Genomic DNA, 57,671 nt, shown 5'->3' with positions numbered 1-57,671 from the left:
ATTCCGGCATTAACTCTATAAACATGTTCAGACTGTCGCGCAGTCCTTTTATACCTAACATATCCGTGTATTGTTCTAATAAATTGGTATCGAGTGCGCTCATATATGCCCTTTTGGTTTGGTTGCTTTTTGTTCGCCCCCACGACTACTCGTTAAGGGGTAAATTATGATAACCTGTTCAATATAGAATAACAGCGGTTGCAGGATGCGGCGAGCCCATCTGCTCTCAATCCACGTAAGGAATAAAGTCTATTTATGTATAAAGTCCCTACCCCATCCGATGGAGTTATAAATACCATGTCAACCACTATGCCCGATATAGCCGCCGAGCTTAGTACCCAACACTTAGGTACGCTTGATTGGGTTGGAATGAGTGAAATTGACATGCCCTTGATGCTCCTTGACGAGCAAAATAACGAACATCGCATTAGCGCTCGCATTGACGCCTATGTCAGCTTAGATGTAGCAGACGCAAAAGGCATTCATATGTCGCGTTTGTATTTAGCGCTCGAGCAATTGTCTGCAGAAGGTCATGTCAGCATATCCAGCTTACGTTCCTTATTAGAAAGCTTCCTGGCAACCCACCAAGGTTTAAGCCAGTCCGCCCGTGTTGTGTTGCGCTTCGACTACCACTTACGCCGGCCGTCCTTATTAAGCGGCAATGTGGGATGGAAAGCGTATCCTGTCGAGCTGAATGCTGAAATGATCGAAGGCCAATTTCATTGTGACCTGTCCTTAGATGTTACTTACTCGTCGACCTGCCCTTGCTCTGCAGCTTTAGCTCGGCAACTTATTCAAGACGCTTTTCAGCAAAAGTTTGCCGACACAGCTCAGCTCAGCAAAGAAGATGTGACCGAGTGGCTAGGCACCACCGAAGGGATAGTCGCCACCCCTCACAGTCAGCGCTCTGTGGCTGAAATGAAGGTTCGGTTAACAGAAGACGCTCAGCAGTTGCCTCTGGTTACCTTAATTGACAGTGCAGAGGAAGCCTTAAAAACACCGGTACAGGCGGCTGTAAAACGCGAGGACGAACAAGAGTTTGCTCGTTTAAACGGCCAAAACAATATGTTCTGCGAAGACGCAGCACGCATATTGAAGCACCGTTTAAATAATACGGACTTCGTTGCTGACTTCCGCGTACGGGTCAACCATTATGAGTCGTTACACGCTCATGACGCTGTTAGCATTGTCACCAAAGGCCTTACAAACGGTTTTAAACCCTAAGTAGTCATTTTGGCACGTTAGCTGCATACCTCATGGTAAAGGGCGCATTCCTTTTGAATGCGCCAGATTTCCGACACTGAGGTAATTGCTATGGAATACGTGCTGATTCTTTTCATTGTTGCTTTAATTGCCGTTGCGCTTTTGGCCGCACGGGTTTCTGAAAGCTTCGCTCCTTACCCCTATCAAAAGCGTACCGATAGTTTTTACAGTGCAACAGAAGAGTCCTTTCTCTCGCTACTAGAACAAGCTTGCGGTGACCGCTACCGAGTATTTACGAAAGTTCGACTTGGCGATGTGGTTGCTGTTCGCACACAAGGTTTGTCTGCTGCTGCAAAGCGTGACGCCCAGCAAAAGGTGAATAACCGCATACTCGACTATGTGCTGTGCGACAAAACCAATATGCGTGTGGTGGGTGTTATTGAGCTAGAGCCCGTAGATCCTTCAAGCCATCAGCTAAAACGAAACTGGTTTTTGAAAAATACACTCGCCGCAGCCGGCTTGCCTTTCTTGCGTTTTAAAGCTCGCCCTGGCTACCGCCCCGACGAGCTTGGCGAATTTATTCAAGCGAAATTACGCCAGTCCGACTATGTAAGGGCAGCAGGCCCAGGCCGCAGCAAGAACAACCAAGGTGACGCAGCGCTTGCTAGCTGATAACCTATTCCTTATTCACTGACAAGTAAGTTGGGCCTTTCTTGGAAAGCCTTTGGCAAACTCTTATAGACCATGAACCTTTGGTTCTTTTTCTCAGTGCGCTCATACTTGAGCGCACCCTCCCGATTCCTGCTCACCTCCACCCCTTTGTTGCCTTACGCCATATGGCTTTATTGCTAGCCAAACGGGTACACCCATCGCTGCAAAGAGCGCGTTCCCAGCAGCGTATTTCGGGCTTACTTGCTTTACTTTTAATGCTGTTACTTTGGTTTTGTGTGCCGGCTTTATTGTATGCACTGGCAGAATTGAAGCGCTGGTTTGGCGCTATTATTTTATGGCTCTGCTTGTTTAGCCAGCCCTGGTTAACCACAGCAACACATATTCAGCAGGCCGTTCTGCGTAAGCAAAAGCAACTGGCTCGATCGCGCGTGCAGTTTTGGTTAAACCGAGAGTGTATGCAGCTTTCTTCTCTTGGCATCGAAAAAGCAGCCAGCGAGCACACGGCCCTGCGCCTTACGCAAGCTTGGTGGGGTGTATTGTTTTGGTTTGTGGTGGCAGGGCCTTTAGCGGCCCTGGCGTACCGCTTAGTGTACGAGCTACGCTATGCCTGGCCCGCTGAATACACCCACTGGCGTGACTTTGGTGCCGCGGGCTTTGGTCTTTTTACCCTAGTTAATGGACTTCCTCACGCCCTCTTGCGCATGATATTGCAGCTTATTGCTAAACCGCTAAGAACACGTTCTACCCACACAGCTGTGCCCATTTGGAGTAACCCTTTTTCCCCACATCAAAACATGCAGCTATTTGCCTTACTAACACAGGTGTTCCCCCTTGCCTTGGGCAGCCCAGTTAAATACCAGGGGAAGCGTTACCCGCGAACCCGTTTCAGCCACCCCAATGCTCCTGTACAAGGACTTATTCAACAGAGCATTCGGCACCTCGCTTACTTACAGTGCTTACTTTTCTGTGTGGTATTACCCGCCTTTGTTTTACTTAGGTACTGAAATAGCTAAAGCATCGATCCTCAGCCTAACTTGCGCTATAATGCGCGGCCCCGTATTGACGCAATGACCTATTTAAATGAAAAAATATCACGTTATAGGGCTCGGAAACGCCCTAGTCGACCGCGAGTTTAAGGTCACAGACTCCTTTTTAGGTAAGCACAAGGTTGAAAAGAGCATTATGACCTTGCTCGACGAAGCCCAACAACAGCTACTGCTTGACGAGCTTGGCAAAGAGTTCGAGCTGGAAGCGAAAGTAGGTGGCGGCTCCGCAGCCAACAGCTTAGTTGCCTTGAGTAAGTTCGGCGGCAAGGCTTTTTACTGCTGCAAAATAGCAAACGACGACGACGGCAAGTTTTACCAAAAAGACTTACAGCATGCTGGGGTTGAAAGCCGTTTACATGTACAAAATAACGACGGGCATACGGGGAAATGCGTCGTTATGGTGACACCAGACGCTGAGCGCACCATGTGCACTTTCCTTGGTATCACCATTGACTTCTCGCTCGATGAGCTGGAGCAAGATGTTATTGCTGAAAGTGAATTCCTGTATATTGAAGGCTACCTCGCGACATCGGAGATAGCTCGCAATGCTGTCGCCCACGCACGCAAGAAAGCAGAAAAAGCAGGCACCAAAATTGCGCTTACCTTTTCTGACTCCTCCCTGGTAAAGTATTACCGCGAAGGCCTCGACGAGTTTTTAACTCCTGGCGTTGATATTTTATTCTGCAACAGCGAAGAAGCGGAGTTGTATACGGGCAGCACAAGCTTAGAGGCCGCTGTAAATAAGCTTCTTACTTACGCTAAGGAAGTTGTCGTAACATTAGGGAAAGAAGGCGCTCTTATAGCAACCCGCGAAAAACGGGTTTTGGTACCGGGTGTTAAAGTGAAAGCCATTGACACCAATGGTGCTGGCGACATGTTTGCAGGTGCTTACTTATACGCTATTACCCAGGGTTGGAGCGTGGCCCAAGCAGGAGCCTTAGCCAGCCGCTCAGCTGCAGAACTTGTAACACAGTACGGCCCCCGCTTAAGCCAAGAAGACCACCAGCGTATACTAAAAGAAATTCGCGGTTAGTTATTAGCCCATGAGCAAAACAAAAAAGGCAGCATCCCAAGGGGAGCTGCCTTTTTTCTTGCTCAAACATATTACAAGCCGAACACAGCCTTTTCACTACGTAGCCGCAATTGCACAGCAATCAGAAGCAACCAGGCCAATACCAGGGTGCTTAAGGCGCCAACCACGATAGGAAATAAGCCAACGGGCTCTCCATTAATGGAACCAAGCAATACTTGGTGCTGCGATGTCACCGGCAGATAGTCTAATACCCAATGGGTAAAACGGCTAAACTCTAAAACAAAAACAATGGTCATAGGCGCAAACATCACAAAGCTAATGTACGTTTGGGCTTCCTTAAAGCTTTTCGCCATAAACGACACAAACAGCTGCAGGCCACTGGCCAACAAGGCAAGGGGTACTAACACGAGTACCAACACAAGCTGCTGACCCAGGCTAAAGGTAATATCGATACCCAGCTTTTCCAGCGGCACAAATAAAAACACCATAGGAATCATAGCCAGGGTGAGTAGGCTACCCAATACGGCGAAGGTACTCGCTGCCAGTGCTTTACCGGCAACCAGATCAAACACACGCACGGGCTGGGCCAATAAAAACTCCAAAGAGTTTCGTTCCCGCTCACCAGCACTGGTGTCAATGGCCACGTTCATACCCGAGAAAAACACTGCCATAAGCACAAACACCATCACAGTGCCCATAATAACCGCTGCTCGCGACTCTTTTGTTGCTGTGTCTTGCTTCTCGGTAACCACCGCGTACATCACTTCGGGACTAATACCCCGTAAGGTTAAGCGTGCACTGGCGATGGTTTGGTTGTATTCCCGTAGTGCACTGGAAACTCGCTGGCGGCTGCTACTGTTTTTGCGTTCTGAGTAGTCAGCGCGCAACACAATCGAGACCATTTTGCCGCTGGCCAGTAAGCTTTGGTAGTCCCGCGGAATGGTTAGCTCGATACCTGAGTCTGCCTCCTCTTTGGCAGTAGCAACAATGCCTTTTTGTTGAAGGAAGGACACGAGTTCCGGAGCATACTCTTGCCCTTGAATATGAACCTTTACGTCGCTTTCGGACGTGGCTTCTTTCACCACAGCAAAAAAGGCCACAGCCATCAGCATTGGCCCAAAAAATGCGTATGACATGGCGGCCATGAGTGAACGTTTGTCGCGCAGGGCGTCTTTTAATTCCTTTAGCCACACGGTAAATAGTGCTGCGCTCATGCCATTATTCCTTCATCTGTCCCAATTAACTGTACAAAGGCGTCTTCAAAGCTAGCTTCGCCTGTTTGCTCGCACAATGCCGCAGGTGTGTCGTTTGCCACCACCTGTCCTTTTACCATAATCACCACGCGGTCACACAAAGCTGCAACCTCTTGCATGACATGGCTGGAAAATAAAATGCAGCGCCCTTGCTCACGCAGCCCGAACATGAGTTCACGGAGTATACGCGTACTCATCACATCTAAGCCTCGGCTTGGCTCGTCGAGAATCAAGTTTTTCGGCTGATGTACAATGGCCTGTGCTAAGGCAACTTTCATGCGCTGCCCTTGAGAAAAGCCTTGCGTACGACGGTCCACAATGTCCGCCATATTCAGTTCGGCGATGACCCGCTCTACTTGGGTGTCTAGGACTTCCCCTTTTAAACCATGGAGCTGCGCTATATAACGAATATGCTCACGCGGCGTTAAGCGTTCATGTAAACCAAATTTATCTGGGAAAATGCCTATCCGTCGGCGCACGTCCAAGGCCTGTGTTTTAGGCGTTAAGCCATCTACTTCCACGCTTCCAGAGTCGGGTTGTATTAAGCCGTATAAACTACGTAAGCAGGTGGTTTTCCCTGCCCCATTCGGGCCCAGCAAGCCCGTTATTTCACCGTCATGCGCTTGAAAGCTTAAGCCATTCAGGGCTTTCACGTCATTGTAGGTTTTCATTAAATCCTGAACGTTTATCATAAGTTGCTCCTACATGCCCTGGCCATTAACGTTTAACAAATAAGGGAGTACTTGGGTTTCAGCAAGGCACGACGTGTCCAGCTCAGCGCTTGGGTCGGCAATAAAAGCGGCCACCAGCTCATTTGCGCAGGTGTGGGTGGCAATGGTGTGTCCGCCAGCTGCTGCTACCACATGCGTGGACTGCGTGAGTGTTTCCGCTGCCAACTCTGCCCATGCGGGCGGTGTGACGGGGTCTTGCTCACCGGACAAAAGTAAACTGGGCACATCGCTCTGCACTGGTTGCCAAGCGTCTGCTTCTGTTACCTGCACTGGCCACACTTCACACATGGCAATATAGTTTTCCATCATAGCGCTCCCTAAATAGCCTGACTGCGCTTCCCGTTCAAAGTCTGTGGCCACTATGCGTGGAATATCCTCTTGGCAAACCACAGACAAATGCAGCCCTAAATAAATAGGGGACTCCGCGTCTAAGGGGCCAGACACGCCTAGTAATGGGCTGTAATTGCCTTGTGCCGCTTGGTCTATTGCAAAAGGTAGTAACTGGCGGCTACGCGGACTATATAAGGCAGGGAAAATCATTTGATTCACTCGGTTTGGGGTAAAGCGGATGTCCGTCGGCCTGTGGCTACGAGGATCCGGCAAGGTTTTTACCTCCGAGTCAGTTGCTAAGCGCTCAACCAGCGCTTGGTAGTCTTGTGCTAAATTTGGAAACGCCTGCTGACAGGCTTCCTGTTCGGCACAGTCCCTGAGCATCCGCTGGAATGCCGCCGAGGCAGATGCGCCAAACAATCCTATTTTCACTTGTGGCGGCGCTACACCGTCAAGCACTGCGGTGCGCACGCGGTCAGGAAATTCGCGCATATAGGCTAGCCCAGAACGGGTTCCATAGGATCCGCCATATAAGTTAACCTGCTCATAGCCTAAAGCGGCACGCACTGCGTCGAAGTCACGCACCGCGTTTAAGGTGTTGTAGTGCTGAAGGTCCGCGTCGAGGGCGTCTGCGCAGGCCGTTATCTCTTTGCGTATATCAACTTCGTCGTCTTCTAGCAGAAGTGTGTCCCAAACGGTTTCCATGTCACCCATTTCACAACTGAGTGGGTTCGACTTACCAGTACCTCGCTGGTCAATCAGTAAAATATCCCGGGTTTGCCGCACATCTCGAAATACTGTATTTAAAAGCCCTGTCAACTCTGTGGCTGCTTGCCCAGGCCCACCCGCTAAGAACAACAGCGGGTCTTTTTCGGCTGCCGCAGCAACCGCGGGTAACAGCACCACATGAATGTTTATTGTTTTCCCTTCAGGCTCTGCATAATTCTCTGGCACAGGCAGGTAGCCGCACTGCACTTGTTCAGAATGGCCTTTCACATGACATGGCGTTAACGACAAAGCAGACGCTTCAATTGCAGGTGCAAAAGCGGAAAGTGCAATAAAAGCACTACCTAAACAGAGACTTAACAATCGCATATACACAACCCCAATAGTAAGTAATGTATTTTTGTACACAAGTACAGTAGCAAACACAAGGCAAGCTTTGTTTCAAGATGTGTCTTCTAAGCAAAAAAAAACCGCTGTAGCCTTGGAGGGTTACAGCGGTTTTCACGATTTTCTTGTGTTGTGACTACTTAGCCACCAATGCGCGCGCGAATCGCATCTGCAATGGCACTGCTGCCATAGCCGTTGCTTTCAGCCCACTCGAGGTCACCCGACTCTTCTAATACGGAGCCAGGCAATTGCGAGCTAATAAACTCGCCAATGTCACTTGAGCCGTTTTCCATGGCAAACTGAAGGAGTGTTTTTCCATTACACACTATCCCCGTGTAGACGCGGCGCAGTTGCACACGGTCTTCACGCAGCCGCTGACGCATACGTAAACGGTCATCACCTTCAACATAAGTACATAAGTTTTGTGCGAGGGCGGTAGACGCCTGTGCCGTGCTCATGAAGCTTACGTTAGTTACTGTTGCGCCAACAAAAATGGTTGCTGCAGTTACAGCGAAAACGAACAACTTTTTCATACAAGCCCCCCAAGGCTTTATTACTTAAAAAGAACCCGCCTATCATACTCAATTAAGACCTCATTCACAAATGAGGCCCTATGAGTATGCCTTATTTTTAGGGCTGTTCAACTGCTTTTTCATACAAGCATGCTTGATAGGCCGGCTGCTGTGCTGCCGCAGGAATATCTCGCAGCACCTGCTTGTTCCAGCAAGCTTTTGACCAGTCAGGAAAAAACGTGTCACCTTGCACGTCTACGTCAATGTGCGTTAGGTACAAACGAGTGGCCTTCGGCATAAAGTAGTTATAAATTTGCCCACCACCAATTATCATGACTTCCGGACTGTCTTCTACTAAAGCAAGGGCTGCTTCCGGCGAATCCACCGCCTCGACCGTGTCCGGCAGTAATGCAGGGTTGCGGGTAATAACAATATTGCGCCGGCCGGGCAATGGCCGCCCTATCGACTCAAAGGTAGTACGCCCCATAATCATGGGTTTACCCATAGTGGCTTCTTTAAAGTACTGCAGTTCACTTGGAAGGTGCCAGGGCATGTCACCGTTCTTTCCTATGACACGGTTATGGGCCATAGCTGCAATTAAAGATATATGCTGAGCCATTCGTTTACTTCTCTTTATTAACGCTCGTAAATAACATGGCCGTCGTCTGGCTCGTCATCGTCGAAGTCATCATCGTCGTCGTCAAGCTCATCGCCTGCTTCAAACGAAGCCAACTGCTGTTCATGGTGGGTCACCCACTTAAACTCAACAGGCTCTTCTTCGTTTGCCGTCTCTTCCGGCTGTTGCGCCCACAGCTCTTCTAAGTACTGCATGATGTCATGCACGAGCGTTTTACAGTCTTTACCTGTTAACGCAGAAAGCTCAAATACAGGGCCTTCCCATTCTAAGGCTGCAACCACTTTTTCGCGCTGCTCGGCCAAGGCGTCTGCGTCGAGTAAATCGGTTTTATTCAGAACAAGCCAACGCGGTTTAGCTGCAAGTGTTGGGCTATATTTTTCTAATTCTTGAATAATAATTTGTGCGTTTTCTGCCGGATCCGTTCCGTCAAATGGTGCTACGTCCACTAAGTGCAGCAGTAAGCCACAGCGCTCAAGGTGCTTTAAGAACTGAATACCTAAGCCCGTACCTTCGGCGGCGCCTTCAATAAGACCGGGTATGTCTGCCACCACAAAACTTTGATGGGGCGACACACGAACTACACCTAAGTTTGGTGTTAGCGTGGTAAACGGATAGTCTGCAACCTTCGGACGTGCTGCAGAAATAGAACGAATTAAGGTGGACTTCCCTGCGTTTGGCATACCTAATAAGCCAACGTCAGCTAACAACATAAGTTCAAGCAGTAAAATACGGTGCTCGCCCGGTGTACCATCGGTTTTTTGTCGCGGAGCACGGTTAGTGCTGCTTTTAAAGCGCGTGTTGCCCAAGCCATGGAAGCCGCCTTTCGCCACCATCACTTTCTCGCCGTGTTTGGTGAGGTCACCAATCACTTCATTGGTATGCTGATCACGAATACGGGTTCCCACAGGAACGCTTAGGGTAATGTCTTCCCCCCGCTTACCCGTACAGTTACGGCTTTTACCATTTTCGCCTCGGCCTGCACGGTGGGTACGTTCGAAGCGGTAGTCAATGAGGGTGTTTAGGTTTTCATCTGCAATCAGATAGACGTCACCCCCGTCGCCACCATCACCACCGTCGGGGCCACCTTTTGGGATATACTTTTCACGTCGAAAACTAACGCAACCATTACCACCGTCGCCTGCTTCAACGCGAATATCAATTTCATCTACAAATTTCATGCTATTTTGCTACCTGCTGCGAAAACTCATTCATACACAATTTACTGCACCCGCCCGCAGGATACAAATCCAAGGGCTTGGAACAAAAAAACCCCGCATAGAGGCGGGGTTTTTTAAAATCGTGTTCTGTCTTATTCAGCTTCGATGCTGATGTACTTACGATTTTTTGCGCCGCGTTGTGAAAAGCTAACCTTTCCATCAACTTTTGCGAACAAGGTGTGGTCACGACCAACACCCACGTTTTCCCCTGCGTGGAACTTAGTACCACGCTGACGAACTAAGATGTTACCTGCAAGTACTGACTCACCGCCATAGCGCTTAACACCTAGGCGTTTAGCTTCTGAGTCGCGACCGTTACGGGTAGAACCACCAGCCTTTTTTGTTGCCATTTGTCGTTACTCCTCTATTTACGCGCCAACACTTGTGATTTTCACTTCAGTGTACCACTGACGGTGACCCATTTGCGTACGTGAATGCTTCCGACGACGGAACTTCACAATTTTAACCTTATCACCACGACCGTGAGCAACAACTTCAGCTGTTACTTTACCGCCAGCAATAAAAGGTGCACCAATAGTTACTTTATCACCATCAGAGAGCATGAGAACATTCTCAAACTCAACGGTATCACCGGTAGCTGCTTCCAGCTTTTCCAGGCGAACGGTCTGGCCCTCGGTGACACGGTGTTGCTTACCGCCACTTTGAAATACCGCGTACATAGTTATTCTCCAAAATGCCCTTCAGGGCGCTTTAATCTAAATTAGGTCGCGAATTTTACGTAATCCACCCCGCAAAAGCAAGACGAATGCCTATAAAAAATACGTTTTATTTGTTCGTAGCGCATCTATGCCCTACTTCTAAGCTTTAGTATACACGATAGAGACGACAAGGGCTGGCAGAATTTACTAATTTCGGTAAAATACCTGCTCAACTTAAATGATCCGAAAAGGGTTATTCTCTATCATGAATCTTTCCGCCATCCAATCTCTCAGCAAACACGACATGGATGCTGTTAATAAGCTTATTAACACGCAGCTTAGCTCGGACGTTGTGCTTATTAATCAGCTTGGCTTTTACATTATCAATAGTGGTGGCAAACGCTTGCGCCCGTTGTTGGCCGTGCTTGCTGCGCGTGCTTTTGGTTACAAAGGCCAGCTACACCATGTTATAGCAACCATTATTGAGTTTATTCATACCTCCACTTTGCTGCACGACGACGTTGTGGACGACTCCCATGTACGTCGTGGCAAAGAAACTGCCAATGCGCGTTTTGGTAATGAAGCCAGTGTTTTAGTAGGTGACTTCCTGTATAGCCGCTCGTTCCAATTAATGGTGACCACTGGCTCCATGCGCGTGATGGAAATTTTAGCGGACTCCACCAACGTGATTGCGGAAGGGGAAGTGATGCAGCTTATGAACTGCAACGACCCTGATACCACAGAAGAAAGCTATTTCGAGGTTATTTATAGTAAAACAGCGCGTTTATTTGAAGCGGCCGTACAACTTGCAGCGGTTATAAGCGAACAACCGGACGAGCTCGAACAGGCTGCAGCTCGCTATGGTCGCTTTGTGGGGACTGCTTTCCAATTAGTAGACGACCTGCTTGATTACACTGCCGACGTAGAGACCATGGGCAAAGACCCAGGTGACGACTTGTCGGAAGGCAAGCCCACCCTGCCTTTGCTGTACGCCATGTGGCATGGTACGCCTGAGGAAGCCAAACTGATTCGCCACGCCATAGAGCATGGGGGTGAGCGTGACAAATTACCCCAAGTCCTCGCCATTATGGAACGTACCGGGGCGCTTGAGTACACCAAGCAAAAGGCTCTTGAGCAATGCGAACGTGCCATTGCAGAGCTAGCACCCTTACCAGACTCCGACTACAAAAAAGCCCTTATAGCCCTTGCGCGCATATCTGTCGAACGCGTCGCTTAAGTTTTTCGAAGTCACAAAAAAGGGTTGGCTAAGGCCAACCCTTTTTATTGTCTGGTGTTCTTCTTGGCTTATTCGCCGTGTACGAAGTCTACACCCATTTTAATGTCTTTCTTTAAGCCTTCAAGCATGTCGTTTTTCGACTGGGTTTCAAAGGCGCTCAACGCGCCGTATGGCAGTATTTCTACCACGCCCTCAGTACCTAAACGGACGGCTTGAGCAAAGTAGTCTGCTTCGCCACCTGTGCTTTCTACATAGGCGTAATCAACCACTTCTTCGCCCTGCTTGGCTTTTACCAGCGACATACAGAAACGCGCGGCTGCATAGCCCATAGACAAGGTAGCTGAACCACCGCCGGCTTTCGCTTCAACCACTTCGGTTCCAGCGTTTTGAATGCGGTGTGTCAATGACTCCACTTCATCTTGACTAAAGCTTACACCTTCCACTTGTGACAACAGAGGTAAAATAGTGGTTCCGCTGTGACCGCCAATAACAGGCACTTTTACGTCAGCAACGTTTAAGCCTTTCAGTTCAGCAATAAAGGTTTCCGCACGTATCACGTCCAGCGTGGTCACACCGAACAAACGGTTTTTGTCGTACACGCCTTTTTGCTTTAACACTTCAGCAGCAATGGCCACCGTAGTGTTCACAGGGTTGGTGATAATACCAACAAAGGCTTTCGGGCACGTGTCCGCAATATGCTCCACTAGGTTACGAATAATGCCGGCGTTCATATTGAACAAGTCCGAACGATCCATACCTGGCTTACGTGGTACGCCCGCTGGAATAAGTACAATATCGGCACCTTGTAATGCGTCGGTTAAGCCGTCTTGACCATAACCTTTGACAGTTACAGCCGTTGGAATGTGGCTTAAGTCAACAGCAACACCTGGAGTAACCGGCGCAATGTCAAATAGGGCCAGATCCGATCCTGCTGGTAATTGGGTTTTAAGAAGAAGAGATAACGCTTGGCCAATACCGCCGGCTGCGCCTAATACTGCTACTTTCATGTCGTACTCCGTTAGTCTGTTGCAGGGCTCAAACACTATATTATGTTGCCCTAAAATACAACTTTCAGCGTATTCGTCTACTAGGGTTTAGCAACATAATACGGTACAATTAGTTTACATATACAGTTTAACCTTTGAGCTTATGAGTATTTCACATCAAGATCCGCTAACAGAAGCGTTTCATATTTTACTAAAAGAAGAGCGTTACTCTTCCCAAGCTGAAATTGTTGAAGCCTTGCAAAAGCAAGGCTTCGCTTCAATGAATCAGTCGAAGGTGTCGCGCATGTTAAGCCGCTTAGGTGCAGTGCGCGCACGTAATGGTAAAGAGGAAATGGTGTACTGCTTGCCACCCGAGCTTTCCATGCCCACCGCCCGCAGCTCACTCAAGCAGTTGGTACTCGATGTAGAGCATAATCATGTCATGATTATTATCCGCACAACCCCTGGAGCTGCCCAGCTTATTGCGCGCTTACTCGACTCGGTAGGGAAAAAAGAAGGGGTATTAGGCACCATTGCAGGCGATGACACGATATTTATTGCCCCTGTCAATGTGGAGCACATTGAGCAGACCATAGAAAACGTGCGCTGTCTTTTTGAAAACAACTAGTGCTATAAGTCCGCTAGCCAGGTTCTCGAAGGGGCAAACATAATGTCATTGCGCTCTGCGGTTTGGTAGTCCAATAATGGGTCTGCCTCACCGCAGTATCGCTGAGCCATAAAGGCTTCAATGTCCTTTTGCGAACGACTCCAATGCATGACCATTTCGCCTGAGGTCTGCATACTAGCCACTGGCATTTGCAAGCGCCACAAGGCTAATTCTTTCCCGTCGGCCAACACCCTGCTGGTTTTATCTCGGTGACTAGGCTGCGCGCTTGGCCATGGCTCGCCACTTACTTTTTCTCGCCCCATCAGCTCGCGCTGCTGTTCTACATCCAGTGCATGCCAACGGTTTACATCCAGAAAGTTACGCTGAAACCACAGATAACTACCCCCCGCAAACTCACGGCTCACCGACTCAGGTATATAGGCAAAGTCACGTCGCTGTTGCCCGTGAGGCATATTGGGCTCTATTTTAAAACCAAATAAGTCACGGCCGTCTAAGTAACGAAACCCGTCAATTTCTTCGTTGAGCACCACAAACTCTTGCAGCCATTCCAACATGACCCGCCCAGCAAAGTAGGTTGCATCCATACGGTCTGCACGGAAAATAAGGGCCAGGTCCGCATGGCTCGAAGGCAAGGGGTACTCTGAGGTCATAAACACAGGTTGCGGGGCTAGTTCACGGGGACGTGTTGAAGAAAGAATATCCCAATAGCCTTCTCCAATGGCCAACACACAACTTAATTGAGCTTCCGAAAAGCGTGCCGCGAGTTCATCAGCAAACTTCGGAAAACGCTTCAGTTGTTGGCGTACACCGTCCACATCGTCAGAGGTTACATCTAACAGCAGAACCCAGCTATGAATGCTGGGCTCTGCGCAAATGCCTTCTTGTGGTTTGTGCATGTACGCTCCTTTCTTAGCTTCTATTGTTCCCGTGCTGCGTCTTGCACTTTACGAATGGTTTGACGCATTTTGGCATTGGCCTTACTACCGTGGTAGCGGCCTTTTTCAATGTGACGAATACGATATACAGAGTCTACTTGCACCGGCACACCATGGGTTCCCAATAACCAGCGAAAGGCTCTGTCTTCAAAGGTTTTCTTCCAGCGGTCTGTTGGTCTTTGGTAGGCCCCTATATCGTCACAGTACCCCATAGCCCGGCATACATCACCATGCACTATCTGGTATGCCCCCACCGCCCGTTCGAGCGTACGGAAGGTAAAGTCAGACGCGTTCACACTCACCAGTTTGGGCTCTTTGGCCGCCTTTAACATGGGGCTGTCGTCGGTTAATAACGGGGTAATACGCTCTTGCGCCGGGAACACCAACATATCCGTACGTCCCTGCAAGGACTCGGCCAAGCTATCTAAGCAACCTTCACCAAAGACTAAGTCGCAGTCTGCAAACCAGACCCAGTCGGCTTTCGTGTTTTTAGCCACACGGTTGCGACCAATGGCCCGGCGAAACAATTCTGGCGCGGGTATTTTTTGCCAGTTCCAGGTGACATTCTGTACTTGCTGCTCGGCAAAAAAAGCTAACAACTGGCATGTGGCCTGGTCTTCTTCCGCATGAAATACCGTCATAATAACGTCCACATGCTGAGGCGCATGCTGCACCAAAGAGCTTAATTGATAGGCATGTAAATGCGAATAGCGCCAGCAGTGGCTAACAATTTCAAGGGTTAAACGCCCTGTTTTCGCGCTCCGTTTCGCAGGAGGTTTGCCGTACAAAAAGCGCATAGGCAATAGTTTGCTAACAGCAAGGCGAATGGCCGTTTCTTGAGTCTTCTGGTACCAGGGCTCATGCACATCGTAAATTAGCTTTTCGCTCATGTTCGGTTCCTTTTATTTCCGCAACGTTGCCGCTATAAACGCCAGCTTGGCTTGGGCACAATACCCTTCACATCAACCAGAATAGGCGTACCGTCACACAGACTTTCAAAGTCTGCTTGGCTATAACTGCGGTATTCTTTATGCGCCACAGCAACGACCACAGCGTCGTATTGCTTTTTGTCTGTTAATGGGTTCTTGGCAACTTCAAAGCCTCCTATAGCGGCCAGGGTCTCTTCACCGACGCCACTGTCGTGCACCGTCACTTCCACACCATAGTCTTGCAGTTCGGTCACAATGTCCGCAACTTTAGTATTGCGAATATCGGGGCAGTCTTCTTTAAAGCTAAATCCAAGCACCAGCACCTTGGCCCCTTTTATCACTAAGCCGTCGTCTATCATCAGCTTAATCACTCGCTCTGCCACGTACTTGGACATACCGTTGTTAATATGGCGCGAAGACAAAATTAAGTTCGGACTGTACCCTAATTCTTCAGCTTTAAAGGTCAGATAATAGGGGTCCACGCCAATGCAGTGTCCACCGACCAAGCCTGGGAAGAGTTTAATAAAATTCCATTTAGTGGCTGCCGCTTCAATCACTTCTCGCGTGTCTATTCCCATTTGGTTAAAAATAAGCGCCAGCTCATTCATTAAGGCAATATTGACGTCGCGCTGGGTATTTTCAATCACCTTGGCTGCTTCGGCCACACGAATACTTGAGGTTAAATAAGTGCCTGCTGTCACCACCTGCTGGTACAGTTTGTCGACGCGCTGGGCTATTTCCGGAGTCGAGCCCGAGGTGATTTTCAAGATGTTTTTAAAGGTTCTTTCCTTATCCCCTGGGTTAATACGCTCTGGTGAATACCCACAGTAAAAGTCTTGGTTAAACACCAACCCAGAGGCTTCTTCTAACTCGGTCACACACACTTCTTCGGTAACGCCCGGGTAAACCGTTGACTCGTAAATAACCAAGTCGTCCTTATTCAGAACCGAGCCAATGGCACGTGAGGCAGAAATAAGCGGACTTAAGTCTGGGCGGTTGGCACTATCAATAGGCGTGGGCACGGTAATAATATAAATCGTGCAGTCTTTACTGTCCGCCACATTGGCACTAAAGCGCAAGCCTGTGTCTGTGCCGTTTAATGCGGCTTTTAATTCTTCTGGGTTTACTTCTTGTGTGCTGTCAATGCCTTGGTTGAGCTCAGCTACACGCTGTTGGCTTACGTCAAAGCCGAGTACTTGGTAGTGCTCGGCAAAAGCAACGGCAAGGGGCAAGCCCACATAACCTAACCCTACGACACAAATTTTATCGCTCATTCTGTCCCCAGTTTACCTGTTCAAAAATACGGCTGAATTCGGGCGCCAAAAAGTCAGCCCCGTATTCACTTAAATGATCATCGTCATAATAAATTGGCCGCCCCTGTTTATCACCCCAACACGTTTCTTCATCGCAGAAGGTGTTGGTTACCTCAAGCAACTTCACACCACATTGGGCTGCTGCTTGGTCTTGCGCAGCTCGCACCTGTGCTTGACGTTCATTGTACACAGATAAGGGTATGCCAACACGTGCTAAGCTGCCACCAAACAATAAACTGCGTGACATGTGTTGCGGCACATTCACCGGCATTTCGGGAATAGGCCGCAACATAAATACCGGGCGCTGCTGGGCAAAGGCACAAGCTGTCGCCACAATGCCTTGGCTCATTTCTTCATAAAAAGCCTTGGTTCGCTCCGCATAAGGCTTTTGGATATAGTATTCAGGCGCAGTGGCAGCGTCAGTTTCGCCTCGAACATATTGAGCATAGCGACTGACTATCAGCAGCGGCACATCAGAAGGTAAGTCTGCACTCCGTGCTAAAGTGTTTTCAATAAAATCGGCGCAGGCATAATCCCAATCACTTTTTGCTTGGATGCCACGGATCATGCCACAGCCGCTCATAGTCCAGTCAAGCACATACAAATGGTCTTGCGGCAAGGCCCGCTCCACGGCTCGCACTACCGACGCAGCATGACTATCCCCGAGAACGATGGCCCCTAAATGGCTGTTTTCACCCGGTGTTGCCCCATAGGTACAACCGACCGGCTCCCCTCTCGACTTATGAGCTAAGCAGCGGTCCCGCAGCGGGTTTGAATTTGTAACCTCCGCAGCTATCACGTCAATATCAGGTGCTAAGCGCCCGGTAAAATGAGACTCTTTAATGATAGCTGCTACCGCGTATGTGCCAAGCAAACTGAGCACGACTGCAAACGAAGCTTTGGGCACGCTGACTTTATTTAGGCCAGTACGTGTCGGATTTTCAATATACTGAAAAGACAAGTGCCCTAGCAGCAAGCTTAGGGCCATCATACATAAGACCCAGCCCACATGGTGCTGTTGCTGTATAAAGAAGAGGAATACCGCAAGGGGCCAGTGCCACAAATATATACTATAAGACCGTAAGCCTATCCATTGGGCAAAAGGGTGACGAACAAGTGGGTTTTCTTGCCGCTCCGCAACAAAATCAGCATAGTTCCTAGCACAGCAAACACTGCCCAAGGTCCGGGCCACTGAGTTTCGCTGTTGACCAACGCAAAAGTACCCAACATAAAAAGCCATCCCAGCCCGTACAACCAGTGCGGTACTTTGGGCTTTTTTTGCATTTTGCTGAGCATAAACACCACACCGCCAGCGGCCATTTCCCATGCTCTTGTTGGCAATAAGTAAAAGGCGTCCGTCGGCGCACGAGCACTTAACCACACGCTATACAAGAACGAGCTAACCACAAGCCCTACAAGCGCCGCAAATATCCAGGGTAGCCGCCCGCCAGTGAGCTTAGCCACTAACATTAAAAACAGTGGGAACGCCATATAAAACTGCCACTCGGCCCCGAGCGACCAAGTATGCAATAACCATTTCTCGTGGGCGTTGCTATCGAAGTAGCTGTCTGCCCGCGCAAAATCGATGTTGGAAATAAAGCTTAGGGCATAACCCGATTGGGACCCCAATTCTTGGTAGTCGGGCGTAGGCAGCACAAACCAACCGGCGCCTAGCAGGACCAGTACTAACACAATGAGGGCTGGGAATATGCGCTTTGCCCGGGAAAGGTAAAAAGTCCCAAGCCGAAAGCGTTGTTGATGCAGGCCACTGACAATAATATCTGTCATTAACCAACCGGAAATGACAAAAAAAACATCCACCCCAGCAAAGCCACCTGAGAAGCCAGGGACAAGGAAATGAAAAAGCACCACAGACAGCACAGCCCACGCTCGTAAGCCGTTAATATCGTATCGAAATCCTGATTTTTGTAAGGTGAACAAAGCGTCTTTCCAAGCTAATTTATAGTCTAAAATAATGATACCCAAAGCAGCGCTGAGTGTATATGCAAAATCCCGCTTGCTGTTACTGTACCAGTTGTGTAAGATTGCCCCCGAAAATAAACGGACTGACCAGTCCGTCCTTTATGTAATAAAGGTACAGTTTCCTGTTGTGCGAGGCAAAACATCACGATGACACAAGCAGATAAAAAGAAACGCGTACATAAAACACCTGAGCTGCGGCAAGCAGAAATTTTAGCCGCAGCCACCAAGGTGTTTGCCGCGCGTGGTTATCAAGTGGCTGACACACAGGCCATTGCAGATCTGGCCGAGGTGGGTAAAGGAACCCTATATCGCTACTTCCCTACCAAAGAAGCCCTGTTTAAAGAAGCTTTGAAACGCCAGCTCGATATTTTAAAAGAGCGACTAGAAGCCGCTTTTCATTTGCCAGGCAGCCCTTTTGCTAAAATCAAAGCTGTCATGGGGGCCTATTTTCTATTTTTCGACGAGCACCCAGAAACCATTGAATTGTTCGCGCAAGAGCGTGCTGAATTTGGGCGCGACAATACCCCACTTTATTTTGAACGCATTTATACCTGTAATCCTGGGTGGGCCGCCCTTTTTGAAGAGATAAAAGCTCAGCATCCGGCACGCAACCTGAGTATCGACGCCATGATGGCACGCTGTAGCGAAATAATGCATGGCGCCGTTTATATCAGTTTGCGCAACGCCACAGGCTTAAGCGCCTACCAGCAGCTCGACGATATTTTTGAGTTTTACTTGTTTGGCATTTTAGACACACAAAATCCCACACAGTATGTGCAGGACCACACATAATATTTTTTACTATTTGAGTATCTCACGGAGAACCCTTTGTATGGCAGTATCAATTATGTCTCGAATAAAATATGGCAGTTTAGTCACTGGCTTGGCTGTTTTTTTAAGTGCCTGTGGCGGCGAGACACCGCAACAAACAGGCGGCGGCATGCCACCTCCTTTAGTCACTGTGGAAGCCGTGAAATTACAGCCTACCCAGTACACCATTGAGTTACCCGGGCGCTTAGAAGGCTCTCGCGAAGTGCAAGTCAGTGCGCAGGTCTCCGGTATTTTACTTGAGCGCCGTTACCATGAAGGCGACTACATTAAGCAAGGTGAAACCCTGTTCTTAATAGACCCTGAGCCCTATGAGCTAGCCCTTGAAAACGCGAAGGCTGAGTTAGCAAGCGCGCAAACCTTGTACGCTCAAGCAGAGCGTGACTGGTTGCGTATCAAGGATCTATACCAAACCGACACGGTCAGCGAACGGGAATACGAGCAAGCGCGGGCCACCTTTGAAAACTCTGAAGCGCGTTTAGCGCAAGCTGAAGCTGGGAAGCGAAATGCTGAGCGAAACTTGCGCTTTACCCGCGTAGAAGCCCCTATCAGTGGCTATACCGGCAGTGAACAAGCGTCGGAAGGTAACCTAATTCAAGCAGGCCAGTCGTTAACCTACCTGGTGCAAACCGACCCTATGTACGTGCAGTTTTCTATGGGCGAAAAAGACCTGTCCATTTATCGCACGTCCCTACGCAATGGCGATGACATTGAAGACATTGCTTTAGTGACCGCCGGGGGCGAGCGCTATGAGCACACCGGCAGCATTAACTTTATCGACAACCGCATTAATGCCAGCACCAGCCGCATTGGTATGCGCGGTGTGTTTAAAAACCCAAACCAAGTTCTAAGCTCGGGTGAATTTGTCCGGGTTGTTGTCACCCTTCGCACTTACGACGACACCATAGTGGTTCCTCAAAGCGTTATTAGCCAAGGGCCTAATGGACCACAGGTGTTTGTGGTGAACGAGCAAAACCTTGCCCAGGCACGTCCCGTTCAGCTTGGTCCCATCGTGAATGGTGGACAAGTTATTCTTGAAGGGCTATCGCAAGGCGAGCAACTTATAGTGAATGGCCATGTGGCCGTTCGTCACGGTGCTCCTGTTCAAGTAACCAACCCATAAGAGGCGACCATGCTACGATTTTTTATTGATCGACCCCTATTTGCGTCGGTTATTTCCATTATTATTATGCTCTCTGGCCTGGCGGCTTTACGCTCCCTGCCTGTCGAGCAATATCCAGATGTTGTTCCCCCGCAAGTGGTGGTATCTGCTATGTACCCGGGCGCTTCTTCAGAAGTACTCGCGAACGCTGTAGCTGCCCCCCTCGAGCAGGAAATTAACGGCGTGCAAGACATGCTGTACATGGAGTCCACCAGTACCGACTCAGGCATGCTGCAAATCTCCATTTCTTTTGCCATGGGAACAGACCCAGACCAAGCCACTATTAACGTGAACAACCGTGTGCAAGCAGCTACCGCTCGCTTACCGCAAATAGTCCGCGACCTTGGTGTTCGGGTTGAGTCTCGTTCCACCAATATCTTAATGGTCCCCGTACTGTTTTCGAGTACGGGTGCCTTAGAAACCTTGGAAATTAGTAACTACGCCTTAATGAACGTACTCGACGAGCTCGTACGTGTGGAAGGTGTGGGTGACGCTTCCTTGTTTGGTGCGCAAGACTACTCCATGCGTATTTGGACCGACCCTGCAAAACTCGCCGAGTTCAACTTGAACCCGTCTGATGTAGCCAATGCGATTCGTGAACAAAACGCACAGTATGCCGCAGGGCGCTTTGGTGCGCAGCCTGCCCCAACAGGCCAGCCATTTACCTTTAGCGCCACTACGCGGACCCAGCTAACCACGCCAGAAGAGTTTGAGAATGTCATTATTCGCTCGGACGGTACCGGAAATGCCTTACGCGTAGGGGATGTGGCTCGAGTTGAGCTTGGCGCTCAAAACTCCGACTTCTCAGCTATTTATAATAGCCAGTCGGCCGTACCTATGGGTATTTTCTTGCAACCCGGTGCCAACGCCCTAGAAACCGCAGAAAACGTAAAACAAGCCCTAGCAGATATGTCTCAGTACTTCCCTGCTGGCTTGGAATACTATATTCCATACGACACCACCAAGTTTATTGAGATTTCCATTAAAGAAGTGGTGGTCACTTTATTTATTGCAGTGCTATTGGTTGTGCTGGTGACCTTCTTGTTCTTACAGAGCATGCGCGCCACTTTAATACCTATCGCGGCTATCCCTGTGTCGTTGATTGGTACCTTTACCGGTATGCAGTTACTGGGCTTCTCCATTAATATGCTCACCCTATTTGGGCTTGTACTTGCCATTGGTGTGGTGGTGGACAACGCCATTATTATTATGGAAAACGTGGAGCGCTTAATTGAAGAGCGTAGAATGAAGGCGAAAGAAGCCTCCATTTTAACCATGCAGCAAGTTACAGGTGCGGTGATTTCATCGACCCTAGTGCTTGTGGCAGTGTTTGCGCCCGTCGCGTTCCTCTCTGGCCTAAGTGGTGAGCTCTACCGCCAGTTCGCCGTCACCATTGCCGTGTCTGTGGTGGTGTCAGGCATTGTAGCTCTGACTTTAACCCCTGCCATGTGTGCTTTATTGCTAGGTAATAAACGCCAGAAAGTTGCCAAGCCCTTCCAGTTGTTCAACCGTGGTTTCGACAAGCTAACCGACTGGTTTACCGCCGCCGTTAGCTTTCTTATTCACCGTTGGATACTGGGTATGGTGCTGTTTGTTGGCTGTACTGTTGCAGCGGGTGTACTCATGACACGTATGCCGACCAGCTTGGTGCCAGGTGAAGACCAAGGGGTCGCTCTTGCCGTAGCCCAACTGCCTGCTTTGTCTTCCCTCGAGCGCAGTGAAGAAGTACGAAACCAACTGGCAGATAAAGTTTTAGCACTACCGGAAGTAGCCGACTTTACGGCTTTCGCTGGCTTCGACATTATTGCCAGCTCGCTTCGCAGTAATGCTCTGGCCGGCTTTATTAGCTTTGAAGACTGGAGTAAGCGCACAGGTGCCGACCAAACCGCACAAGCCATGGCCCGTAAAATCATGGGCATTGGCTTTGGCATGCAAGAAGCGAACGTGTTCGTGTTTGTACCACCACCCATTCAAGGGTTGTCACTAACAGGTGGTGTTGAAGGCTACATGCAGTCACGCGGTACCTCCGACCCTGTGGAAATTGAAGCCATTGCCCAGCGTATTGTGGCTGCAGCTAATGCTCGGCCGGAACTTGTCGGTACCCGCACCACCCTGGACACCAGCGTACCACGTTATCTGGTCGAGGTAGATCGGGAGAAGGCCAAGGCCATGAATGTGGGTCTCGACCAACTGTTTAGTACCTTAGGTGCCACCATAGGCGCGCAGTACGTTAACGACTTCACCTACCAAGGGCGTTTATGGCAAGTAAACTTGCAAGCGGAAGCTAAGTACCGTGCCACACCTGAAGACTTACGCCACGTATTTGTTCGCTCGAATACAGGCGACATGGTGCCGGTCAGTTCTCTGGTAACCCTAGAGCGTATTCCGGGTGCGGATATTTTAAACCGCTTTAACCTATATAACTCGGCTAAGATCATGGCCGATCCAGCACCTGGCTACACTTCTGGACAAGCCAAGCAAGCCTTGGACGAAGTGATTCTAGCAGAGCAAGGCAATACCAATATCCAAATGGGCTGGATTGGTGAAGCCTATCAGTTAGACGCTGCCCAAGGAGCTGCTAGCTCAGCCTTTGCTATGGGTCTACTCATGGTTGTACTTATACTTATCGCCCAGTACGAACGTGTCACCTTGCCATTTGCTGTGGCGACAGCGGTTCCATTTGGTGTGCTAGGTGGTGCAGTAGCTTCGTTGTTTAAAGGCTTCCCCAACGACGTGTATTTCCAAGTTGGTTTACTTGTGTTGATAGGGCTTGCGGCTAAGAACGCCATCTTAATTGTGGAATTCGCAGCACAAAACCGTAAAGAAGGCATGAGCTCAACCGACGCCGCTGTTACAGCTGCACGTCAGCGTTTCCGGGCCATTATTATGACAGCTGCCACCTTTGTGATTGGTACTTTACCTCTGGTTTTTGCCACAGGTGCAGGCGCCATTAGCCGCCAGGAAATTGGTACTGTGGTCGTTGGTGGTATGCTCGCGGCCAGCTCCCTCGCACTCCTGTTTGTGCCGCTCGCTTATAAGTTGCTGGAAGATGTCAGCACCTGGTTTAGCCAGCGCAAAGAGAAGAAAGCCGCAGCTTAACTTTCTTGCTAAAAACAAAACCCAGCTTCGGCTGGGTTTTTTATTGCTTGCTTCATTACGGGCTTTCCCCATAAAAAAACCCGCTCATGTGAGCGGGTTTTTATGCATTAAGCAACGAGCGCCGTATTAGCCAACGTTTAGTGTTGGAATAATAGACTCTTTTGCTTTCTTCTCGGCTGCCTGGAAGTCTGGCATTTCGTCGAAGTTTAAGTACTTGTACACTTCACCGGACATAGCGTCGAGGCTTTGTGCATACTGCATGTACTCTTCACGCGTTGGAATCTTACCTAAAATAGCACCAACTGCAGAAAGCTCTGCCGATGCTAGGTAAACGTTCGCGCCGTCACCTAAACGGTTCGGGAAGTTACGTGTCGAAGTGGAAAGAACCGTAGCGCCTGCTTTCACACGTGCCTGGTTACCCATACACAGTGAACAGCCTGGCATTTCTGTACGCACACCATTTCGACCAAAGATGTTGTAATACCCTTCTTCCATCAGCTGGGCTTCATCCATCTTCGTGGGTGGGGCAATCCACAGGCGGGTTTCTAGCTCTGCCGTGTTTTGCTCTAGCAATTTACCAGCTGCACGGAAATGACCAATGTTAGTCATGCATGAACCAATAAATACTTCGTCTACTTTGTCACCAGCAACATCAGACAAGGTTTTCGCGTCGTCTGGGTCGTTCGGGCAACATACAATCGGCTCAACAATTTCGTTCAGGTCAATTTCAATCACTTCTGCATACTCTGCGTCTGCATCCGCTTCCATTAACTCTGGGTTGGCAAGCCATTCTTCCATCTTCTTCGCACGGCGCTCAAGAGTGCGTGCGTCGCCGTAACCTTCTGCAATCATCCAGCGCAGCATGGTTATGTTCGACTGCAAGTATTCCGCAATAGACTCTTCTGAAAGCTTGATCGTACAACCTGCAGCTGAACGCTCGGCTGACGCGTCAGACAGTTCAAACGCCTGCTCTACGGTTAAGTTCTCTAGGCCTTCAATTTCAAGAATACGACCTGAGAAAACGTTTTTCTTACCGCGTTTCTCTACCGTAAGTAGACCTTCTTTAATGGCATATAAAGGAATCGCATGAACCAGGTCACGTAAGGTAACGCCTGGTTGCATTTCACCTTTAAAGCGCACTAATACCGACTCTGGCATATCCAGCGGCATCACCCCTGTTGCGGCCGCAAATGCAACCAAGCCTGAACCCGCTGGGAAAGAAATACCTAATGGGAAACGCGTATGCGAGTCACCACCTGTACCAACCGTGTCAGGTAGCAACATACGGTTTAACCAGCTGTGGATAATACCGTCACCTGGACGTAGAGAAACACCACCACGGTTCATAATAAAGTCAGGCAGCGTATGCTGGGTGTCAATATCAACCGGCTTCGGGTACGCCGCTGTGTGACAGAACGACTGCATCACTAAGTCGGCGTTAAAGCCCAAGCACGCGAGGTCTTTTAGCTCGTCACGGGTCATTGGCCCTGTAGTGTCTTGCGAGCCTACCGTGGTCATGCGTGGCTCACAGTAAGTACCGGCACGGACACCTTCCATACCACAGGCCTTACCTACCATTTTCTGTGCTAGCGTGTAACCTTTGTTGCTATCGCCTGGCTGCTCTGGTGTGCGGAATAAGTCGGAATGGCCTAAGCCTAGTGACTCACGCGCCTTGGTTGTTAAGCCACGACCAATAATCAGGTTGATACGGCCGCCAGCGCGCACTTCGTCAATAATAACGTCCGAAGCATATTTGTACTCAGCAATCACTTCGCCTGCTTCGTTTTCAATTTTGCCCGCGTATGGGTAAATATGAATCACATCACCCATGTTCATTTTTTCAACGTCCGCTTCAAACACAAGGGTTCCTGTGTCTTTCATGGTGTTGAAGAAAATAGGGGCTACTTTACCACCAATACAAATACCGCCTGAACGTTTGTTCGGCGTACCTGGCATGTCTTCACCAATGTACCAAAGCACTGAGTTGGTGGCCGACTTACGAGAAGAGCCTGTACCTACCACGTCACCAACAAAGGCAACTGGGTGGCCTTTTTCTTTCAGCTCTGCAATTTGTTCTGCCGCATTGGTAATGCCTTCACGTGGCATTTTGTACATGGCTTTCGCATGCAATGGAATGTCCGGACGTGACCAAGCGTCTGGCGCAGGAGACAAGTCGTCCGTGTTGGTTTCGCCTGTGACCTTGAATACAGTTGCGGTAATTTTTTCAGGCATTTCTTTGCGGCTGGTGAACCATTCCGCATTGGCCCATGACTCAACCACTTCCTTGGCAACAGCGTTGCCTGCTTTCATGCGCTCTTCCACGTCGTGGAAAGCGTCGAACATTAAAATGGTGTGCTTTAATTCTTCACCTGCTGCTTGCGCTAGTTCAGCGTCGTCAAGCAATTCAACCAAGGTGACAATGTTGTAACCACCGTGCATGTTACCTAGCAGTTTAACCGCTGCTAGCTTGTCAATAATTGGGCAGTCAATTTCGCCTTTTGCTACAGCGGCAAGAAAACCCGCTTTCACATAAGCCGCTTCGTCTACACCTGGTGGTACTCGCTCGCTAATAAGCTCGAGCAAAAAGTCTTCTTCGCCGGCTGGCGGGTTTTTTAGCAGCTCAACTAACGCAGACACTTGTTCTGGGTTTAGTGGCTTAGCTGGGATTCCTTCTGCGGCTCGCTCGGCCACATGTGCGCGATATTCTTCTAACACTAATTATTCCCCTTTAGTAAGACGCCCCCGAACTCTGCTTTAACAGAATAGGTCGTGAGCTATTAGAAACGGCTGAATTATACGCTATTTAGCCTTTAAATTGAATGCTTAGCCATGACACTTCCCCTATATGCGCCATTCACGCTATCTATGGCTCGAATAGCCCAGCTAAATACATGGCTTTTAACTTTCGCCTGAAAATAGGCTAAGGTGCTTAGCTCTCGCCGCCCAGATAGCAGCTACCCTTTTATCTATTTTATAGCAAGAAAACCCAGTGATCTTCAGTCGCTGGGTAGTTCACTTATAAGCACCACAACTTTGCCGCAACGGAAGAGCACTTTGGTGAAAGGTTAGTTCGTAATGTGTATTTCTCTGAGCAAGCGAATAATAGCCTGCTGAGAACTGTCGCTACTGAGCCGGTGACCGTCTTGCACGCCTGTTAATGGCAGCGCAAAGCGCTGGCAAAAAGCCGCAACTTTGTCGTAGGGCACCACATCGTCGTCGTAGCCTTGTAAAACGCGCACCTGACCTGCAGCGGGCATGCGTGTCACCTTGTCGCCTTCCTCCGTATGCACCGCTGGCGCAAGCAGCAGTAGGTTGTCTATACGCTCTGGGTACAAGGCATACAACCGAGCGGCTAATAACCCACCAAAAGAAGAGCCCACCAAGGTGAGTTGACTTTGCCCGGCGGTGATTGCAGCTGCTGCATCCAAGCGTTGCTGTAGGTTCATCCCTTGAAAGTCGGGCGACTTTAACTCTGGGTAATGCTCTCGTATCAAATGGTACTTTGCACCATGGGGCCCACTTTCAAGCCCATGAAAAAAATACAACATGCCCCAACTCCTTACACCGTTTTTTGTTCCAGTCGCTGTTTCACGTGCTCTGCCAAACCTACACCCGCTTCAACCATGGTCAGGTACGCATGATCAGCACCTGCGGCAATAATCCGTTCGGCTTCATCTTCGTGCATACTATGGGCAATCACAACACCTTCAAAGCCACGTTTGCGTAGTTTTTGGCACGCGGTAATGTTGGCTTCTACTTCGCTCAAACACAAAATAACGGCCTTCACACTGCCAAAATTCAAGCTATCCCAAAACACTCTGTCTTCCGCATCTGCATAAAGTGCATGAAAACCTGCGGCCCTACGCTGCTCTACCTTGAAGGGGTCGGCGTCCATTGAAATAACTTGGTTGTTTTCTTTTAAGTATTCATAAGCAGACGTACCCGTTCGGCCCATTCCCATAATCAAAATATCCGCCTGTCCTAGGTGCACTGGCTGCTGGTCTGGGTGGCGCGTATTGCGTTCAAACTTAATTAAAAAGTCACTTAACTTGTCATAAATTGGGTGCGCTAACGCATTCAAAGGTGCCGACACCACAAAAGACAAAGACACCAAGAGCGCCAATGGAATAAGGTATTCGGGCATAATAACGCTGGCTACAATAAGCCCAAACTCTGAGTAGTTCCCTAAACTTAAGCCCGACAAAAACGCGCTGCGGGCCCGCAGTTTGAAGGCCAGCAACAAAAAGAAAAACAAGACAATTTTGAAGGGGACAAAGAGCAGCATAACACCGGCAAAAACCCAGTCGGAGGCTTCGGGCAAGCCGCCCATACCTATGCTTAAAAAGAACCCCACTAAAAAGAACTCTTTAATGCCCCACAAGGCTTTTGAAAGCTCGCCAGCTTGCGGGTGCTTCGACAGCAAGGCACCAAAAGCCAATGCGCCCAGTTCCGAACTGAGCCCCACCATTTCAAAACCGTGCCCACCGATGACCAGCGCCAGCAATAAGCCAAACAAAATAAACAAGTCGTCGTGACCTATTGAGTCGAGAAGCTTGTATAGCAGGGGTCGCAATAAAGGCAGGAGTAACACCAGCAAGGCGTATGGTGAAGGACTTACCCCTTGAGCCAAGGTCATGACCACCAACGCAATTAAGTCTTGGACAATAAGAATACCTATGGCCACACGACCATGAAATGCCCCCAGCTCACGCTTACTTTCTAATACTTTAGCGGCTAATACAGTACTCGAAAAACCAAGGGCCACGGCCACTATCAGTGCTTGGTAGTGGGCGAAGTCAAACACCCAGATGCCAATGCCATAAAATACACCGACCGTCACCACAAAGTGTGCCACACCAGCACCTAGCACTTCCGGTTTAATCAAGCTGCGTACGTTGAGCTTTAAGCCAACACTAAATAACAGCAGTAAAACACCAAGATGCGCAACATGCTGAATAATGCCTTGACCATTTGCGGGAAGCGACAAGAAGGGACTTATAGCCGCTATGGCAAAGCCGGCGGCTAGGTAGCCAACCAGTGTCGGTAAGCCAATGGAACGAGCAAACAGCCCGACCACGAAAGCAAAGCCTATCCAAACAGCTTCTAACATAGGGCAACTCTGTAGGTGATGAATAGGCCTATCATACCTGACAGCTTTCCTGAAGGTGAAATATTGACGGCTTTTTTATGCCAATTTATTAATGTGTTGGTACAAGTTCATGGCACGTTGCACGTGGGTGTAGCCATTCACATGGGCACTGAGCTGCGACCAGTTTGGCGCGCGCCCTGCTCGGCCCGGTTCTTTGTTGTTTGTTTCTCCAGTCGCACTTACCGCAGCCGTTTGCTTCACGCTTGCAGGCGCAGTCGTCGGCGCAGCTGTCGCCTCGTTCCCACGCGCCTGATATTGGGCCACTTGATTGATCATGCCCTGCTCTTTTAGCATTTCCTGCTGTTCAGCTTCAGCTCCGGTTTGCCGTTCCCCTTGCTGGCTAAGCCCGCCAGAGGATGTATTGATTGGTGTCTGTGGTCGCGCCACATGATTTGTTATTCCGTCCATACTCACTACCCTTTATACACTACAATGCGTTCAGGTTTAGAGTAGAGGATGCAACCTTTATGCCACGGCTTAAGTCAATCTTTTGGCGTCGGCTTTTTAAACACATTAAATATAACTTTCAGCAGGAACTGCGTATAATACAAACATTCAAATAAATCAGCTTTCTTCGAAAGAATTGAGGACTCCACCATGTCGCGTTCGGTGAAACACGCACTACTTATCGGTTTGTTTAGCATCTTTCTTATGACCGCTTGCAGTGAACAAGCAACGCCTGATCAGACTGCAACTGACGACATTCGCCCGGTGATGCTCGCCCAGGTAGCGTCTGGAGCGCCCCTGCAAACACGTCGCTTCCCCGGGACGGTTGCCGCTACCCAAACTGCGAACCTCACCTTCCGAGTGGGTGGCGAACTTGTCATGTTGGCTGCACGCCCTGGTCAAGCGGTTACCCAACAACAAGTAATTGCCAAGCTAGACCCAAAAGACTATGCCCTTGCAGTGGAGCAGGCAGAGGCTCGAGCCGAACTCGCCAAAGCACAGTTTACCCGCACCCAACAACTACTACGCGACGGCATTGTTTCTCAAGCAGAATTTGACCAAGCCAAAGCGGAACAACAAATGGCCCTAGCCGCCTTAAACTCTGCACGCACCAACCTAAGTTATACGGAGTTACGGGCCCCCTTTACCGGTGTTGTGGCCGCCTTACATGTGGAGCCCTACGAAAACATTGCTCCGCAGCAACCTGTGCTGACCCTACAAACAGACACGCTCATTGATGTATCCATTCAAGTGCCCGAACGCCTATTTGCCCGTGTTCATCGTGACGAAAGTTACCAACCAGAAATACGCTTCGACAGTATTCCCGATAAGGTTTTTCATGGCCGGGTGAAAGAGTGGAACCGCATTGCCGACGCAGCAACCAATACTTACCAGGTGGTGTTTACCTTAGCCAAGCCTGAGCATGTCAATATATTACCCGGCATGACCGCCCAAGTCTTTGTCGACAGCGACCGCTTACTCACGGGTTCAAAGCAGGTCGTGCGTGTGCCTATTGGCGCTGTCTACTCTCCCCCGGAGCTCGCTAACACGCCAAGCCAACGGTATGTTTGGGTGTATCAGGCCACAGGAGACGACATAGGCACTGTGCACCGCCGCCAGGTCACGATTGGCCAAGCTTTTACTCATACCATTTTAATTGAAGAAGGCTTAACGGCGGGCGAGCGCGTTGTTGCCGCTGGAGTGCATCAGCTGGAAGAAGGGGCACAGGTTCGCCCTTGGCATCGTGAGCGAGGCCTTTAATCATGGACATTGCTCGCTATAGTATAAAACGCCCCACCAGTAGCTGGATTTTTCTGCTTATTTTACTTATTGGCGGCATCCTGGCCTTGCAACAAATTGGCCGCTTAGAAGACCCTGAATTCACCATTAAACAAGCCATGGTGATTGTTCCTTACCCGGGTGCTTCTGCAGAGCAAGTGGAAGAAGAAGTGACTGTGCCTCTGGAAAACGCCATTCAAGAGTTAGCGTACATTTACCACATCACCTCTATTTCTCAGCCAGGCATGGCACAAATTACCGTTGAAATGAAAGACCAATACCGTGCCGATGTGCTTCCGCAAATATGGGATGAGCTGCGCCGCAAGGTGAACGACAAAAGCCGCGAGCTGCCGCCGGGCGTGGGCCCTGTTATTGTAAAAGATGACTTCGCCGACGTATTTGGTATGTTGCTGGCGTTAACCGGTGACGGCCATACGCTGCCCGAGCTACTTGACCATGCCAAGTACTTGCAGCGAGAGCTTTCTTTGGTACCCGGCGTGGCGAAAGTGGTGATCAATGGTGAACTAGAAGAGCAAGTAATGGTGGAAGTGTCCCGCGCACGGCTCGCCAACCTAGGTATTCCACCATCTCGTATTTACCAACTGCTGGCCACACAAAACACGGTGTCGAACGCTGGCCGGGTAAAAATGGGCAACGACGCAGTGCGCTTTTCCACCAGCGGTGAGTTTACTTCCGTTGAGCAGCTCGCTTCTTTGGTGATCAGTAACCCTGGGGCTCGCGAACAACTTTATTTGGGCGACGTGGCAGACATTTCCCGTCAACCCGCGGCAATTCCTCAACATTTAGTGCGCTTTCAAGGTGAGCCTTCTTTGTGGCTGGGTATTTCTTTTGCTTCCCATGTAAATGTGGTCAAAGTAGGTGAACAGGTCGAGGAAAAATTAGCCGAGCTAACATACGCTACCCCTCTGGGTATGCAGCTTGGCACTATTTACAACCAACCCGCCGAAGTAGACCGTTCAGTGTCGGGCTTTCTCTGGAACCTGGTGCAAGCCGTGGTGATTGTCATTGTGGCCTTGCTCCTAACCATGGGGCTGAGCAGTGGTTTCTTAATAGGTTTTGTGCTGCTAGTCACTGTACTTGGTAGCTTTATTTTTATGCTATTTGCCGGCATTCAACTGCACCGTGTCTCCTTGGGGGCCCTCATTATTGCCTTGGGTATGCTGGTGGATAACGCCATTGTTATTACCGAAGGAATATTGGTGGGTGTGCAGCGTGGGAAAACCCGCCTTGCCGCAGCGCAAGAAGTGCTAAAGCAGAACCAGTGGCCGCTGTTTGGTGCAACCCTTATCGCTATTATCGCCTTTGCGCCCATTGGGCTGTCGTCAGACTCCACCGGTGAGTTTGCTGGGGCTTTGTTCTGGGTGTTACTTATTTCCCTTGGTTTGAGCTGGGTCACAGCACTGGTGCTCATTCCGTTTTTGGCCAATATGCTGTTCCGGAAGAACATTCAGGTGTCCAGCAGCGACGAAGCGCTATATAACAAACCCTTGTACCTTGGCTATAAACGGTTACTAGCGTTTGCTCTGCGCTGGCGGATAGGCACCATGGTGCTGATGGGAGCGTTACTGGTTTCTGCTGTACTCGGCTTTGGCTTGATTCGCCAAAGTTTTTTCCCAAGCTCCACCACTCCTATTTACTTTGCCAGCTTGTGGTATCCACAAGGGACCGATATTCGGGCAACCTCTACAGATATGGCACGCATCGAAGACTACCTGCTATCTCAGCCAGAAGTAGAACAAGTGTCTAGCACCATTGGTCAGGGCGCACCTCGCTTTACTCTGCCCTATTTGGTGGAAAAGTCTTTTGAAAACTACGGGCAATTGATTGTGCGCACCCACAACCCAGAACAGCTGCCCGCTATGATGGCCCGGACCCGTGACTACTTGGCCAACCAACACCCGAATGTGCGCCCACGCATTAGCCGCATGGAAATTGGCCCTCCTGTGAAAGCCGCCATTGAAGCGCGCTTTAGCGGCCCAGAGCCCGAGGTGCTGCGTCAGCTGTCGGCCCAAGCACAGCAATTGCTAGCCCAAGACGCGCGTTTAACCAATATTCGTGACGACTGGCGCGAGCGTAGCAAGGTACTGCGCCCACAGTTTAATGAAGAACATGCGCGCCGTGTGGGTATTACCAAACAAGATGTGGACGACCTGCTGTTAGCCAACTTCCATGGCCGCACTGTGGGTGTTTATCGCGACGGTACGCAACTGCTGCCTATTGTGGTGCGTGCACCCGAGCACGAACGAGTGCACTTAGAACAATGGCAAGACATGCTGGCCCATAGCGCCGCTTTAAACCGTTATATTCCTTTGACGCAGCTTATTGACAGCATGCCACTCGACTGGGAAGAGTCGCTGATTCAGCGTCGAGACCGAAAGCGCACCATGACTGTCATGGCAGACCCCGATCCTTTAGATGACGCCACGCCGGCGGATATTTTCAGCCAAGTGCGCGGGCCTCTTGAAGCCATGCCCTTGCCTAAAGGTTATACCCTGTCTTGGGGGGGTGAACACGAAGCGTCGAGTAAAGCGAAAGCCGCTGTGTTTAGCTCCATTCCAATTGGCTATTTAATTATGTTTATTATTACGGTGTTGCTGTTTAGCTCGGCCCGTAAAGCAGCCGTTATTTGGACCACAGTGCCCCTTTCTATTGTGGGTGTAAGCTTTGGTTTACTGCTGACTCAGCAAGCCTTTAGTTTTATGGCGTTACTGGGTATTTTAAGTTTGTCCGGTATGCTTATTAAAAACGGTATTGTGCTGCTAGAGCAAATTAAAACAGAAGAAGACGCGGGCAAGACAGGTTATACCGCCCTTACGGATGCCTCCGTAAAGCGGGTACGTCCAGTGACGATGGCGGCGCTTACCACCATCCTTGGTATGATCCCGCTTTTATTTGACGAGTTTTTTGCCAGTATGGCAGTAACCATTATGTTCGGACTTGGCTTTGCCACCTTGCTCACACTCATTGTGGTGCCCGTTATGTACAGCTTGGTGTTACCTATTGGCAAACCAACAACTAGTCCGCCGTCTGATTCCGAACCCGCAGAGTCGTAAACGCAGACTTGGGATAGTTGTGCGCCATTTCAATTTGTCGCCCATCGGGTAAAAACATGATGGGCGTAAATTCACGCCGACGCGGGTTCGAGGCAATCACACTGGTCACTTGCGAACGAATGTCGAGGCGCTGTTGTTCGTTTTGCACCCCTTGCAGGCGTAAAAAGTAGCGCAACAGGGCATTAAAAGAGTCTTGGTGGCCACGACGAAATTCAAGCTGGGTAAACAATACCTGCTGCTTGTTTTGCGGGTTCAATACTAAAGCAAACTCATAGGGGTAGGAGTTCTCAAACACCCCGCTGCATTCCCAGAAAGGTAACCCGGCTGTACCATCGAGCATTTCGTCGGGCCGTACCGACTGCTGCATCGTTTGATTACAACCACGCCAAGCGCTGGTTTGAAAATCTTCCAGTTTCGCCACAGCTTCTGGCGCATCTAACACTTTAAGCGGCGCTGGCTCATCTGCTTGGCAGGCCGCTAGCAGGACCCCACAACTCAAGACTAGGGCAAGTCGCTTTATCGCCATGTACACTTCTCCACTGCTAATAACTGTTTTTTCCGAGGCAAACCACCACCATAGCCACCTAAACTGCCGTCGGCGGCAATCACGCGATGGCAGGGTATTAGGATCACTATCGGGTTTTTGCCGTTGGCTTGGCCGACGGCCTGGTATCCTTTTGGCCTACCCACGGCTTCTGCCAAGGTTTTATAAGACCAGGTGGTGCCGTACGGAATGGTTTCTAAAGCGGCCCACACAGCCTGTTGAAACACAGTGCCATGAGGGCGCAGGGGCAGGTTAAATTGGGTAAGCTCGCCAGCAAAATAGCGCTCTAACTCCTGCTGTAGCTGCACGAAAAGCTTGTCCGAAGCGGCGCTTTGCCCACTTCCCTTTGGCAAAGGGGCCTCTTGGGCAGCAAACTCCAATACAGTCAGCGCGCCGTTTTCTACGCAGGCATGCATCGCCCCGATAGGGGCGATATGAAGACGTTGCCAGTGTTGCTGTGCTTTCATTTATGCTGTTTCTGCCTTTTTTATTCGTCGCTCTTCGCGCCAACTCCATAACACGGGTACTAAAAACATGCTAAATCCTACACACAATAACCCACCTACGGTAGGAATTGCCATAGGCAACATAATATCAGCACCGCGGCCAGAAGCTGATAGCACAGGTAATAACGCAATAATGGTGGTCGCACTGGTCATTAAGCAAGGTCGAACCCGCTTTTGTCCTGCCTCAATCACCGCCTGATGAATGGCTTCCCGCGTAGGCTCAACGTGTTGATCAAAGCGCTGTTTGAGATAACTGGCCATAATCACACCGTCATCTACAGCAATACCAAACAGGGCAAGAAAACCCACCCAAACAGCAATACTCAGGTGCACTGTGTCTACTTGGAACACCGACTGGAAAGTTACCCCCTCCATCAGCCATGGAATACTCCAATTCATAAACCATGACTGGCCGTACAAGTACAGTAGAATAAAGCCACCGGACCATGCTACTGCAATGCCACTAAACACCATAAGTGCCGTAGACAGCTGTTTAAACTGCACATACAGCACAGCGAAAATAAGCAGCAAGGCCAAAGGGAGAACCCAGGTTAACGTAGCGCTAGCACGCTGTTGCTGTTGGTAGCTGCCAGCAAAGCTATATTGCACACCTTCTGGTAATTGCAATTGCCCTTCGGCAAGGGCGGAAGTCAGCAGAGCCTGAACCGACTCCACCACATCTACATCGGCCATCCCAGGTTTTGCACCAAAGGTTACATAGGCCGTTAAGAAGGTGTTTTCCGAGCGGATCATTTGCGGTCCACGGGCATATTCAATGTCCGCTACATAATGCAGTGGAATATATTGCCCTGCGGGCGTTGCTAACAACACCTGCTCCATCGCTTCTATACTGTCCCTCTGTTCACGTTGGTAACGCACCCGCACACTGTAACGCTCTCGCCCGGTCACGGTTTTTGTTGCTTCCACGCCCCCTATGGCCGTGCTAATGGTGTGTTGCACATCATTAATTTGTAAGCCATAACGGGCCAGCTGATCGCGTTTCAAGTGAATTTCTAAATAAGGCTGCCCAACAATACGCTCGCCATTCACCGAGCCAGGGCTAACCACAGGGGATGTGCGCACCAGCTCTTCAATGGCTATCACACTTTGTTCCATGCTGGCTAGGTCCGGTCCCTGCACCTTAATCCCCATGCTGGCACGCATGCCTGTTTGCAGCATGATTTGACGGGTTTCGATAGGCTGTAACTTAGGCGCAGAGGTCACTCCCAACACCTGCGCTGCAGCCACAATTTCCTGCCAGATGTCATCTGGCGACTGAATATGGTCTCGCCACTGGCGAACTCGCTCACCGTCGGCATTCACACCGTACTCTGGTTTATATTGAATAATGGTTTCAATCATAGACACGGGGGCAGGGTCTAGTGCCGTTTCTGCGCGGCCCAGCTTGCCCACCACGCGATCTACTTCTGGAATCGCGCGAATCGCTTTGTCCTGTTCGCTCAGTACTTCTAGCACCTCGCCTATGGAGGCGTGGGGCATGGTGGTTGGCATATATAAAAACGTGCCTTCGTCGAGTGCAGGCATAAACTCTCGGCCCAAGCGCGGCACAATAATTAATGCCACCACCACGAGCACCAAAGGTACTAACATAGCTGCGCTTTTATAGCGCAAGAGCCACGCCAGTATCCGTCGATAATAATGCAATAAAAGCCATACACCACTGGCGACTACAGCGAAGATAAGCCCGACAAAAAGCAGGTTCTTAAACGCACTGTTCGGGCCAAGTGGCATCCAAGCTTGACTTAATGCCCATACCACCAGCAGGAGCAAACCAATAAACAAGCTGCGCCGGGCTGATCGAAAGCGAGCTATGCTTTCAGACCATGCATTCAACCGTGGGTTTAGCACCAACTTTAGTAATACGGGCAAAACAACCAAAGCTAATACCACAGAGCACAGTAGCACCAAGGTTTTGGTGTAAGCCAAAGGCGAAAATAATTTGCCTTCAGCTCCCGTTAAAGCGAATACCGGAAGGAAACTAATGACCGTGGTGCTAATAGCTGTGACCACCGCAGGAGCCACCTCCTGACAGCCTTGTTTGACCTGCTCAAAGCTGGACCAATCAGGGTGTGCCGCGCGCTTGCGCATAACGTTGTCGGTCATAATAATGGCCATGTCCACTATGGTTCCTATGGCGATTGCGATGCCCGCAATGGCCACAATATTGGCTTCAATGTGCAGCAAACGCATGGCAATAAATGTCATTAACACGGTTAACGGCAGCATCACCACAACCACCACAGCCGCCCGCAACCGCACTAGCAGCAACAGAATAATGGCTGCGGTCACCAAAATTTGCTGGTACAAGGTTTGACTTAATGTGCTTAGGGTTTCGTCAATCAGCACCGAGCGGTCGTAGAAAGGCACAAGGGTAAGCTGGCTTTCCGTTAACCATGCAGGCCATAGCTCCACTGGGTGCTGTGCTAACCACTGTCGCCAAGCTTCATTTGCCGTTGCCGCCATGTCCACCGGTGCGCCAGCTTGCCAAGAAGGCAGACCTTGTTGCTGAGCAAAGGTTTCTACCTGCCCCTGCTCGACACGGGACCAGTCAATCACGGCCTTACGAGGCAAGCTAGGGGCTAGCTGTTCTATTTTCTTTTGCACCCGCTCAATCACGTCCAGCGCGTTGGCCCCTTCGCGAATGGTCACCACGCCGCCCACGGCTTCCACTCCGTCTACATCCAGTGCCCCACGGCGCGTTGCTGGGCCTATACTAACTTTTGCCAGATCGGCAACACGCACTGGCGTTTGCTCTCCTCGGTACGCCACCACTGCTTGTTCAATGTCCGTGGTAGACTGAAGGAAGCCAACCCCCCGCACTAAGTATTCCGCTCGGTTAATCTCAGTCGTTCGTGCACCTATGTCTAAGTTTGCGCTGGCCACCGCTTGTACAATTTCGGCCAAGGTCACTTGGTAAAGGCGCAGTGCATTGGCGTCTACGTCTATTTGGTACTCTTTCACGAAGCCACCCACAGAAGCCACTTCCGTGACTCCAGAAACACCGAGCAGTGCGTAGGACACCAACCAGTCTTGAACACTGCGAACTTCCTCTAAAGACCAACCACCTACGGGAGCCCCCGTTCGGTCACGCCCTTCTAAGGTGTACCAATAGACTTGGCCTAAACCTGTTGCATCGGGACCCAGGGTTGGCTGCACACCCGCGGGTAAGGTGCCCGCTGGCAGCGCGCTGAGCTTTTCCAACAAGCGCGAGCGTGACCAATAAAAGTCGACGCCATCGTCGAAAATAACGGCGATACTGGAAAAGCCAAACATGGACAAGGTGCGCACATCGCGTACGCCTGGCACCCCCATTAAAGCCAAACTCAAGGGATAACTAACCTGGTCGTCCACGTCTTGCGGTGAGCGCCCAGGCCATTCGGTAAACACAATTTGCTGGTTTTCACCTAAGTTGGGTAAGGCGTCCACCGCCACAGGAGAACTGGGCAGCCCTTCTGGTGACTGGAAAGGTGTCGTCACAAGCCCACCGGCTATCACAAGAGTGACTGCGGCCACCGCCAAAAATGGGTGGCGTAACAACCAACTGATCATTGTGTGTGACCTCCTAAGTGTTCTTCCACGCTGCCACAACGGAGCATGGAAGAACCGTAATAAGGATTGAGTAATTCGTTGGTTGGTTGCAGCCAGTCGGCTCCTTGGTTTGCTCGCGCCATCGGGCAATGAGCACGGTACACCTCTCCCTCATGCACGCCCATACGAGCAAGTTTGATCATGCCTTTTGAGTGGATAAAGAACTGATCCCGTGCTTGTGCAATGTCTGAAACATGATGTAAGTGCTCACGAGCGTACAACAAGTCCGCTTGAATAGCCGCAAGCTCCGTTGGCCATTCAACCGTCTCAACCGCGGCAAAAAAGTCTGCGGCAGCCTGATGCCAAGCGTCGAGCTGATCACTTTTCAGCGCCTCCCACATAGCAAAGTAAGGTGGAAAAATGTGGGCCGCTTCATGGTCAAGCATAACCGTCTGGTCCATGGCAGGCATGTCCATGGCGTGCATTACATGCTCCGCGTGTTGGTCCTGTTTATGCAGGCTATGGTCATGTTGAGCGGAGCCCGCCGCTGTTTGCGACATCATGCTTTCGTTCCCTTGCAGTTGTAGCTCACTGTCAATGCGGAAGTTACCTTTGTTCACCACGAACTCCCCTTCTGCAAGCCCTTCTACCACTTGGTAATAGTCGTCAAAGCGTGCGCCTAACACCACTTGGCGCTGAGCAAACACCCCTGGCTGGTCAGGGTCTGCCACATACACTAAAGAACGTGGCCCGGTGAAAAGTACGGCACTGTGTGGAACAGCTAGGGTCTGTTCATCTTCTACCACAGCTATTTCGGCGGTCACAAAGCTACCCGGTCGAACAGACATGTCACGGGCATCAAACTCAACCCGCACCTGACCAATTTGCTGACCATTCAGTTCAGGCAAGACCTCCACCACGTTCGCTACCACAGGTTCACTTTGGTGAGGCAGCTGTAAGCGAACCTGCTGGCCCGTATGCACCCATTGTAAGTCGTGCTGAAACACATCCAATACCACCCACATAACACTGGGGTCAGCGACTGTCGCAATAGGCTCTCCGGTTTTTACATACTGGCCTTCACGGACAAAGGTTTCTGTCACAACGCCCGCCAAAGGGGACTGGATATCTATATGCGTGCTTACGTGCGGCTGCTGTGCCAATGCCTGAATATGACTTGTTGGTACACCGAGCAACGCCAAACGGCGCTCGGCCGCTTGCAAAATACGCTGCGCCGACTCAGAAAGCGTTGGTTTATCGGCTACCTGCTGTGTTTGTCGCAAGGCGTCTAAGTATTCTTGCTGAGCGGTAATTAATTCCGGGCTATATAGCTGCGCCACTGCTTGCCCTTTGGTCACCTGGTCGCCCACCGCATTGATATACAAGGTGTCTAAACGGCCATCGGTCCAGGCCGACAGGGTACGCATGGTGCGGCTATTCCAAGTCACTTTGCCTACGGCTGTAAGCACTTTGCTCAGGTTTCGTAATTGCACCGGTGTAGTGCCCACATCTGCAAGTGCTTTGCCACGTTGGCTTAAGTCTAGTTGCACTTCAAGGTCATGGCTGTCAGTGGCCACACTGGTTTGCACCGGTATCAGGTCCATGCCACAAATGGGGCAGCGGGCATTTGGGTCGGTGGTTCGCACCGAAGGGTGCATGGAGCAGGTATATTCATTCACACTGGCCCTTTCCACCTGCTCAGCAAGGGCCGTCTGTGTGCGGGTTTCACCACAGCCAGTTAAAACAAACAAAGAAATACTTAAAACGAAAAGAAAACGCACAAGGGTCGCCATACAGGCACTCCTACCATAAACAGAAAGCTAATAAGAAATATAAGAACGCGGCCAATTTGGCCCTAGCTAGGTTTTGTTTAGGTTGCGTTTGGCGGTGGTGTGTGTAGCGAAGGCGCTACCACTTGCAACGAGAATTGATAAGGAGATAGTGCGCCGGCAAGAGCTAGCGGTACGGCAAAGCTAAGCCCTTCGAGCGTGGCAACACTGGTGGCAAAACAAGGCGTACAGCTTTGTTCACAGTCCATGCTTTCACACAGGTCAAACAGGCTGGCGGGCATGGTTTGCCCATCACAGCAGTCATGCTGCATGGCCATGGGCTCGGCTGTTTTCCCATGCATTGGACAATGACTGGTGTGGCCTGAATGGGCTTGGTTCATGTCCATGCTAAAGGCCTGTCCCGCCGATAAGGGGGCCAGCAAGAGCGCGCATAATGTGAACCATACCCAAAGTTTTTTCACAGGTCTCTGTATACCTACAACTTCACCATTTGATTTAAGCGGGCTATAAATAGCACTTCCCCTGCACTAATGCAAAGTCTGGTTACACTTTAATACTGGTTTTTTTTGTCAACAGGTCTGAAGTGTGTATAGAATCGAACGGTATTGCTAACTTACGAGGAACCCTCATGTTTAAAAAAATAACCGTGAGCGCTGCTGTAGCTTTAGCGCTCGGGCTTACTGCTTATAGTTCGCCTATGCTTGCAGACGAGCCAGAAAATAAAGAAGAGGAAGTCACCTATGCGTCGCTCATTGAAGACCTACAGGTGCAAGAAGGTTTGTTTAATCTTTACCGCAATGAAGAAGACGGCGCTCTTATGATGTCCATCGAGGAGTCACAACTCGACACGCCTTTCTTATATTTTGCTCTCTCAACAGACGGTGTACTCGAGGCCGGCCACTTCCGTGGCAGCTATCGCGATGAAAAGATTATTGAGTTCCGCCGTTATTTCGACCGGATCGACATTATTCAAAAGCCGATTCGTTATCAATTCAATGAAGACAGTGCGCTTAGCCGTGCCGCTGATGCCAACATGAGTACTTCGGTGCTCGCCAGTGTAAAAATCAAACATGAAGAAGACGGCCGCATTGTTTTTGCTGCCGACGACCTGTTTTTAAGTGAGTCTCTGCATAAAGTTTCTCCATACAGCCGCCCAGGCTCAGAAGGCTTTAGTGTGGGTGGCTTTAAAAAGGACCAGTCGCGCATTGTCAACGACCGCGTATACCCGGAAAACATTGACGTCGTTGTTAATTATGTTTTCAATAACCCGAACCCAACCGTAGGTGCTAGCCCAGCTGTTGCTGACGCACGCTCTACCTCTGTTACTCTGCAGCACTCTTTTATACAGCTGCCTGATAATGACTTCCAGCCGCGCCGTGACGACGCTCGCGTCGGTTACTTTGGTAGCCAATATGACGACATGACGTCGGCTGACTGGGCCCCATACAACGACATTATTAACCGCTGGCACTTAGTGAAAAAAGACCCTTCGGCCGCTATTTCCGACCCTGTCGAGCCCATTGTTTTCTACTTGGAGAATACCACGCCTGAGGAATGGCGCGACGTGATTACAGAAGGTGTACTTGGTTGGAATAAGGCCTTTGAAAAAGCAGGCTTCAGCAATGCCATTGAAGTACGCATTCAACCAGACGACGCCGACTGGGATGCTGGTGACATACGCTATAACGTCATTCGCTGGACCTCGTCACCGAACCCGCCTTTTGGTGGCTATGGCCCGTCTTTAGCAAACCCACTCACCGGGCAAATTATTGCTGCCGACATCATGATGGAATATGTCTATATGACAAACCGTTGGATAGAGGGTGAGTTATATGACGCAAACGGTATTAACCGTCACGACACAGGCGCAAACGACGCTGTGTACTGTAGCCAAGGTTACATGATGCATGAAGGTCTCGTAGCCGGTAACGCCATGGCTGGCTTGCTTGGGGTTGAGTCGATTGACGACAATGAGCTACTACGCCAAGGCATGATCCACGTGATCTTGCACGAAGTGGGCCATACTCTTGGACTAAACCACAACATGAAAGCTTCTATTTTGTGGGACCACGAAGAAGTGCATAACCAAGCGCTCACTCAAGGGGTCTTAACAGGCTCTGTCATGGACTATGCGCCAGTGAATATTGCGCCACCAGGTTATGAACAAGGCGACTATTATCAGTGGGTGGTAGGTCCTTACGACGAGTGGGCCATTGAATATGGCTACAGCCCTGCAGCAGAGGACGCAGACGCTGAGGAAGCGCGTTTAGAAGCTATTTTAAGCCGCTCCCACGAGCACGGCTTAGCCTTCGGTAACGACGCCGACGATATGCGTGCACCCGGTCGTCATATTGACCCACAAGTGATGATTGGCGATATGTCGTCGAACCCTGTGGCCTATGCCCGCGGTCGTTTTGAAGTAGTGAATAAGACCTTTGGCACCCTGCTCGACGACGCGCGCCAAGACGGTGACTCGCACCAGAAGCTCACCACCCTTGCCAGCCGTTTATTCGGCACATATTACGGTCAGGCCGGTGTAATTTCTCGCCAAGTGGGCGGTGTTTACGTTGAACGCGCAACTGTTGGTCAAGGCTCTGATAAAGCGCCCTTCACTCCTGTGCCGCTTGCGAAGCAAAAAGACGCCATGGAAACCCTAGCGAACTTTGTTTTTGCCCCGAATGTGCTTGAACAAATGGAGCCTGTGCTAGCTTATATGCAGCGCCAGCGCCGTGGCTTTAACCACTACGGAAATAACGAAGATCCTAAGTTCCACGACATGGTACTCATGATGCAGGGCAACGTGCTGAACCAATTAATGCACCCTGCAACGGTGAAACGTATTACCGACTCGACCCGTTATGGCAACGAGTATCCACTCCACGCTGTCATGACGGACTTAACAGATGCGATTTTCCCAAGTGCGAAAACCCTCACAACAACCAGCCAGAACCTTCAGGTTGAGTACGTGAAGCGGTTAATTCACATGACAGGATTAGCGGAAGAGTCGTCTTACGACAACGTGGCCCGTACGGCTGCTTATGCTCAACTTGAGCGTATTAAAGCCATGCGCGCACCGCGCCGTTCTGAGTTTGCTTTGGTAGCCCACTTCGACTACTTAAAGCGAATGATTGAAAATGCCATGACCCAGTAATTCAGGCATTGTTCCGTAGGTCATGCATTGCATGACGTTGAAGGCATCGCCTGACGGTGCCACACCTACGGAATATAATAAAAAGGTGACGTTTTATTCAAAACGTCACCTTTTTTATTACCACATTAAGTCGTCGGGTATTTGATAGTCTTTGTACGGGTCGTCCTCGTCGGGCTCTTGCTGGCTGTCGTCAGCTATAAAAATAACCGACGCGGCATAACGCTCCGCAACTTTGTCTGCCACATGAACGGGCACCACAAAGTAGCTGTCTTCATAGGCACAAATAGCAAGCTTGCCATTGGCTAAGTGCTTTTGCATGGTCGCGTCCACATACAGGCTTTTTATCACGTTGCTGCGTGGGTCGTTAAAGTTAAAGCGAATATCGCCTTCAGTCGGCTGTTGGCTTTGCTGCAGCATTTGCAGCACTTGCGCCATACGCGCTCTTTCATCCGCTTGCGCCTGCCTTTCAAGGTTCAGTTGGCGATCGCGTTCACGCTGCTCTTCTCGCTTCCGTGCAAGCTCTTCTTGCTGGCTGGTGTCTTCCACAGCTTGACCACTTTTAATTTTTTTCTTCTGCTTACGTTTTTCTTGGCGGGCTTTCTTGATTTTTTTTTCATCCACCAAGCCAGCACCAAGAAGTTGTTCTGCTAATGACTTTGACATAAAGGCTCACTCATTATCTGTGCCAAAAAATACATGGGGGTATTATGCGGTAATCCTGCAAACATTGTAACCATGCCCAGACCGCTCAAAAAACAAAACCCCCGCTGTTTTCACAGTCGGGGGTTTTCATCCAACTTTGCCTATAGGGGCGGCTGTGCCGAACCTAGGGTCATATTACCAAAGCACCACTCGGTCTTCTGGCGCTAGGTACATGCCGTCGCCAGGCTTCACATCAAAGGCTTCGTAGAAACCTGGAATGTTACGTGGCGCACCTAAAGCACGGTACTGACCTGGCGCATGGGGACCACGAGCCAGTTGCTCACGCATGGCGTCGTCGCGGAACTTAATTTTCCAAATCTGCGCCCAGCTTAAGAACAGGCGTTGCTCACCGGTGAAGCCGTCCATTACTGGCGAAGGCTGGCCGTCAAGAGACTGCTGATAAGCACGGTAGGCACTAATTAAGCCCACATGGTCACCGATGTTTTCACCAAGAGACACCTGGCCATCAACATGCAGGCCTGGCAGGGGTTCAAACTGATTGTACTGTTCTACCAGCATGCCTGTGCGAGCATCAAACTGCTCACGGTCTTGCTCGGTCCACCAGTTACGTAAGTTACCGTCACCGTCGTAGCGTGACCCTTGGTCGTCGAAGCCGTGGCCAATTTCATGACCAATAACCGCACCAATACCACCGTAGTTCACGGCGTCTTCCGCATTCATATCGAAGAATGGTGGCTGTAAAATACCAGCCGGGAACACAATTTCATTACTGACTGGGCTGTAGTAAGCATTCACTCGCTGCGGGTTCATGCCCCAACGCTCACGGTCAACCGGCTGGCCAATGTCGGCAATGTTTCTGTCGTAGCTAAAGTTTGCTACGCGCACGCTATTCCCGAATAAGTCACCTGGCAACACTTCAAGGTCTGAATAGTCACGCCATACATTCGGGTAACCTACCTTAGGAGTAAATTTGCTTAACTTGTCCAGGGCTTTTTCTTTCGTGTCTGGCGTCATCCAGTCTAGCTCTTTAATGGAGCCTTCAAATGCAATGATCAGATTGTCAATGAGCTCTTCCATGCGCGCTTTGGCTTCTGGTGGGAAGTACTGAGCCACATACTCTTGCCCTAACACCTCACCTAACGCACCGTTAGTGGCTTGTACTGCACGCTTCCAACGCTCTTGCTGCTCAGGAATACCGTTCAAGGTTTTTGAGTAGAAGTTGAACTGAATGTCTGCAAAGGTGCTTGATAAACGTGAAGCCGCCGACGACATGACACGCAAGTGCATGTAGTCTTTCCAGGTTTCAATGCTTACGTCCTCGAAAATTGCACCAAAGGCTTCAAAGTAAGAAGGCGTCCGCACAATCAGCTCTTCAGCTGCGGTAATACCTGCCTGCTCGGCAAAGGCTGCAAAGTTGAAGCCACCCAGTAAGGCGTCGAATTCTTCAGCGGTCATTTTATTGTAAGACGCTTCTGCGTCACGCCGTTGGGCACGCGTCCAGTGGTGCTCTGCAAGCGACTCTTCCAAAGCATAAATACGCTTGGCTGCATCTTCTGCATTGTCATGGCCTGATGCGGCTAACATGTCTGCTATATACTTCACATAAGCCTGGCGGTTATTTTCAAAGGCTTCGTTGTCGCGGAAGTAGTAATCACGGTCTGGTAAACCTAAACCCGCTTGCCCTACGTATAGCGCGTAAAAGTCAGGGTTTTTGGCATCTGCATAGGCATAGAAGCTTAACGGAATGCCCACACCGTCACGACGCAAGGTCGCCGTCAAAGCGGTGAGCTCTTCATGGTTCTGTACCGCTTGTACTTTTGCAAGGGTCGCTTCAACGGGCTGCATGCCCAGTTCTTCAATGTGCGCTTCGTCCATAAAGCTGTTGTAGAAGTCGCCAATTTTTTGGTTGTTTGAACCAAATTCTGCGTCTTGCTCTGCAGCTGTTTCTATAATAGTCCGCAGACGACGTTCGTTTTCTTGTGCCAACAAGTCAAAGGCACCAAAACGTGGACGATCGGAAGGAATTTCCACATTTTCATACCAAGTACCGTTTACGAACATAAAAAGGTCGTCTTGCGGGCGTACACTTCGGTCGAAGTCTTGTAGGTTCAAGCCCGACGTCAGTTGTTGCTGCTCTTGCGCCACCTGCTGTGTGCTGGTGTTGGTTTCTTGGCTACAGCCAACTAGGCTTAACGCCATAGCGACACTTGCAGCTGCGAGTTTAATTTTTAACATGAAGCTTGCCTCGTTCTTATTGTTGGAAAGAAAATCAGTGTAAACCCTTCTAGCTACTCTGACCAGAAAGCTTAGAATAAGTGACCGAACTTCGCACTTTTTGTCGCTAAATAGTGCTTATTATGCGGTGTACCTTCGGTGGTGTGCTCAACACGTTCCACCACGTGCACACCCAGTTCGCTTAACGCTTCTAGTTTTTTCGGGTTGTTGGTCATTAACCGTACTTCGCGCACCCCAAGGGCTGCAAACATGGCCGCCGCAATGTCATATTCTCGAGCGTCCGCAGCAAAGCCCAATATTTCATTGGCTTCTACTGTGTCTAGCCCTTTGTCCTGTTCGGCGTATGCACGTAATTTATTGATCAGGCCAATACCCCGCCCCTCTTGTCGCAAATACACAATAACGCCACGCCCTTCATTGGCTATTTTTTGCATGGCGGCTTCGAGCTGTGGGCCACAGTCACAACGTTGGCTAAACAAAGCGTCGCCCGTCAAACACTCAGAGTGTACCCGCGCTAACACAGGGGCCCCATCGTCCACTTCACCTAGCACGAGCGCCACATGCTCTTTCCCAGTGGCATCGGTAAAGCCGACCAGCTCGAACTCGGCAAATTGGGTGGGTAATTTCGTACGTGCAGCTAGAGTTACATTCGCATTCGACATCAGACTACTTCTTTGGTTGAGGTATGAATAAGAGATTAAAAACGATTATATCACTTAGAGATTGGGCTTGAAGCTTCAATTTCAACCAGCGAACAAAAAACAGGCACAAAAAAACCCTTGCACTCAGCGAGCAGCAAGGGTTTTTATCAGCAACTTAAGCAGCTATTACTTCTTCTTTTTCACTGCTTTTTTGTTCGGAATGTCGGTAATTGAACCGGCATAAACCTCAGCCGCCTGACCAATTGTTTCGTATAAGGTCGGGTGAGCATGAACTGTGAGTGCGATATCTTCCGCGTCGCTGCCCATTTCAATGGCGAGCGAGATTTCACCAAGCAATTCACCTGCGTGTGAACCAACAAGCGCACCACCAATCACACGGTCTGTGTCTTTGTCGAAAATCAGCTTGGTAAAGCCGTCGGTAGCACCTGAAGAAATGGCACGGCCTGAGGCAGCCCATGGGAAGGTCACTGCTTCATAGTTTAAGCCTTGCTCTTTCGCTTCTTTTTCCGTTACACCTGTCCAAGCCACTTCTGGGTCTGTGTAGGCAATGGAAGGAATCACTTTCGGGTCAAAGAAGTGCTTCTTACCCGCAATAACTTCTGCAGCTACGTGGCCTTCGTGAACCGCTTTGTGGGCAAGCATTGGCTGGCCGACAATGTCACCAATAGCGAAAATGTTTTTCACGCTGGTACGCATTTGTTTGTCGACTTCAATAAAGCCACGGTCTGTTACTTTCACACCGGCTTTGTCAGCGCCTAGCTTATTCCCGTTTGGAGTACGACCAACAGCAACGAGTACTGCGTCGTAAACCACAGGCTCTGCAGGTGCTTTCTTGCCTTCAAAAGTAACGTGAATACCGTCTTTCTTGGCTTCTACCTTGGTCACTTTGGTTTCCAACATAATGTTGTCGAACTTCGACTTCATTGACTTGTTGAACACACGAATAATGTCTTTGTCGGCAGCTGGAATAAGTTGGTCCATAAACTCAACCACGTCCAGGCTAGCACCAAGCGCTTTATATACGCAGCCCATTTCAAGGCCGATAATACCACCACCTAATACAAGCATTTTCTTAGGAATAAAGGGTAGCTCAAGAGCGTCGGTTGAGTCCCAAATGCGCTCGTCGTCGTGAGGAATAAATGGTAGCTTCACTGGCTGAGAACCGGCAGCAATAATGGCGTGCTCAAACTTTACTGTGGTTTCTTCTTCGCCCGTTACCTTCAGTTCATTGGCGCTGACAAACTCACCTAAACCATTCACAACCTTGACTTTACGCATTTTCGACATTTGCGATAAACCACCTGTTAGCTGGTTGATCACCTTGTCTTTGTGGGCGCGAATTTTGTCGAGGTCAATTTTCGGCTTGCCAAACTCTACACCTGCAGCTCCCATAGTGGCTGAGTCTTCGATGGTTTTAGCGACGTGTAAAAGTGCTTTTGACGGAATACACCCAACGTTCAAGCACACACCACCTAAGGTGCTGTAGCGCTCAACAATGACCACATCTAAACCTAAGTCGGCAGCACGGAATGCAGCTGAGTAACCGCCTGGACCACCACCTAATACAACAACCTGTGTTTTCACTTCGTTGCTCATTTTGACCCCTGTTTTGGTTCTGTCTGTTCAAATAACCGCATATCTTGGTTTTTACGTGCAGTTATTGTAGCGAGAAAAAGGCAGCGCGTCTTGTGAAAACGCGCTGAGTTTTATTACAAAATTAATTTGCGAATGTCTGAAAGCACTTGGCTCAAGTACACAGTGAAGCGCGCCGCTACGGCACCGTCAATCACTCGGTGGTCGTAAGACAGGCTCAACGGTAACATTAAGCGTGGCTCAAATTCGCTACCATTCCATACGGGCTTCATGTCACTTTTCGAAACGCCAAGAATAGCAACTTCAGGTGCATTCACGATAGGTGTAAAGGCTGTACCTCCAATGCCGCCCAAGCTCGAAATAGAGAAGCAGCCACCCTGCATGTCGGTTACTTTGAGTTTACCGTCACGAGCTTTTGCACTCATTTCTGTCAATTCGTAGGACAGCTCCACAATGCCTTTCTTGTCCACATCGCGAATAACCGGAACCACCAAACCATTCGGCGTGTCTACGGCAATTCCAATATGCACGTACTTCTTCATGATCAGGTGCTCACCATCTTCACTCAGTGACGAGTTGAACACAGGGTATTCTTGCAGTGCTTTCGCTACGGCTTTCATAATGAAGACCAGTGGCGTGAACTTCACGTCGGCCTTGCGTTTTGCAAGCTGTGCGTTTTCGGACTTGCGGAAGGCTTCAAGCTCGGTAATGTCTGCTTCGTCGAATTGGGTTACATGTGGAATAGTGACCCAGTTTCTGTGCAGGTTCGGCCCAGAAATTCGTTGAATACGGGTAAGCTGTACTTCTTCAATTTCACCAAACTTACTAAAGTCGACCTTCGGCTGAGCAATGACTTGCAAGCCACCAGCACCACCCGACATAGGCGCTGCCGACGCTTTCGGACGTGACAATTCATACTTCACATAGCTTTGTACGTCTTCTTTTAACACGCGCTCTTTCGGACCTGAGCCTTTCACTTGGGCTAAGTCAACACCAAACTCACGGGCTAAACGTCGAACGGCTGGCGAAGCATGGGCCGCTTGTCCACTTGGGCCTTTTTTGTCCAGTGGGTGGTCTGGCACCGGTGGTTGGCGCTCTTCCGTTGGTTGCGGTGCTGCCCGCTCAGCAGCAGGCTCTGCCGCTTGCTTAGGTGCACTCTCCGCTGCCGGCGCTTCTTCCGCTTCACCTTCAAGCGTTATTTCTAGCTCAACCAGCTTGCTGCCTTTGCGCACTTTGTCGCCCACCGACACACTCATGCTTTTAATCACACCCGCATGCGTGCTGGGCACATCCATGGTGGCCTTATCCGTTTCTACGGTAATTAAGCCGTCTTCCACTTCAACGCTGTCGCCTTCGCTTACCAACACTTCAATGACGTCAACATCGCCGTCTTCCCCTAAGTCGGGCACTTCGATGCTAATAACGTCCGTGCCACCCGACTTTTTCGCAGCAGGTGCAGGCTCTGCTGCTGGCTCTTCAGCCGGCTTTTCTTCTTGTTCTGGTTCTTCCGCAGGGGCTTCTTCCGCAGTTTCTTCTTCAGCTTCAGCGGCTGAGGCAACCAAGGCGAGTAAATCGCCTTGGTTTAACTTGTCGCCTACGGCAACTTTTAGCTCTTTCACGGTTCCTGCAATGGGCGAAGGAATATCCATCGACGCCTTGTCGGTTTCTACCGTTACTAGGCCGTCTTCCACTTCAATGTCGTCGCCTGCACTTACCAGTACTTCAATTACTTCTACTTCGTCCCCACCAACGTCGGGAACTTTGACTTCTGTTACATCGGCCATCGTTTGCTCCTTACGCGTACAGTGGGTTCAGTTTATCAACTTCAATATTGAAGTCTTTCAAAGCTTGTGCCACTACTTTTTTGTCTATGTCGCCTGCTTTAGCAAGCTCTGCAAGCGCTGCAATCACAATGTACTCTGCGTTCACTTCAAAGTGACGGCGCAGGTTTTCACGGCTGTCAGAACGGCCATACCCGTCGGTACCTAGCACACGGTATGCACCTGGCACCCATGCGCGTACTTGGTCTGCGTACAGCTTCATGTAGTCAGTCGCTGCAATCACTGGACCTTCGCCTTGTTCTAGCACACCCGTAATGTAGGCTTTTTTCTCTTTCTTCGTTGGATTTAGCATGTTTTCACGCTCAACGTTCAAGCCGTCGCGGGCCAATTCGTTAAACGAGGTGGCGCTAAAGACCGTTGAAGAAATACCAAACTGGTCTTTTAGAATTTCTGCCGCTTTACGTACCTGCTGTAAAATAGTGCCCGAACCCATTAAGCGTACCTGGCCTTTGGCTTTACTCGCTTTCACTTCGTCTAGCTTGTAAATACCACGCAGAATACCTTCTTCAACGCCCTCTGGCATTTCAGGTTGCTTATAGTTCTCGTTCATCACCGTAATGTAGTAGAACACGTTCTCTTGTTCAGCAAACATTCGGCGCATACCGTCTTGTACAATAACGGCGACTTCATACCCGTAGGTTGGGTCATATGTAATACAGTTAGGCACCGTGCCAAAGTGTAAGTGGCTGTGGCCGTCTTGGTGCTGCAAGCCTTCACCGTTTAGGGTGGTTCTACCTGCCGTACCGCCCACTAAGAAACCACGTGCATGGCTATCACCGGCGGCCCACACTAAGTCACCCACACGCTGGAACCCAAACATGGAGTAGTAAATGTAGACAGGTATCATCGGCTCGTTGTTCGTGGAGTAACTGGTACCCGCAGCGACCCAAGAAGCCATAGAGCCTAGCTCGTTAATACCTTCCTGAAGTACCTGACCCTTCTTGTCTTCGCGGTAGTAAGCAACGAGGTCGGCGTCTTGTGGTGTGTACTTTTGCCCTTGGCTCGAGTAAATACCTACCTGACGGAACAAGCCTTCCATACCAAAAGTACGGGCTTCGTCTGGAATAATAGGTACCACACGCTTACCAATTTTCTTGTCACGCAACATGGCTGTAAGAACACGTACAAAGGCCATGGTGGTTGAAATTTCACGGTCGCCTGAGCCTTTTAGCACTGCGTCAAAAGCGCTTAGTGGAGGCGTTTCAAGCTCCACCGACGTTTTTGCGCGGCGCTGTGGCATAAAGCCACCTAGCTTTTCACGACGCTCTTTTAAGTACTTCGCTTCTTCGCTGTCTTCTGGGAAGCGGTAGTACGGAATATCCGCAATATCTTCGTCAGAAATCGGAATATTGAAACGGTCACGGAAATACTTAATGTCGTCTAAGTCCATGTTTTTCACGCCGTGAGCAACGTTCTTACCCTCACCCGCTTCACCCATACCGTAGCCTTTCACGGTTTTCGCAAGAATGACTTGCGGACGTCCTTTCGTGTTAATCGCACGATCGTAGGCTGCGTATACTTTTACAGGGTCATGGCCGCCACGGTTTAAGCGCCAAATGTCGTCGTCAGACAGGTTGGCCACCATGGCTTTGGTTTCTTCTGTTTTACCAAAGAAGTGTTCACGCGTGTACGCACCACCTTTGGCTTTATAGTTCTGGTACTCACCGTCAACGCTTTCTTGCATAATTTCAGCAAGCTTTCCTTCCGTGTCGCGGTATAGCAATGGGTCCCAATAGCGACCCCAAATAACCTTAATTACTTCCCAGCCAGCGCCACGGAAAGTACCTTCCAGCTCTTGGATAATTTTGCCGTTTCCGCGCACAGGACCGTCTAAGCGCTGTAAGTTACAGTTCACAATAAAGGTCAGGTTGTCGAGCCCTTCACGGCTCGCCAAACCAATAGCGCCTAAGCTTTCTGGCTCATCCACTTCACCGTCACCGAGGAAACAGTAAACACGCTGCTTCGAGCAGTCCTTAATGCCACGGTCTGTGAGGTACTTTAAGAAACGGGCCGTGTAAATAGCTTGCATTGGTCCCAAACCCATGGACACGGTTGGGAACTGCCAGAAGTCTGGCATTAAGTGTGGGTGCGGGTAGCTTGAAAGGCCATTACCATCAATTTCCTGGCGGAAGTTGTTCAGTTGTTCTTCCGTTAAGCGCCCTTCAAGGAAAGCACGGGCATAAATACCTGGCGAACCATGGCCTTGAATAAACAGGAAGTCGCCACCGTCTTCGCCTGGCGCGCGGAAGAAGTGGTTAAAGCCAACGTCGTACAACATTGCTGAAGAAGCAAACGTGGAAATATGACCACCCAGCTCAAGCTCTTTATTAGACGCACGCAATACCATAGCCAAAGCGTTCCAACGAATGGCTGCACGCACTCGGTTTTCTATGGTTTGATCGCCAGGCATAACCGGCTCTTGACTAACCGGGATGGTGTTTAAGTATGCGGTGGTGGCTTCATAGGGTAAATACGCACCGCTGCGACGCGCTTTATCTATCAGCGTTTCGAGAATAAAGTGGGCACGTTCTGGTCCACCAGCGTCGAATAAGGTTTCTAAGGAATCAAGCCACTCACGTGTTTCTTGTGGATCGATATCCATACGTTCTTGTTCTGCCATAATGGTTCCCTTCACTTACTACGTGTTGAATATCTTAAGCATCGGCCTTTTCTGTGCGTCGTAACGCTCGCTGAATTCGGCTTTGCTCCCGATTAAGTTGCAATAAAATATTTTCAATATAGGCCAAGTGTTCATGGCACGCTTCCCGCGCTTGTTCCGGCTGCCGTTCCATAATGGCATGAACTAAGGCTTCGCGATGCACTTGCATTTGCGCCAGCACGTCACTTCTGTCTTTCAGTTGGTCTAAATTTTTCTTGATGTTCTCGTACAGTAAGTCGTTCATCCCACGCACGAGGTGCAGCAACACTAAGTTATGAGACGCTTCCGCCACGGCCACGTAAAAAGTAACCAATGCGTGTGCATGCTCTGTGGTTGTTAAACCTTTTACTGATGCTGCTTCAAAACTTTCGCCAATACGCGCAAGGTCAGTGTCTGTCCCGCGTAATGCCGCAAAATAGGCCGACACACTCTCTAAGGCGTGCCGAAACTCCAGTAGGTCAAACTGCGACTCGGGATGCCGGGCCAATAAATCAAACAAGGGGTCTACCACTTGTTTGTCGAGGGCACTAGCAACAAAAGTGCCGCCTCCTTGGCGTCGGGTCACAAGTCCTAAAGCTTCCAGTTTTTGTATGGCTTCTCGCACGGAAGGGCGTGACACCTCAAAACGTTTGGCGAGCTCCCGCTCCGAGGGTATGCGTTCACCCGCTGCCCAACTACCGTCAATAATCAGCGCTTCTATTTGCTTGACGATAACATCCGACAGTTTGGTGTGCTCCACTCGACTTAGCGTGTTCATTCCTCAACCCTACAGTGGTTATTTGGTCAGACCAATTTGACTCTACCATATAGTATAACGTGTCGCTTCTTCACTTCCTAGCAGAGTTTATCAATCTATTGGTAATACCACTTAAGCTATACTAACCAGCCCATCAGTGTGGCCACGGCCACAGCGACGAGCAGAATAATAGTGGCGCGACGCGCTAGGCCAAGCATTGCTTGCGGCTCAGCCGACTCTTCTTCGCTGTCGCCAGGAAAAGCTTCCGCAGCCTCTGCTAGGCTCAGCAGAACGTCTTGGTTATCCGGCGTGGCCTTTAAACTACTAAGCCAAGGCTGCAACGCATTACTAAAATGCCCCACAAGCAAAAATGCCACCCCTGCAATTCGCACGGGCAACCAGTCAACCCAGCCCATAAAGCGAGAGATGCGCTCCGCATTGGCTCGCAAGAAAATGTAACCTAGCACGCCCGGTGCACCGAGCAGGATGAACCACACAATCACAGCAAAGAAATAACGAAAGTTGAGCCAAACCAATTGTTGCCCCAAGCTCAAGGCGCTGTCATCTGGCAATAGCTCTCGCCGCGCTGTCGCTTGGCTTTCCGTGTCATCTCGCTCCGTTGCTAAGTACCATCGCTTCAGTGCCTCTCGGTATGGCCGGCAATTAAATGCCAACGTTAGTACCAGAATATTCAGCAACAATATTGCAAAGCCACTGATATTAAAAAGCATCAGAACTGCCAGCAAAAATGCGGGAAGCAACAATAAAAAAGGGCCGAAGGTTGCATGCCCGCGCGCTTTCCCATAGGTTTCGTGCTCGCTTAACCAAGTGTCAAAACGGCGCGCTGCGTCATTTACTTGCCAACCTTCAGGCGTTATTCGTAACCGCTCAAGTACCAGTGCAATAAATAATGAGAACACAATCATAGTTGTTTCCTAATGTGGTGCTATGAACACTCCAACGAGTGCGTTAACCGTTGCTTAAACGTATCCCAATTGAATGCCGGGCCTGGGTCTGTTTTACGCCCTGGCGCTATATGCTCGTGGCCCACAATGCGGTTGGTTGTAATGGCCGGGTAACTGCCCATTAACGCTTTACTTAAAGCTACCAATTGGGTGTATTGTTCTTCAGTGTAGGGTGCATCATCGGTTCCCTCAAGTTCGACCCCAATCGAGAAGTCGTTGCACCGCTCTCGCCCCTGCCAGCTCGACACGCCAGCATGCCAGGCACGTTGGTGAAACGGCACATATTGAATGAGCTGGCCATCTCGACGGATAAAGCAGTGCGCTGACACACGCAGCCCTTCAAGCGCAATAAAGCTAGCGTCTGCCTGACAATCTAAGCAGCCCATAAACAAGTCATGTACATAAGGGCCTCCAAATTTCCCAGCTGGCAAGCTAATGCCATGCACAACCAGTAAACTAATATCCGTGGGATCAGGGCGGGCGTCATAGTGGGGAGAAGGGTGAAATATCACGCCATTTATCTTATCATCGCTAATACTAAGCACAGGGTGTACCTTCTTTCGCTTGTCATAGCACGATATTACCCCCGTAGCCCAAACAAATACACCCTTGGCCAATATGCTAGGAACTGACCATGCAAACTCACCGCGATAGCAGCCAAACCCTGGGGCGCTTTTTTATCTGGTTCGCTTGGGTCGCAGCTCTCGGCCTTCTGTATTATTTTTTCGATGGTGCCTTAAACAAGCAGCTGAACCCCAACCAACAGGTGACAAGTTATCACCAAGGGGGGCATGCTGTGGTAGTATTGCAACAAAATCGGGCCGGCCATTACCTTGCCAATGGTGCTATTAATGAACGCCCTGTGACCTTCTTACTCGACACAGGCGCTACACAAGTTGCTATTCCGGGCTCGATGGCGAAGTCTTTGGGGTTATCCCAAGGCCGCCAAGTGCAAGTGCGTACTGCCAATGGGATTGCTGTGGCTTATCAAACCCAGCTAGACCATTTACAATTAGGCGACATTCACTTGTATCAAGTCGCCGCAACCATAGTGCCCGACTACCACAGTGAGCATATTCTATTGGGCATGAGTGCCCTAAGAGCGTTAGAATTCACCCAACGCGATGGTCAACTAACCATTCGCCAATAATCCAATTGATGTTTATAAACCCTAAAGAGAGTATGTAATGACCACCGAGACCCCACCCTACATGGCGCCTGAGCTACTGCAACGTATCCCCCTAGACGTAAAATTGGCACTTGAGGAGGACTTAGGTGGCAGCGTTGGTGTAGAGCACGATGTAACCGCCATGCTGATAGCTGCAGACACTATGGCTCACGCCCATGTTATTACCCGCGACGCGGGTGTCTTCTGTGGTCAAGCATGGGTCAAAGAGGTCTTTCATCAGTTAGACCCGAACATTGAAGTGACCTGGCACGTATCCGACGGTGACAAGGTGCAGCCCAATCAATCCTTGTTTGAGTTACGCGGCGCAGCTCGTGCTCTTCTAACAGGCGAACGCACTGCTCTTAACTTTGTTCAAACCCTGAGTGGCACGGCGACAGCAACGGCTGCTGCTGTGGCACATTTAGCTGGTTCTACAACACAACTTTTAGACACCCGTAAGACCATTCCAAACATGCGTTTAGGACAAAAATACGCGGTGCGTTGTGGAGGTGGTACCAATCACCGTATTGGTTTATACGACGCCTACTTAATTAAAGAAAACCATATCACGGCCTGTGGTGGTATTGCTGCTGCTGTTGCGCAGGCGCGCAAATTGCAACCTTCCCGTTGGGTAGAAGTAGAAGTGGAAAGTCTGGATGAACTCAAGCAGGCGGTTGCGGCGGGCAGCGACATTATCATGCTCGACAACTTCAGCGACGAAGACATTAAAGCAGGCGTTGCCTTTGCAAAAGGAAAAGCCAAACTTGAAGTGTCGGGTAATGTGACGGCCGACCAGCTAGCCCATTACGCCAGCATGAATGTAGACTTTATTAGCTCAGGCGCGCTGACCAAGCATGTTCACGCTATGGACCTGTCCATGCGTATGCGCACGCTTTAACTAATTTATGGGGCAATCTCTGAATTGCCCCCTTTCCCCTCGCCTAACCTAACTTCTTCCTCTATACCTCCTTACGTGTTTTGCACATCACAAGGAGGCAGCATGCGTTATTCTGTTTTTTTATTTCGTGGCTTTAGCTTAATTGAGCTCATGATAGTGGTCGCTATTCTCGGCATTTTAAGTACCCTTGCGGTGCCGGCCTTTACCGACTACACCCAGCGAGCGCAAGCCACAACGTCCTACTTAGCCTTACAGCCGTGGCAAACGGCCATTGCCTTATGCTGGCAAGAGCAAGGCAGCTTAGACCCATGCAACCAACTTGGCAGTGCTGGTATACCGCCAGAGCCCAACCCTTATCCGCAAGGGGTTGAGAAGCTCACCATGGGAAACGTGTCTGGAGCATTACGGGCGAACTTAAGCGCACGGGATAGCCAAGGCAACCTGCTTACCATAGAAGTACAGCCCGTGGTTCAAACCACGCAGCTCAGCTGGCAGTTGCTTTGTTCTGACTACGCCCTTGGCTCCCGACTAAAGCATTGTGCCGGGCCTTTACCGGCTTCCACCTAGTTTAGGGGCTGCTATGCGAACGGAAAGCGCCAAGCTCCCTGACGAATTGCAAACCCTCTTGTACAGCTTTGCTCACCAGCAAGTATCCGACGTGCACTTTGAGGCGCAGCCAACCCAATACCTTGTTCGGGCGCGTCGGTTAGGGTGGTTACGTGAACATCAGTCGCTCGCGTCACACCGAGCTGAGCAGTGGATTGCCGCTTTGAAAAACGCCGCTGGGGTGGATATAACTCAGCGCCGTATCGCCCAAGACGGGCGCTTTCATCTGCAAGTGCAAGAAACCAGCATAGACTGTCGGCTTAGCGTGTTGCCTACGCTTTGGGGAGAAAAAGTGGTACTGCGACTATTCAACCAACAAAGCCAGGCTCTCAAGCTGAACCAGCTTGGTTTTTTACCTGAGCAGCAGCAACAAGTCACGCATGCCCTGCAAGAAAAGCACGGGCTTATTCTAGTCACTGGCCCTACGGGCAGCGGCAAAACTCACACCTTGTACGCTATGCTAACCCACTTAAACCAGCCGGACATAAACATTAGCACCGTGGAAGATCCAATCGAAATTCCCCTACCTGGTATTAACCAAACCGCTGTGGGTCAGTCTGGCGGCATGCGCTTTGCTGACTGCTTACGCGCCTTATTACGGCAAGATCCTGACGTTATTATGGTGGGTGAAATTCGCGACGCAGAAACAGC

The 57,671-nt window shown here is 50.1% G+C and carries 49 protein-coding genes (2 of these 49 cut by a window edge); 16 read left to right on the top strand and 33 right to left on the bottom strand.

The features are described 5' to 3' along the window. Positions 1-103: the start of an Hpt domain-containing protein gene (locus CWE15_RS05955; protein WP_126757162.1), read on the bottom strand. The gene continues 236 nt to the left of window position 1, outside the view; only the first 103 of its 339 coding nucleotides appear in the window; it begins with the start codon at positions 101-103; the stop codon falls past the left edge of the window. Between the two features lie 194 nt (positions 104-297). Here CWE15_RS05955 and folE2 point away from each other — a divergent pair, with 194 nt between their 5' ends. The 4 genes from folE2 to CWE15_RS05935 all read left to right on the top strand — a co-directional run bounded on the left by folE2 (position 298) and on the right by CWE15_RS05935 (position 3,954). Continuing rightward, positions 298-1,224, top strand: a complete 927-nt coding sequence (gene folE2, locus CWE15_RS05950) for a GTP cyclohydrolase FolE2 (protein ID WP_126757161.1) — start codon at positions 298-300, stop codon at positions 1,222-1,224. Positions 1,225-1,281: 57 nt separating this feature from the next. Next, a complete protein-coding gene (locus CWE15_RS05945; RefSeq protein ID WP_241971854.1) occupies positions 1,282-1,875 on the top strand; it encodes a DUF2726 domain-containing protein in 594 nt (197 codons plus the stop codon). Between the two features lie 41 nt (positions 1,876-1,916). After that, positions 1,917-2,879: a cobalamin biosynthesis protein gene (locus CWE15_RS05940; RefSeq protein ID WP_126757160.1), complete on the top strand. Its 963-nt coding sequence runs from the start codon at positions 1,917-1,919 to the stop codon at positions 2,877-2,879. Positions 2,880-2,955: 76 nt separating this feature from the next. Continuing rightward, entirely contained in the window at positions 2,956-3,954 is a 999-nt protein-coding gene (locus CWE15_RS05935) for an adenosine kinase (protein WP_126757159.1), read from the top strand. 71 nt (positions 3,955-4,025) lie between these two features. Here CWE15_RS05935 and CWE15_RS05930 read toward each other — a convergent pair whose 3' ends face one another. The 8 genes from CWE15_RS05930 to rplU form a co-directional block, all read right to left on the bottom strand. Further along, positions 4,026-5,168: an ABC transporter permease gene (locus tag CWE15_RS05930; RefSeq protein WP_126757158.1), complete on the bottom strand. Its 1,143-nt coding sequence runs from the start codon at positions 5,166-5,168 to the stop codon at positions 4,026-4,028. Next, positions 5,165-5,899, bottom strand: a complete 735-nt coding sequence (locus CWE15_RS05925) for an ABC transporter ATP-binding protein (protein ID WP_126757157.1) — start codon at positions 5,897-5,899, stop codon at positions 5,165-5,167. Before CWE15_RS05925 ends, CWE15_RS05930 begins: the two co-directional genes overlap by 4 nt. A gap of 9 nt (positions 5,900-5,908) precedes the next feature. Then, positions 5,909-7,363, bottom strand: coding sequence for an alpha/beta hydrolase (locus tag CWE15_RS05920; protein WP_126757156.1), 1,455 nt, complete (start codon positions 7,361-7,363; stop codon positions 5,909-5,911). 158 nt (positions 7,364-7,521) lie between these two features. Further along, positions 7,522-7,914, bottom strand: a complete 393-nt coding sequence (locus tag CWE15_RS05915) for a DUF3718 domain-containing protein (RefSeq protein ID WP_126757155.1) — start codon at positions 7,912-7,914, stop codon at positions 7,522-7,524. A 97-nt stretch (positions 7,915-8,011) separates the two neighbouring features. After that, positions 8,012-8,512 (bottom strand): type 3 dihydrofolate reductase, encoded by a 501-nt coding sequence (gene folA / locus CWE15_RS05910; RefSeq protein ID WP_126757154.1) that lies wholly within the window; start codon positions 8,510-8,512, stop codon positions 8,012-8,014. A 17-nt stretch (positions 8,513-8,529) separates the two neighbouring features. Then, on the bottom strand, positions 8,530-9,708 hold the full coding sequence (gene cgtA / locus CWE15_RS05905) for an Obg family GTPase CgtA (protein ID WP_126757153.1): 1,179 nt from the start codon (positions 9,706-9,708) through the stop codon (positions 8,530-8,532). 131 nt (positions 9,709-9,839) lie between these two features. Then, the gene (rpmA, locus tag CWE15_RS05900) at positions 9,840-10,097 is read right to left on the bottom strand and encodes a 50S ribosomal protein L27 (RefSeq protein WP_126757152.1); all 258 of its coding nucleotides are present in this window, start codon (positions 10,095-10,097) and stop codon (positions 9,840-9,842) included. Positions 10,098-10,115: 18 nt separating this feature from the next. Next, positions 10,116-10,427, bottom strand: a complete 312-nt coding sequence (gene rplU, locus CWE15_RS05895) for a 50S ribosomal protein L21 (RefSeq protein WP_126757151.1) — start codon at positions 10,425-10,427, stop codon at positions 10,116-10,118. A gap of 244 nt (positions 10,428-10,671) precedes the next feature. On the opposite strand from rplU, the gene ispB reads away from it, so the two are divergent. Beyond that, positions 10,672-11,643, top strand: a complete 972-nt coding sequence (ispB, locus tag CWE15_RS05890) for an octaprenyl diphosphate synthase (RefSeq protein WP_126757150.1) — start codon at positions 10,672-10,674, stop codon at positions 11,641-11,643. 68 nt (positions 11,644-11,711) lie between these two features. Here ispB and mdh read toward each other — a convergent pair whose 3' ends face one another. Beyond that, entirely contained in the window at positions 11,712-12,650 is a 939-nt protein-coding gene (gene mdh, locus CWE15_RS05885) for a malate dehydrogenase (protein WP_126757149.1), read from the bottom strand. 142 nt (positions 12,651-12,792) lie between these two features. On the opposite strand from mdh, the gene argR reads away from it, so the two are divergent. Continuing rightward, positions 12,793-13,257, top strand: coding sequence for a transcriptional regulator ArgR (gene argR, locus CWE15_RS05880; RefSeq protein ID WP_126757148.1), 465 nt, complete (start codon positions 12,793-12,795; stop codon positions 13,255-13,257). A gap of 2 nt (positions 13,258-13,259) precedes the next feature. Here the strand turns inward: argR and CWE15_RS05875 are convergent, their stop codons facing one another. From CWE15_RS05875 to CWE15_RS05855, 5 genes are all read right to left on the bottom strand, one after another. Next, positions 13,260-14,153 (bottom strand): Dyp-type peroxidase, encoded by an 894-nt coding sequence (locus CWE15_RS05875; protein WP_126757147.1) that lies wholly within the window; start codon positions 14,151-14,153, stop codon positions 13,260-13,262. Between the two features lie 20 nt (positions 14,154-14,173). After that, complete coding sequence (locus CWE15_RS05870; protein ID WP_126757146.1) at positions 14,174-15,082, bottom strand: glycosyltransferase family 2 protein; 909 nt, start codon at positions 15,080-15,082, stop codon at positions 14,174-14,176. Between the two features lie 32 nt (positions 15,083-15,114). Further along, the gene (locus CWE15_RS05865; protein WP_126757145.1) at positions 15,115-16,395 is read right to left on the bottom strand and encodes a nucleotide sugar dehydrogenase; all 1,281 of its coding nucleotides are present in this window, start codon (positions 16,393-16,395) and stop codon (positions 15,115-15,117) included. Continuing rightward, positions 16,385-17,425 (bottom strand): SGNH hydrolase domain-containing protein, encoded by a 1,041-nt coding sequence (locus CWE15_RS05860; RefSeq protein WP_126757144.1) that lies wholly within the window; start codon positions 17,423-17,425, stop codon positions 16,385-16,387. Before CWE15_RS05860 ends, CWE15_RS05865 begins: the two co-directional genes overlap by 11 nt. Positions 17,426-17,520: 95 nt before the next feature. Beyond that, the gene (locus tag CWE15_RS05855; RefSeq protein WP_157980722.1) at positions 17,521-18,420 is read right to left on the bottom strand and encodes an acyltransferase family protein; all 900 of its coding nucleotides are present in this window, start codon (positions 18,418-18,420) and stop codon (positions 17,521-17,523) included. A 144-nt stretch (positions 18,421-18,564) separates the two neighbouring features. Here CWE15_RS05855 and CWE15_RS05850 point away from each other — a divergent pair, with 144 nt between their 5' ends. From CWE15_RS05850 to CWE15_RS05840, 3 genes are read left to right on the top strand one after another with little or no spacing between them, the layout of a single operon-like run. Then, positions 18,565-19,209 (top strand): TetR/AcrR family transcriptional regulator, encoded by a 645-nt coding sequence (locus CWE15_RS05850; RefSeq protein WP_126757142.1) that lies wholly within the window; start codon positions 18,565-18,567, stop codon positions 19,207-19,209. A 40-nt stretch (positions 19,210-19,249) separates the two neighbouring features. Beyond that, the gene (locus CWE15_RS05845) at positions 19,250-20,368 is read left to right on the top strand and encodes an efflux RND transporter periplasmic adaptor subunit (protein ID WP_157980721.1); all 1,119 of its coding nucleotides are present in this window, start codon (positions 19,250-19,252) and stop codon (positions 20,366-20,368) included. Positions 20,369-20,377: 9 nt separating this feature from the next. Then, a complete protein-coding gene (locus CWE15_RS05840; protein ID WP_126757140.1) occupies positions 20,378-23,506 on the top strand; it encodes an efflux RND transporter permease subunit in 3,129 nt (1,042 codons plus the stop codon). 126 nt (positions 23,507-23,632) lie between these two features. Here CWE15_RS05840 and acnB read toward each other — a convergent pair whose 3' ends face one another. The 4 genes from acnB to CWE15_RS05820 all read right to left on the bottom strand — a co-directional run bounded on the left by acnB (position 23,633) and on the right by CWE15_RS05820 (position 29,063). Then, the gene (gene acnB, locus CWE15_RS05835; protein WP_126757139.1) at positions 23,633-26,221 is read right to left on the bottom strand and encodes a bifunctional aconitate hydratase 2/2-methylisocitrate dehydratase; all 2,589 of its coding nucleotides are present in this window, start codon (positions 26,219-26,221) and stop codon (positions 23,633-23,635) included. Positions 26,222-26,571: 350 nt separating this feature from the next. After that, complete coding sequence (locus CWE15_RS05830) at positions 26,572-27,054, bottom strand: alpha/beta fold hydrolase (protein ID WP_126757138.1); 483 nt, start codon at positions 27,052-27,054, stop codon at positions 26,572-26,574. An 11-nt stretch (positions 27,055-27,065) separates the two neighbouring features. Then, positions 27,066-28,616: a cation:proton antiporter family protein gene (locus CWE15_RS05825; protein ID WP_126757137.1), complete on the bottom strand. Its 1,551-nt coding sequence runs from the start codon at positions 28,614-28,616 to the stop codon at positions 27,066-27,068. 75 nt (positions 28,617-28,691) lie between these two features. After that, positions 28,692-29,063 (bottom strand): hypothetical protein, encoded by a 372-nt coding sequence (locus CWE15_RS05820; RefSeq protein WP_126757136.1) that lies wholly within the window; start codon positions 29,061-29,063, stop codon positions 28,692-28,694. A gap of 189 nt (positions 29,064-29,252) precedes the next feature. Between CWE15_RS05820 and CWE15_RS05815 the strand changes: the two genes are divergently transcribed. Beyond that, positions 29,253-30,362, top strand: coding sequence for an efflux RND transporter periplasmic adaptor subunit (locus CWE15_RS05815; RefSeq protein WP_126757135.1), 1,110 nt, complete (start codon positions 29,253-29,255; stop codon positions 30,360-30,362). 2 nt (positions 30,363-30,364) lie between these two features. Beyond that, positions 30,365-33,454 (top strand): efflux RND transporter permease subunit, encoded by a 3,090-nt coding sequence (locus CWE15_RS05810; RefSeq protein ID WP_126757134.1) that lies wholly within the window; start codon positions 30,365-30,367, stop codon positions 33,452-33,454. On the opposite strand, the gene CWE15_RS05805 is transcribed toward CWE15_RS05810, so the two are convergent. The 5 genes from CWE15_RS05805 to CWE15_RS05785 all read right to left on the bottom strand — a co-directional run bounded on the left by CWE15_RS05805 (position 33,417) and on the right by CWE15_RS05785 (position 40,304). After that, positions 33,417-33,980 carry a hypothetical protein gene (locus CWE15_RS05805; protein ID WP_126757133.1) on the bottom strand — a complete coding sequence of 188 codons (564 nt, stop codon included), beginning with the start codon at positions 33,978-33,980 and terminating at the stop codon, positions 33,417-33,419. The two genes, CWE15_RS05810 and CWE15_RS05805, sit on opposite strands and share 38 nt — an antisense overlap. Next, positions 33,971-34,465 carry a methylated-DNA--[protein]-cysteine S-methyltransferase gene (locus CWE15_RS05800; RefSeq protein ID WP_126757132.1) on the bottom strand — a complete coding sequence of 165 codons (495 nt, stop codon included), beginning with the start codon at positions 34,463-34,465 and terminating at the stop codon, positions 33,971-33,973. Before CWE15_RS05800 ends, CWE15_RS05805 begins: the two co-directional genes overlap by 10 nt. After that, positions 34,466-38,074, bottom strand: a complete 3,609-nt coding sequence (locus CWE15_RS05795) for an efflux RND transporter permease subunit (RefSeq protein ID WP_126757131.1) — start codon at positions 38,072-38,074, stop codon at positions 34,466-34,468. Continuing rightward, the gene (locus CWE15_RS05790; RefSeq protein ID WP_126757130.1) at positions 38,071-39,846 is read right to left on the bottom strand and encodes an efflux RND transporter periplasmic adaptor subunit; all 1,776 of its coding nucleotides are present in this window, start codon (positions 39,844-39,846) and stop codon (positions 38,071-38,073) included. Before CWE15_RS05790 ends, CWE15_RS05795 begins: the two co-directional genes overlap by 4 nt. A 77-nt stretch (positions 39,847-39,923) precedes the next feature. After that, entirely contained in the window at positions 39,924-40,304 is a 381-nt protein-coding gene (locus CWE15_RS05785; RefSeq protein ID WP_126757129.1) for a hypothetical protein, read from the bottom strand. A 167-nt stretch (positions 40,305-40,471) separates the two neighbouring features. Here CWE15_RS05785 and CWE15_RS05780 point away from each other — a divergent pair, with 167 nt between their 5' ends. Then, on the top strand, positions 40,472-42,994 hold the full coding sequence (locus CWE15_RS05780) for a zinc-dependent metalloprotease (RefSeq protein WP_126757128.1): 2,523 nt from the start codon (positions 40,472-40,474) through the stop codon (positions 42,992-42,994). Between the two features lie 117 nt (positions 42,995-43,111). Here the strand turns inward: CWE15_RS05780 and CWE15_RS05775 are convergent, their stop codons facing one another. The 9 genes from CWE15_RS05775 to ampD all read right to left on the bottom strand — a co-directional run bounded on the left by CWE15_RS05775 (position 43,112) and on the right by ampD (position 54,893). Next, complete coding sequence (locus tag CWE15_RS05775) at positions 43,112-43,657, bottom strand: DUF2058 domain-containing protein (RefSeq protein WP_126757127.1); 546 nt, start codon at positions 43,655-43,657, stop codon at positions 43,112-43,114. A 174-nt stretch (positions 43,658-43,831) separates the two neighbouring features. Continuing rightward, positions 43,832-45,892 carry a M13 family metallopeptidase gene (locus CWE15_RS05770; protein WP_126757126.1) on the bottom strand — a complete coding sequence of 687 codons (2,061 nt, stop codon included), beginning with the start codon at positions 45,890-45,892 and terminating at the stop codon, positions 43,832-43,834. A 71-nt stretch (positions 45,893-45,963) separates the two neighbouring features. Beyond that, positions 45,964-46,554, bottom strand: a complete 591-nt coding sequence (ribA, locus tag CWE15_RS05765; RefSeq protein ID WP_126757125.1) for a GTP cyclohydrolase II — start codon at positions 46,552-46,554, stop codon at positions 45,964-45,966. A gap of 165 nt (positions 46,555-46,719) precedes the next feature. Further along, complete coding sequence (lpdA, locus tag CWE15_RS05760) at positions 46,720-48,150, bottom strand: dihydrolipoyl dehydrogenase (RefSeq protein ID WP_126757124.1); 1,431 nt, start codon at positions 48,148-48,150, stop codon at positions 46,720-46,722. A gap of 113 nt (positions 48,151-48,263) precedes the next feature. Continuing rightward, positions 48,264-49,931, bottom strand: a complete 1,668-nt coding sequence (gene aceF, locus CWE15_RS05755; RefSeq protein ID WP_126757123.1) for a dihydrolipoyllysine-residue acetyltransferase — start codon at positions 49,929-49,931, stop codon at positions 48,264-48,266. Positions 49,932-49,941: 10 nt separating this feature from the next. Then, the gene (gene aceE / locus CWE15_RS05750) at positions 49,942-52,608 is read right to left on the bottom strand and encodes a pyruvate dehydrogenase (acetyl-transferring), homodimeric type (protein ID WP_126757122.1); all 2,667 of its coding nucleotides are present in this window, start codon (positions 52,606-52,608) and stop codon (positions 49,942-49,944) included. 34 nt (positions 52,609-52,642) lie between these two features. Beyond that, complete coding sequence (pdhR, locus tag CWE15_RS05745) at positions 52,643-53,404, bottom strand: pyruvate dehydrogenase complex transcriptional repressor PdhR (protein ID WP_126757121.1); 762 nt, start codon at positions 53,402-53,404, stop codon at positions 52,643-52,645. A 116-nt stretch (positions 53,405-53,520) separates the two neighbouring features. Further along, a complete protein-coding gene (ampE, locus tag CWE15_RS05740; RefSeq protein ID WP_126757120.1) occupies positions 53,521-54,309 on the bottom strand; it encodes a regulatory signaling modulator protein AmpE in 789 nt (262 codons plus the stop codon). 20 nt (positions 54,310-54,329) lie between these two features. Further along, a complete protein-coding gene (ampD, locus tag CWE15_RS05735) occupies positions 54,330-54,893 on the bottom strand; it encodes a 1,6-anhydro-N-acetylmuramyl-L-alanine amidase AmpD (protein ID WP_126757119.1) in 564 nt (187 codons plus the stop codon). Between the two features lie 89 nt (positions 54,894-54,982). On the opposite strand from ampD, the gene CWE15_RS05730 reads away from it, so the two are divergent. The 4 genes from CWE15_RS05730 to CWE15_RS05715 all read left to right on the top strand — a co-directional run. Next, the gene (locus tag CWE15_RS05730) at positions 54,983-55,498 is read left to right on the top strand and encodes a retropepsin-like aspartic protease family protein (RefSeq protein ID WP_126757118.1); all 516 of its coding nucleotides are present in this window, start codon (positions 54,983-54,985) and stop codon (positions 55,496-55,498) included. A 37-nt stretch (positions 55,499-55,535) separates the two neighbouring features. Further along, entirely contained in the window at positions 55,536-56,414 is an 879-nt protein-coding gene (nadC, locus tag CWE15_RS05725) for a carboxylating nicotinate-nucleotide diphosphorylase (protein ID WP_420807750.1), read from the top strand. Between the two features lie 102 nt (positions 56,415-56,516). Next, on the top strand, positions 56,517-56,981 hold the full coding sequence (locus CWE15_RS12115; RefSeq protein ID WP_126757117.1) for a pilin: 465 nt from the start codon (positions 56,517-56,519) through the stop codon (positions 56,979-56,981). Between the two features lie 13 nt (positions 56,982-56,994). After that, positions 56,995-57,671, top strand: the 5' portion of a protein-coding gene (locus CWE15_RS05715) for a GspE/PulE family protein (RefSeq protein ID WP_126757116.1). It continues 301 nt past the right edge of the window; the window shows 677 of its 978 coding nt (coding positions 1-677); it begins with the start codon at positions 56,995-56,997; the stop codon falls past the right edge of the window.

Origin of the sequence: Aliidiomarina taiwanensis, from assembly GCF_003987015.1 — a bacterium.
GTDB lineage: Bacteria > Pseudomonadota > Gammaproteobacteria > Enterobacterales > Alteromonadaceae > Aliidiomarina > Aliidiomarina taiwanensis.
Note: the sequence above shows the minus strand (reverse complement) of the source record. Positions and strands in the feature narration are given on the sequence as shown.

Bases quoted from the DNA above. Each gene is read 5' to 3' on its own strand.
- folE2 (WP_126757161.1), top strand. From the start codon at position 298: ATGTCAACCACTATGCCCGATATAGCCGCCGAGCTTAGTACCCAACAC.
- CWE15_RS05945 (WP_241971854.1), top strand. From the start codon at position 1,282: ATGCGCCAGATTTCCGACACTGAGGTAATTGCTATGGAATACGTGCTG.
- CWE15_RS05935 (WP_126757159.1), top strand. From the start codon at position 2,956: ATGAAAAAATATCACGTTATAGGGCTCGGAAACGCCCTAGTCGACCGC.
- CWE15_RS05930 (WP_126757158.1), bottom strand. From the start codon at position 5,168: ATGAGCGCAGCACTATTTACCGTGTGGCTAAAGGAATTAAAAGACGCC.
- CWE15_RS05925 (WP_126757157.1), bottom strand. From the start codon at position 5,899: ATGATAAACGTTCAGGATTTAATGAAAACCTACAATGACGTGAAAGCC.
- CWE15_RS05920 (WP_126757156.1), bottom strand. From the start codon at position 7,363: ATGCGATTGTTAAGTCTCTGTTTAGGTAGTGCTTTTATTGCACTTTCC.
- CWE15_RS05915 (WP_126757155.1), bottom strand. From the start codon at position 7,914: ATGAAAAAGTTGTTCGTTTTCGCTGTAACTGCAGCAACCATTTTTGTT.
- folA (WP_126757154.1), bottom strand. From the start codon at position 8,512: ATGGCTCAGCATATATCTTTAATTGCAGCTATGGCCCATAACCGTGTC.
- cgtA (WP_126757153.1), bottom strand. From the start codon at position 9,708: ATGAAATTTGTAGATGAAATTGATATTCGCGTTGAAGCAGGCGACGGT.
- rpmA (WP_126757152.1), bottom strand. From the start codon at position 10,097: ATGGCAACAAAAAAGGCTGGTGGTTCTACCCGTAACGGTCGCGACTCA.
- rplU (WP_126757151.1), bottom strand. From the start codon at position 10,427: ATGTACGCGGTATTTCAAAGTGGCGGTAAGCAACACCGTGTCACCGAG.
- ispB (WP_126757150.1), top strand. From the start codon at position 10,672: ATGAATCTTTCCGCCATCCAATCTCTCAGCAAACACGACATGGATGCT.
- mdh (WP_126757149.1), bottom strand. From the start codon at position 12,650: ATGAAAGTAGCAGTATTAGGCGCAGCCGGCGGTATTGGCCAAGCGTTA.
- argR (WP_126757148.1), top strand. From the start codon at position 12,793: ATGAGTATTTCACATCAAGATCCGCTAACAGAAGCGTTTCATATTTTA.
- CWE15_RS05875 (WP_126757147.1), bottom strand. From the start codon at position 14,153: ATGCACAAACCACAAGAAGGCATTTGCGCAGAGCCCAGCATTCATAGC.
- CWE15_RS05870 (WP_126757146.1), bottom strand. From the start codon at position 15,082: ATGAGCGAAAAGCTAATTTACGATGTGCATGAGCCCTGGTACCAGAAG.
- CWE15_RS05865 (WP_126757145.1), bottom strand. From the start codon at position 16,395: ATGAGCGATAAAATTTGTGTCGTAGGGTTAGGTTATGTGGGCTTGCCC.
- CWE15_RS05860 (WP_126757144.1), bottom strand. From the start codon at position 17,425: ATGATGGCCCTAAGCTTGCTGCTAGGGCACTTGTCTTTTCAGTATATT.
- CWE15_RS05850 (WP_126757142.1), top strand. From the start codon at position 18,565: ATGACACAAGCAGATAAAAAGAAACGCGTACATAAAACACCTGAGCTG.
- CWE15_RS05845 (WP_157980721.1), top strand. From the start codon at position 19,250: ATGGCAGTATCAATTATGTCTCGAATAAAATATGGCAGTTTAGTCACT.
- CWE15_RS05840 (WP_126757140.1), top strand. From the start codon at position 20,378: ATGCTACGATTTTTTATTGATCGACCCCTATTTGCGTCGGTTATTTCC.
- CWE15_RS05830 (WP_126757138.1), bottom strand. From the start codon at position 27,054: ATGTTGTATTTTTTTCATGGGCTTGAAAGTGGGCCCCATGGTGCAAAG.
- CWE15_RS05825 (WP_126757137.1), bottom strand. From the start codon at position 28,616: ATGTTAGAAGCTGTTTGGATAGGCTTTGCTTTCGTGGTCGGGCTGTTT.
- CWE15_RS05820 (WP_126757136.1), bottom strand. From the start codon at position 29,063: ATGGACGGAATAACAAATCATGTGGCGCGACCACAGACACCAATCAAT.
- CWE15_RS05815 (WP_126757135.1), top strand. From the start codon at position 29,253: ATGTCGCGTTCGGTGAAACACGCACTACTTATCGGTTTGTTTAGCATC.
- CWE15_RS05810 (WP_126757134.1), top strand. From the start codon at position 30,365: ATGGACATTGCTCGCTATAGTATAAAACGCCCCACCAGTAGCTGGATT.
- CWE15_RS05805 (WP_126757133.1), bottom strand. From the start codon at position 33,980: ATGGCGATAAAGCGACTTGCCCTAGTCTTGAGTTGTGGGGTCCTGCTA.
- CWE15_RS05800 (WP_126757132.1), bottom strand. From the start codon at position 34,465: ATGAAAGCACAGCAACACTGGCAACGTCTTCATATCGCCCCTATCGGG.
- CWE15_RS05795 (WP_126757131.1), bottom strand. From the start codon at position 38,074: ATGATCAGTTGGTTGTTACGCCACCCATTTTTGGCGGTGGCCGCAGTC.
- CWE15_RS05790 (WP_126757130.1), bottom strand. From the start codon at position 39,846: ATGGCGACCCTTGTGCGTTTTCTTTTCGTTTTAAGTATTTCTTTGTTT.
- CWE15_RS05780 (WP_126757128.1), top strand. From the start codon at position 40,472: ATGTTTAAAAAAATAACCGTGAGCGCTGCTGTAGCTTTAGCGCTCGGG.
- CWE15_RS05775 (WP_126757127.1), bottom strand. From the start codon at position 43,657: ATGTCAAAGTCATTAGCAGAACAACTTCTTGGTGCTGGCTTGGTGGAT.
- CWE15_RS05770 (WP_126757126.1), bottom strand. From the start codon at position 45,892: ATGTTAAAAATTAAACTCGCAGCTGCAAGTGTCGCTATGGCGTTAAGC.
- ribA (WP_126757125.1), bottom strand. From the start codon at position 46,554: ATGTCGAATGCGAATGTAACTCTAGCTGCACGTACGAAATTACCCACC.
- lpdA (WP_126757124.1), bottom strand. From the start codon at position 48,150: ATGAGCAACGAAGTGAAAACACAGGTTGTTGTATTAGGTGGTGGTCCA.
- aceF (WP_126757123.1), bottom strand. From the start codon at position 49,931: ATGGCCGATGTAACAGAAGTCAAAGTTCCCGACGTTGGTGGGGACGAA.
- aceE (WP_126757122.1), bottom strand. From the start codon at position 52,608: ATGGCAGAACAAGAACGTATGGATATCGATCCACAAGAAACACGTGAG.
- pdhR (WP_126757121.1), bottom strand. From the start codon at position 53,404: ATGAACACGCTAAGTCGAGTGGAGCACACCAAACTGTCGGATGTTATC.
- ampE (WP_126757120.1), bottom strand. From the start codon at position 54,309: ATGATTGTGTTCTCATTATTTATTGCACTGGTACTTGAGCGGTTACGA.
- CWE15_RS05730 (WP_126757118.1), top strand. From the start codon at position 54,983: ATGCAAACTCACCGCGATAGCAGCCAAACCCTGGGGCGCTTTTTTATC.
- nadC (WP_420807750.1), top strand. From the start codon at position 55,536: ATGACCACCGAGACCCCACCCTACATGGCGCCTGAGCTACTGCAACGT.
- CWE15_RS12115 (WP_126757117.1), top strand. From the start codon at position 56,517: ATGCGTTATTCTGTTTTTTTATTTCGTGGCTTTAGCTTAATTGAGCTC.